This window comes from Rhizobium sp. BK661 (genome assembly GCF_024808825.1).
In the GTDB taxonomy this organism is placed as follows: domain Bacteria; phylum Pseudomonadota; class Alphaproteobacteria; order Rhizobiales; family Rhizobiaceae; genus Rhizobium.
This window is the reverse complement of the sequence record NZ_JANTYT010000019.1, coordinates 1-52,893: the sequence shown is the minus strand read 5'-3', so window position 1 is coordinate 52,893 and position 52,893 is coordinate 1. Positions and strand designations below refer to the sequence as shown.

Annotated in this window: 65 protein-coding genes and 5 pseudogenes (1 of these 70 only partly in view); 39 read left to right on the top strand and 31 right to left on the bottom strand. The window is 57.2% G+C overall.

Annotated elements, in window-relative coordinates:
• Positions 1-738 carry the 5' portion of an isopenicillin N synthase family oxygenase gene (locus tag FHX16_RS25695; RefSeq protein ID WP_259131142.1) on the bottom strand. It extends 261 nt beyond the left edge of the window, so only the first 738 of its 999 coding nucleotides appear in the window; its start codon is at positions 736-738; the stop codon falls past the left edge of the window.
• Positions 739-1,180: 442 nt separating this feature from the next.
• Here FHX16_RS25695 and FHX16_RS25690 point away from each other — a divergent pair, with 442 nt between their 5' ends.
• Positions 1,181-1,621, top strand: a complete 441-nt coding sequence (locus tag FHX16_RS25690) for a hypothetical protein (protein ID WP_259131078.1) — start codon at positions 1,181-1,183, stop codon at positions 1,619-1,621.
• Between the two features lie 36 nt (positions 1,622-1,657).
• Here FHX16_RS25690 and FHX16_RS25685 read toward each other — a convergent pair whose 3' ends face one another.
• Positions 1,658-1,987, bottom strand: a complete 330-nt coding sequence (locus FHX16_RS25685; RefSeq protein WP_405049319.1) for a hypothetical protein — start codon at positions 1,985-1,987, stop codon at positions 1,658-1,660.
• A 195-nt stretch (positions 1,988-2,182) separates the two neighbouring features.
• The gene (locus FHX16_RS25680; RefSeq protein ID WP_183758856.1) at positions 2,183-2,344 is read right to left on the bottom strand and encodes a DUF1328 domain-containing protein; all 162 of its coding nucleotides are present in this window, start codon (positions 2,342-2,344) and stop codon (positions 2,183-2,185) included.
• A 277-nt stretch (positions 2,345-2,621) separates the two neighbouring features.
• Between FHX16_RS25680 and FHX16_RS25675 the strand changes: the two genes are divergently transcribed.
• Positions 2,622-2,798, top strand: a complete 177-nt coding sequence (locus tag FHX16_RS25675) for a hypothetical protein (RefSeq protein ID WP_183758854.1) — start codon at positions 2,622-2,624, stop codon at positions 2,796-2,798.
• 81 nt (positions 2,799-2,879) lie between these two features.
• Here the strand turns inward: FHX16_RS25675 and FHX16_RS25670 are convergent, their stop codons facing one another.
• Entirely contained in the window at positions 2,880-3,287 is a 408-nt protein-coding gene (locus FHX16_RS25670) for a DUF4174 domain-containing protein (RefSeq protein ID WP_259131075.1), read from the bottom strand.
• 31 nt (positions 3,288-3,318) lie between these two features.
• Complete coding sequence (locus FHX16_RS25665; protein ID WP_183758851.1) at positions 3,319-3,504, bottom strand: DUF3008 family protein; 186 nt, start codon at positions 3,502-3,504, stop codon at positions 3,319-3,321.
• 156 nt (positions 3,505-3,660) lie between these two features.
• Between FHX16_RS25665 and FHX16_RS25660 the strand changes: the two genes are divergently transcribed.
• From FHX16_RS25660 to FHX16_RS25650, 3 genes are all read left to right on the top strand, one after another.
• Positions 3,661-4,464 (top strand): mechanosensitive ion channel family protein, encoded by an 804-nt coding sequence (locus FHX16_RS25660; protein WP_183865004.1) that lies wholly within the window; start codon positions 3,661-3,663, stop codon positions 4,462-4,464.
• 382 nt (positions 4,465-4,846) lie between these two features.
• Positions 4,847-4,996, top strand: coding sequence for a hypothetical protein (locus FHX16_RS25655; protein ID WP_183758847.1), 150 nt, complete (start codon positions 4,847-4,849; stop codon positions 4,994-4,996).
• Positions 4,956-5,402: a sensor histidine kinase gene (locus FHX16_RS25650; protein ID WP_259131140.1), complete on the top strand. Its 447-nt coding sequence runs from the start codon at positions 4,956-4,958 to the stop codon at positions 5,400-5,402. Before FHX16_RS25655 ends, FHX16_RS25650 begins: the two co-directional genes overlap by 41 nt.
• Before the next feature lie 6 nt (positions 5,403-5,408).
• Here FHX16_RS25650 and FHX16_RS25645 read toward each other — a convergent pair whose 3' ends face one another.
• The 5 genes and pseudogenes from FHX16_RS25645 to FHX16_RS25625 all read right to left on the bottom strand — a co-directional run.
• Entirely contained in the window at positions 5,409-5,594 is a 186-nt protein-coding gene (locus FHX16_RS25645) for a hypothetical protein (protein WP_259131072.1), read from the bottom strand.
• 111 nt (positions 5,595-5,705) lie between these two features.
• Positions 5,706-5,978 (bottom strand): BON domain-containing protein, encoded by a 273-nt coding sequence (locus tag FHX16_RS25640; protein ID WP_183758843.1) that lies wholly within the window; start codon positions 5,976-5,978, stop codon positions 5,706-5,708.
• A gap of 306 nt (positions 5,979-6,284) precedes the next feature.
• The gene (locus tag FHX16_RS25635) at positions 6,285-6,506 is read right to left on the bottom strand and encodes a hypothetical protein (protein WP_183758953.1); all 222 of its coding nucleotides are present in this window, start codon (positions 6,504-6,506) and stop codon (positions 6,285-6,287) included.
• 96 nt (positions 6,507-6,602) lie between these two features.
• Positions 6,603-6,998: a DUF1236 domain-containing protein gene (locus FHX16_RS25630; RefSeq protein ID WP_183758945.1), complete on the bottom strand. Its 396-nt coding sequence runs from the start codon at positions 6,996-6,998 to the stop codon at positions 6,603-6,605.
• Between the two features lie 205 nt (positions 6,999-7,203).
• A pseudogene (locus FHX16_RS25625) lies at positions 7,204-8,072 on the bottom strand (IS110 family transposase); the annotation flags it as partial.
• 368 nt (positions 8,073-8,440) lie between these two features.
• On the opposite strand from FHX16_RS25625, the gene FHX16_RS25620 reads away from it, so the two are divergent.
• From FHX16_RS25620 to FHX16_RS25605, 4 genes are all read left to right on the top strand, one after another.
• On the top strand, positions 8,441-9,091 hold the full coding sequence (locus FHX16_RS25620; protein WP_259131068.1) for a helix-turn-helix domain-containing protein: 651 nt from the start codon (positions 8,441-8,443) through the stop codon (positions 9,089-9,091).
• Positions 9,092-9,101: 10 nt separating this feature from the next.
• A complete protein-coding gene (locus tag FHX16_RS25615; protein ID WP_183758839.1) occupies positions 9,102-9,746 on the top strand; it encodes a hypothetical protein in 645 nt (214 codons plus the stop codon).
• A gap of 110 nt (positions 9,747-9,856) precedes the next feature.
• The gene (gene dnaK / locus FHX16_RS25610; protein ID WP_259131065.1) at positions 9,857-11,773 is read left to right on the top strand and encodes a molecular chaperone DnaK; all 1,917 of its coding nucleotides are present in this window, start codon (positions 9,857-9,859) and stop codon (positions 11,771-11,773) included.
• A complete protein-coding gene (locus FHX16_RS25605; RefSeq protein ID WP_183865000.1) occupies positions 11,766-12,335 on the top strand; it encodes a nucleotide exchange factor GrpE in 570 nt (189 codons plus the stop codon). The genes dnaK and FHX16_RS25605 overlap by 8 nt, the downstream gene beginning before the upstream one ends.
• Before the next feature lie 90 nt (positions 12,336-12,425).
• Here FHX16_RS25605 and FHX16_RS25600 read toward each other — a convergent pair whose 3' ends face one another.
• On the bottom strand, positions 12,426-12,776 hold the full coding sequence (locus FHX16_RS25600; protein WP_183864999.1) for a chaperone modulator CbpM: 351 nt from the start codon (positions 12,774-12,776) through the stop codon (positions 12,426-12,428).
• A gap of 3 nt (positions 12,777-12,779) precedes the next feature.
• Positions 12,780-13,697 (bottom strand): J domain-containing protein, encoded by a 918-nt coding sequence (locus FHX16_RS25595; RefSeq protein ID WP_259131062.1) that lies wholly within the window; start codon positions 13,695-13,697, stop codon positions 12,780-12,782.
• A 191-nt stretch (positions 13,698-13,888) separates the two neighbouring features.
• Here FHX16_RS25595 and FHX16_RS25590 point away from each other — a divergent pair, with 191 nt between their 5' ends.
• From FHX16_RS25590 to FHX16_RS25545, 10 genes and pseudogenes are all read left to right on the top strand, one after another.
• Positions 13,889-14,326 (top strand): Hsp20/alpha crystallin family protein, encoded by a 438-nt coding sequence (locus FHX16_RS25590; protein WP_183758831.1) that lies wholly within the window; start codon positions 13,889-13,891, stop codon positions 14,324-14,326.
• Between the two features lie 13 nt (positions 14,327-14,339).
• Positions 14,340-14,723: an Hsp20/alpha crystallin family protein gene (locus FHX16_RS25585; RefSeq protein WP_183758829.1), complete on the top strand. Its 384-nt coding sequence runs from the start codon at positions 14,340-14,342 to the stop codon at positions 14,721-14,723.
• A 14-nt stretch (positions 14,724-14,737) separates the two neighbouring features.
• On the top strand, positions 14,738-15,241 hold the full coding sequence (locus FHX16_RS25580; protein WP_183864997.1) for an Hsp20/alpha crystallin family protein: 504 nt from the start codon (positions 14,738-14,740) through the stop codon (positions 15,239-15,241).
• Between the two features lie 208 nt (positions 15,242-15,449).
• Entirely contained in the window at positions 15,450-16,103 is a 654-nt protein-coding gene (locus FHX16_RS25575) for a BON domain-containing protein (protein WP_183759223.1), read from the top strand.
• 277 nt (positions 16,104-16,380) lie between these two features.
• Entirely contained in the window at positions 16,381-16,665 is a 285-nt protein-coding gene (locus FHX16_RS25570; protein WP_310503151.1) for a cation:proton antiporter, read from the top strand.
• Positions 16,620-16,742 (top strand): annotated as a pseudogene (locus FHX16_RS25565) (antibiotic biosynthesis monooxygenase); the annotation flags it as partial. The gene FHX16_RS25570 and the pseudogene FHX16_RS25565, both read left to right, overlap by 46 nt.
• Before the next feature lie 320 nt (positions 16,743-17,062).
• Complete coding sequence (locus FHX16_RS25560; protein ID WP_183759221.1) at positions 17,063-17,674, top strand: HdeD family acid-resistance protein; 612 nt, start codon at positions 17,063-17,065, stop codon at positions 17,672-17,674.
• 20 nt (positions 17,675-17,694) lie between these two features.
• Entirely contained in the window at positions 17,695-18,186 is a 492-nt protein-coding gene (locus FHX16_RS25555; RefSeq protein ID WP_259131054.1) for a redoxin domain-containing protein, read from the top strand.
• Complete coding sequence (locus FHX16_RS25550; protein ID WP_183759219.1) at positions 18,173-18,715, top strand: DsbA family protein; 543 nt, start codon at positions 18,173-18,175, stop codon at positions 18,713-18,715. The genes FHX16_RS25555 and FHX16_RS25550 overlap by 14 nt, the downstream gene beginning before the upstream one ends.
• A gap of 134 nt (positions 18,716-18,849) precedes the next feature.
• Positions 18,850-19,278: a PRC-barrel domain-containing protein gene (locus tag FHX16_RS25545; RefSeq protein WP_183759218.1), complete on the top strand. Its 429-nt coding sequence runs from the start codon at positions 18,850-18,852 to the stop codon at positions 19,276-19,278.
• A 225-nt stretch (positions 19,279-19,503) separates the two neighbouring features.
• On the opposite strand, the gene FHX16_RS25540 is transcribed toward FHX16_RS25545, so the two are convergent.
• The 4 genes and pseudogenes from FHX16_RS25540 to FHX16_RS25525 all read right to left on the bottom strand — a co-directional run.
• Positions 19,504-19,641 carry a manganese efflux pump gene (locus tag FHX16_RS25540; protein WP_246720248.1) on the bottom strand — a complete coding sequence of 46 codons (138 nt, stop codon included), beginning with the start codon at positions 19,639-19,641 and terminating at the stop codon, positions 19,504-19,506.
• A 66-nt stretch (positions 19,642-19,707) separates the two neighbouring features.
• Positions 19,708-20,148 carry a type II toxin-antitoxin system VapC family toxin gene (locus FHX16_RS25535; protein ID WP_259131051.1) on the bottom strand — a complete coding sequence of 147 codons (441 nt, stop codon included), beginning with the start codon at positions 20,146-20,148 and terminating at the stop codon, positions 19,708-19,710.
• Positions 20,148-20,402: a type II toxin-antitoxin system Phd/YefM family antitoxin gene (locus tag FHX16_RS25530; protein WP_183759216.1), complete on the bottom strand. Its 255-nt coding sequence runs from the start codon at positions 20,400-20,402 to the stop codon at positions 20,148-20,150. Before FHX16_RS25530 ends, FHX16_RS25535 begins: the two co-directional genes overlap by 1 nt.
• A 475-nt stretch (positions 20,403-20,877) precedes the next feature.
• Positions 20,878-21,411 (bottom strand): annotated as a pseudogene (locus FHX16_RS25525) (ethanolamine ammonia-lyase light chain EutC); the annotation flags it as partial.
• A gap of 393 nt (positions 21,412-21,804) precedes the next feature.
• On the opposite strand from FHX16_RS25525, the gene FHX16_RS25520 reads away from it, so the two are divergent.
• The gene (locus FHX16_RS25520) at positions 21,805-22,740 is read left to right on the top strand and encodes an ABC transporter ATP-binding protein (protein WP_183865008.1); all 936 of its coding nucleotides are present in this window, start codon (positions 21,805-21,807) and stop codon (positions 22,738-22,740) included.
• Positions 22,741-22,878: 138 nt separating this feature from the next.
• Here FHX16_RS25520 and FHX16_RS25515 read toward each other — a convergent pair whose 3' ends face one another.
• Both FHX16_RS25515 and FHX16_RS25510 read right to left on the bottom strand, forming a co-directional pair.
• Positions 22,879-23,502: a TetR/AcrR family transcriptional regulator gene (locus tag FHX16_RS25515; protein WP_058321992.1), complete on the bottom strand. Its 624-nt coding sequence runs from the start codon at positions 23,500-23,502 to the stop codon at positions 22,879-22,881.
• Between the two features lie 2 nt (positions 23,503-23,504).
• Positions 23,505-23,969 (bottom strand): DUF1348 family protein, encoded by a 465-nt coding sequence (locus tag FHX16_RS25510; RefSeq protein WP_058321991.1) that lies wholly within the window; start codon positions 23,967-23,969, stop codon positions 23,505-23,507.
• Positions 23,970-24,302: 333 nt separating this feature from the next.
• Between FHX16_RS25510 and FHX16_RS25505 the strand changes: the two genes are divergently transcribed.
• A complete protein-coding gene (locus tag FHX16_RS25505; protein ID WP_310503153.1) occupies positions 24,303-24,599 on the top strand; it encodes a transposase in 297 nt (98 codons plus the stop codon).
• 208 nt (positions 24,600-24,807) lie between these two features.
• Here the strand turns inward: FHX16_RS25505 and FHX16_RS25500 are convergent, their stop codons facing one another.
• Together FHX16_RS25500 and FHX16_RS25495 are read right to left on the bottom strand one after the other, a co-directional pair.
• The gene (locus FHX16_RS25500; RefSeq protein ID WP_259131044.1) at positions 24,808-25,110 is read right to left on the bottom strand and encodes a hypothetical protein; all 303 of its coding nucleotides are present in this window, start codon (positions 25,108-25,110) and stop codon (positions 24,808-24,810) included.
• 16 nt (positions 25,111-25,126) lie between these two features.
• Positions 25,127-25,564: a universal stress protein gene (locus FHX16_RS25495; protein WP_183864990.1), complete on the bottom strand. Its 438-nt coding sequence runs from the start codon at positions 25,562-25,564 to the stop codon at positions 25,127-25,129.
• A 592-nt stretch (positions 25,565-26,156) separates the two neighbouring features.
• Between FHX16_RS25495 and FHX16_RS25490 the strand changes: the two genes are divergently transcribed.
• The 4 genes from FHX16_RS25490 to FHX16_RS25480 all read left to right on the top strand — a co-directional run bounded on the left by FHX16_RS25490 (position 26,157) and on the right by FHX16_RS25480 (position 29,155).
• The gene (locus FHX16_RS25490; RefSeq protein ID WP_183864989.1) at positions 26,157-26,357 is read left to right on the top strand and encodes a hypothetical protein; all 201 of its coding nucleotides are present in this window, start codon (positions 26,157-26,159) and stop codon (positions 26,355-26,357) included.
• A gap of 24 nt (positions 26,358-26,381) precedes the next feature.
• A complete protein-coding gene (locus FHX16_RS31500; protein WP_183864988.1) occupies positions 26,382-27,077 on the top strand; it encodes a lysylphosphatidylglycerol synthase domain-containing protein in 696 nt (231 codons plus the stop codon).
• The gene (locus FHX16_RS31660) at positions 27,068-27,424 is read left to right on the top strand and encodes a lysylphosphatidylglycerol synthase transmembrane domain-containing protein (protein ID WP_183864987.1); all 357 of its coding nucleotides are present in this window, start codon (positions 27,068-27,070) and stop codon (positions 27,422-27,424) included. Before FHX16_RS31500 ends, FHX16_RS31660 begins: the two co-directional genes overlap by 10 nt.
• 120 nt (positions 27,425-27,544) lie before the next feature.
• Positions 27,545-29,155 (top strand): MBL fold metallo-hydrolase, encoded by a 1,611-nt coding sequence (locus FHX16_RS25480; protein ID WP_183864986.1) that lies wholly within the window; start codon positions 27,545-27,547, stop codon positions 29,153-29,155.
• Between the two features lie 228 nt (positions 29,156-29,383).
• Here FHX16_RS25480 and FHX16_RS25475 read toward each other — a convergent pair whose 3' ends face one another.
• The gene (locus FHX16_RS25475) at positions 29,384-30,430 is read right to left on the bottom strand and encodes a hypothetical protein (RefSeq protein ID WP_183864985.1); all 1,047 of its coding nucleotides are present in this window, start codon (positions 30,428-30,430) and stop codon (positions 29,384-29,386) included.
• Positions 30,393-30,677 (bottom strand): hypothetical protein, encoded by a 285-nt coding sequence (locus tag FHX16_RS25470; protein ID WP_259131040.1) that lies wholly within the window; start codon positions 30,675-30,677, stop codon positions 30,393-30,395. The genes FHX16_RS25475 and FHX16_RS25470 overlap by 38 nt, the downstream gene beginning before the upstream one ends.
• Positions 30,678-30,891: 214 nt before the next feature.
• Here FHX16_RS25470 and FHX16_RS25465 point away from each other — a divergent pair, with 214 nt between their 5' ends.
• On the top strand, positions 30,892-32,184 hold the full coding sequence (locus FHX16_RS25465; protein WP_183864984.1) for a DUF2254 domain-containing protein: 1,293 nt from the start codon (positions 30,892-30,894) through the stop codon (positions 32,182-32,184).
• On the opposite strand, the gene FHX16_RS25460 is transcribed toward FHX16_RS25465, so the two are convergent.
• Entirely contained in the window at positions 32,171-33,043 is an 873-nt protein-coding gene (locus FHX16_RS25460) for a bile acid:sodium symporter (protein WP_259131038.1), read from the bottom strand. The genes FHX16_RS25465 and FHX16_RS25460 overlap by 14 nt on opposite strands.
• 537 nt (positions 33,044-33,580) lie before the next feature.
• Here FHX16_RS25460 and FHX16_RS25455 point away from each other — a divergent pair.
• Complete coding sequence (locus FHX16_RS25455) at positions 33,581-34,045, top strand: DUF2267 domain-containing protein (protein WP_183864982.1); 465 nt, start codon at positions 33,581-33,583, stop codon at positions 34,043-34,045.
• Positions 34,046-34,048: 3 nt separating this feature from the next.
• Positions 34,049-34,365: pseudogene (locus tag FHX16_RS25450) on the top strand (mechanosensitive ion channel domain-containing protein); the annotation flags it as partial.
• Between the two features lie 429 nt (positions 34,366-34,794).
• Here the strand turns inward: FHX16_RS25450 and FHX16_RS25445 are convergent.
• The 4 genes from FHX16_RS25445 to FHX16_RS25430 all read right to left on the bottom strand — a co-directional run bounded on the left by FHX16_RS25445 (position 34,795) and on the right by FHX16_RS25430 (position 40,072).
• Positions 34,795-35,223 (bottom strand): sulfocyanin-like copper-binding protein, encoded by a 429-nt coding sequence (locus tag FHX16_RS25445; RefSeq protein ID WP_183864981.1) that lies wholly within the window; start codon positions 35,221-35,223, stop codon positions 34,795-34,797.
• A gap of 322 nt (positions 35,224-35,545) precedes the next feature.
• Complete coding sequence (locus FHX16_RS25440) at positions 35,546-35,956, bottom strand: EF-hand domain-containing protein (RefSeq protein WP_183864980.1); 411 nt, start codon at positions 35,954-35,956, stop codon at positions 35,546-35,548.
• Between the two features lie 994 nt (positions 35,957-36,950).
• Positions 36,951-38,660 (bottom strand): SulP family inorganic anion transporter, encoded by a 1,710-nt coding sequence (locus tag FHX16_RS25435; RefSeq protein ID WP_259131035.1) that lies wholly within the window; start codon positions 38,658-38,660, stop codon positions 36,951-36,953.
• 428 nt (positions 38,661-39,088) lie between these two features.
• On the bottom strand, positions 39,089-40,072 hold the full coding sequence (locus tag FHX16_RS25430) for a zinc-dependent alcohol dehydrogenase family protein (RefSeq protein ID WP_259131033.1): 984 nt from the start codon (positions 40,070-40,072) through the stop codon (positions 39,089-39,091).
• A gap of 296 nt (positions 40,073-40,368) precedes the next feature.
• Between FHX16_RS25430 and FHX16_RS25425 the strand changes: the two genes are divergently transcribed.
• From FHX16_RS25425 to FHX16_RS25415, 3 genes are all read left to right on the top strand, one after another.
• Positions 40,369-41,202, top strand: coding sequence for a universal stress protein (locus FHX16_RS25425; protein WP_183864977.1), 834 nt, complete (start codon positions 40,369-40,371; stop codon positions 41,200-41,202).
• A gap of 74 nt (positions 41,203-41,276) precedes the next feature.
• A complete protein-coding gene (locus FHX16_RS25420; protein ID WP_183864976.1) occupies positions 41,277-42,089 on the top strand; it encodes a universal stress protein in 813 nt (270 codons plus the stop codon).
• 706 nt (positions 42,090-42,795) lie between these two features.
• Positions 42,796-42,984, top strand: coding sequence for a hypothetical protein (locus FHX16_RS25415; protein WP_183864975.1), 189 nt, complete (start codon positions 42,796-42,798; stop codon positions 42,982-42,984).
• Between the two features lie 88 nt (positions 42,985-43,072).
• Here FHX16_RS25415 and FHX16_RS25410 read toward each other — a convergent pair whose 3' ends face one another.
• The gene (locus FHX16_RS25410) at positions 43,073-44,764 is read right to left on the bottom strand and encodes a heavy metal translocating P-type ATPase (protein ID WP_259131031.1); all 1,692 of its coding nucleotides are present in this window, start codon (positions 44,762-44,764) and stop codon (positions 43,073-43,075) included.
• 307 nt (positions 44,765-45,071) lie between these two features.
• Between FHX16_RS25410 and FHX16_RS25405 the strand changes: the two genes are divergently transcribed.
• Positions 45,072-45,494, top strand: coding sequence for a hypothetical protein (locus FHX16_RS25405; protein ID WP_210296809.1), 423 nt, complete (start codon positions 45,072-45,074; stop codon positions 45,492-45,494).
• Here the strand turns inward: FHX16_RS25405 and FHX16_RS25400 are convergent.
• The 3 genes from FHX16_RS25400 to FHX16_RS25390 form a co-directional block, all read right to left on the bottom strand.
• The gene (locus tag FHX16_RS25400; protein WP_183864972.1) at positions 45,472-46,224 is read right to left on the bottom strand and encodes a response regulator; all 753 of its coding nucleotides are present in this window, start codon (positions 46,222-46,224) and stop codon (positions 45,472-45,474) included. The genes FHX16_RS25405 and FHX16_RS25400 overlap by 23 nt on opposite strands.
• A gap of 186 nt (positions 46,225-46,410) precedes the next feature.
• Entirely contained in the window at positions 46,411-46,839 is a 429-nt protein-coding gene (locus FHX16_RS25395; RefSeq protein WP_183864971.1) for a helix-turn-helix transcriptional regulator, read from the bottom strand.
• Entirely contained in the window at positions 46,836-47,474 is a 639-nt protein-coding gene (locus tag FHX16_RS25390) for a peroxiredoxin (protein WP_183864970.1), read from the bottom strand. Before FHX16_RS25390 ends, FHX16_RS25395 begins: the two co-directional genes overlap by 4 nt.
• A gap of 292 nt (positions 47,475-47,766) precedes the next feature.
• Here FHX16_RS25390 and FHX16_RS25385 point away from each other — a divergent pair, with 292 nt between their 5' ends.
• The 7 genes and pseudogenes from FHX16_RS25385 to FHX16_RS25355 form a co-directional block, all read left to right on the top strand.
• Positions 47,767-48,195 (top strand): YeeE/YedE family protein, encoded by a 429-nt coding sequence (locus tag FHX16_RS25385; protein ID WP_183864969.1) that lies wholly within the window; start codon positions 47,767-47,769, stop codon positions 48,193-48,195.
• Positions 48,195-48,635, top strand: coding sequence for a DUF6691 family protein (locus tag FHX16_RS25380; RefSeq protein ID WP_183864968.1), 441 nt, complete (start codon positions 48,195-48,197; stop codon positions 48,633-48,635). Before FHX16_RS25385 ends, FHX16_RS25380 begins: the two co-directional genes overlap by 1 nt.
• A gap of 631 nt (positions 48,636-49,266) precedes the next feature.
• Entirely contained in the window at positions 49,267-49,533 is a 267-nt protein-coding gene (locus FHX16_RS25375; RefSeq protein ID WP_183864967.1) for a PepSY domain-containing protein, read from the top strand.
• Between the two features lies 1 nt (position 49,534).
• A complete protein-coding gene (locus FHX16_RS25370; protein WP_259131023.1) occupies positions 49,535-50,104 on the top strand; it encodes a cytochrome b/b6 domain-containing protein in 570 nt (189 codons plus the stop codon).
• The gene (locus tag FHX16_RS25365; RefSeq protein WP_259131021.1) at positions 50,101-50,778 is read left to right on the top strand and encodes a response regulator transcription factor; all 678 of its coding nucleotides are present in this window, start codon (positions 50,101-50,103) and stop codon (positions 50,776-50,778) included. Before FHX16_RS25370 ends, FHX16_RS25365 begins: the two co-directional genes overlap by 4 nt.
• On the top strand, positions 50,775-52,124 hold the full coding sequence (locus FHX16_RS25360) for a HAMP domain-containing sensor histidine kinase (RefSeq protein WP_259131019.1): 1,350 nt from the start codon (positions 50,775-50,777) through the stop codon (positions 52,122-52,124). Before FHX16_RS25365 ends, FHX16_RS25360 begins: the two co-directional genes overlap by 4 nt.
• Before the next feature lie 99 nt (positions 52,125-52,223).
• Positions 52,224-52,807: pseudogene (locus FHX16_RS25355) on the top strand (lipid A biosynthesis lauroyl acyltransferase); the annotation flags it as partial.
• Between the last annotated feature and the right edge of the window lie 86 nt (positions 52,808-52,893).

The window sequence follows — 52,893 nt, the reverse complement described above, 5'->3', positions numbered from 1 at the left end:
ATCCGCGCGCACGAACCCGTTCGTCGCGAGTTCCAGGAGTTCGCCAGTGTTGATCACAAATGTATCGGCCACCGGCGGCGCACTGACCCACTCCCCGTCCTCGGCACGAACACGCAAACCCGGCGTCGTGTCCTGCAGCAGCACCGTAACGAAGCCGCCGTCCTTGTGCGCGCCGACGCCCTGATCGGTCTCCGCGACATCCCGTCCCGGGTAGCGAATGATCTTGAGGAGCTGAGACGGCTGAGGTTCATAGATCTGCGCGAAGACGCCCTCGGGCTGGTCCAGTGCCGCGGCGATAGCCCTGAGAATGTCGATGCCGATGCGCGTTACTTCCGCTTGGTACGCCAGAAGAAGCGGCCGTAACTCGGGTAGCGCTTCCGGCCACTGGTTCGGCCCCTGGAGCCACTTCCATGGCGGCGAGTCCGGTCCAATGTCAGCTGCGACGGCTTCGGTGTTGATGTCGAGTTGTTCGCGCCAGTCCTGCGCACCACGCGTGCGTTCCTGCCCGGCTCTATTGTAGCCCCGGAAGTGCGGCGACTTCAGCATTTCGATCTTGAGCTTCTCCTCCATTGGGAGCGCGAAGAAACGCTTCGCAGTCGCTAAGACGTCCCCGATAAGCTCTGGATCAACGCCATGCCCTTTGAGGTAGAAGAAGCCATGGGCATGCAGAATGTGGCGGAGATCTGCGATGAAGGCCAGGCGCTCGCCGGGACCGGCGTGGAATTTCGAAGGTCCAATGTTGGCAACATGGCCGAGGGCGCGACTGGAAAAGCTGTCGTCATTGCGGTTCCTGAAGATGGCTTCAGGTGATCATAGGCATAATGCGCACCGCGGGAACGGTGTAACCTGCGCCAGGCGCACCGTTTACGGGAAAACCATTTCGCAAGCGTAGCTTGAAGCGAAACAAATACGCGAGCAGGGGATCGGAGACCTAAATTAGATGCCGGCTTCGACAAGCTGCTCGGCTCGACGAGCAACGCCGCTCAAGCCGCCTCGGTCCCAGGTGTTCACAGGTGGCGCTATCACGACCGACCGAGCATTCACCGAAAAGCAAGCGCCTTTTAGCGACGGCCTCCGCTGAGCGCCAACCGGCGGCTTCGACTCGAGTGAGGATGTTTTGCCAGCAGCGCCCGACGAACCAAAATCATACATCAGCGTTTCCCCCCTAAAGGAGACACAGATGCGCCTGTACCGCCATGATCAGACTACTCAGAGCTTTCACCAGGACATGGTCGATGAGCGGGTGGCGGAAGCTAATCAATTCATTGATCAGTTCCTGCTTTTCATAAGGGATAACGAGATCGGAAATGATCTCATCGATGAGATCGAGTTGCCCATTGCGAAAAGCATGCTCATCTCGGCATTTAGAATTTCCATTGCCGCCGAGCGCAGACCTGATATTCGCGCACTGCTCATCAAGGCGGGTCTGACCCTTGCTCAATATCGTTCCGGCCTTGGAAATCGCATTACAATGAAAAGCGTAACCCCGCATGGTCGCTTACGGCAGCCGCAATCCCACGTCTTCGAACAGCGTTTGCGTCGGGCACTCGTGGCTGTCGCCGCCGAACGAATTCAGCTTGGCGACCGTTTTCAGCGCGCGTTTGTCGAATCCTTCCACTGACAGCGTCGGCGCGTTGTCGCAGATTGGCCGTTGGGACTATTTCTCAATCTTGCCCTGTACGGAGGCCGCGACCAGCGGAAGTGCCGCCGTTAAAAGCGGGCCGAGCGGCAAAGACCTGATCAGCCTCGTTGCGATGAACGTGCCCGCCATTGCTCCCGCGAGCTTTAACCACGGATATTGCCCGAGCTGGGCATGAGCACTGGCATCCGCCCACTCTACACGAGATTTGACGACGGTCTCGGCTTGCGCAGTAATGACATGAAGCCGACCTCGGAGATGTTCGATCTCCTGTCGAAGAGCATAAAGATCGGCTTGCACATCGTCAAACGGGCGGCTTGTTTGAGCCGTCGCTTCATCGTCAGCCATAGCCAGAGCTTCCAGCTCCGCAAGATGCGCCTGGAGCTCTTCCTCGGTGTCGGAACCAGCCGGCTGTGTAGGAGTGCTTAGTGGCATTATGATGGATCCTGTAATCGCATATTGCCGACAAAGGACAAGTCTCATGGCCGCCCCTGGTCGTTGCTGACCTCAAGTTGAATTCAACTCAGAAAGGACCTCGCTACGTTAACGCCTTATGACGCGCATGGCGAGCGACACGACAAAGAGAACCAGGAAGATGAAGAACAGGACCTGAGCGATCGATGCGGATGCACCAGCAACCCCGCCGAAGCCGAGCACGCCTGCAATCAATGCAACGACCAGGAATACCAGAGCATAGTACAGCATTTCCACCTCCGTCATTCTGATCACAAGGAAACTGTGCGGAAGGCGATTTGGTTCCGGCGAAGCAGCACTGCGAACCCGACCTAGGCTGCGGCCATCAGGCGACGGCGAGTGAAAACGCTGTCCCCGTCTCTTGGCCTTGGCGGCTCGGCTGGGGGCCTTTGAGAAGCTTTAATACGTCTGGAAAGGACAACATCACACCAACTCGCCGCGAGAAGTGCCGAAATGACAAGGAGATTCCTTAAGGGGGCCAGTCGTCGGGCGAACGCTGGCTGCGTTCATGCAAGATCTTGAGAACTCGCGACGCCCCCTGAAGCATCGGTTGATCGACAAAATGATTAATGAAAACCACGTCGCGCTCGTCGGTCCACGCGCTACCCACACCAGCGAAATCCGGCATGAACGTGGCGCAGCCCTGCTCTTTTCGCCGGACAGCGCGTGGTTCCATATGTCTTGACGCAATGACCGAACTATGGGGCCATTCCCGGGCCAGGTCGACGCGCTTGCGCTAAGGATTGGCCAAGCGCAGCCAGCCCCACTACCGCTCCGTGGGCAAGCGACCGATTGCTTCTGTCAGAAACGGCACGCTGACGGGCTCGCGTGAACGAAACTTGGTCTCCCCCTGGGGATCGATCAGCACTGCCTCGAATTCCTCGGGCGACGGGCCATCGAGATCGTGGCGAACCTCGTCCGCTTCTATCTCCATCACCTGGTCGAGACTGGTAAAGACACCGCCGCCGGCCACCCGAACGATGGCGATATCATGCGCGGAAAGCGCATCCTGTTGGTTTTCCAGCAGTTGTTCCTGCACCTCGGGTCGATCATCGTCCCCACCTTCGAAGAGGACAAGGACGTAGGAGGTGTTGCGGAACGCCAGAAGGCTGGGGCACGGATCGGTCGCGACAGGAGGCGCTCCGATGATCTCCCGAATAAACGATTTCAGCATGTCGTGCCTATTTAAAGCCGATAGCTCTGCGCTAGTGAGAAACGCGCTCCGGCTTTCCCTTTCGCTTCGTCGAGGCGAATTCTTCGAGCTGTCGCTCACTCATGCTCTCGACCATTTCTTTGGAAGCTCCCTTGAGCCGGCTCTTCGGTGCCTGACCACGCTTGGCCGCGAGGGCGGCGCCAGCTGCTTTCTGCTGGGCTTTGGATTTGGCGGGCATTCGTGTTCTCCTTTGCTGACCGGAATAACTTGCCTGCCGCGGCAAAGGTTCCCTTTGGATATCGGCTAGCCGGCGGAACCAATTACAATGTGCAATCGTTGCTCCTGACGCTCCCGAAGTCTCCGTCACCCTCCCCAGGCAATCATGGATAGTATTATGGAAAACCAGGCAGCGGATGTTGTTCTCGCGACGCGCACCGCATTCAATCAGGCAGCTGCGCTCGCAGTCACATACGGATTTTCACTTCTCGGTGCCATCGTACTGCTGGTCGGCGGCTGGATTCTGTCAGGGGTCATCAGCCGTTCGGCATACCGCGTCATCTCGAAGATCCACGGAATCGACGAGACGCTGGCGCGCTTTTTCCAGAACCTCCTGAATTACGGACTACTCGTCCTGGTGTTTGTCACCGTCCTTGGCCAATTCGGCGTTCAGACTGCCTCGATCATCGCTGCCCTCGGTGCTGCGGGCCTTGCTATCGGCCTCGCCCTACAGGGCACGCTGCAAAACATCGCCGCAGGCATCATGCTTCTCGTGCTGCGGCCTTTCCGGGTCGGCGAATATATTGAGACAGGCAGTGTCAAAGGTTTTATCCGCGAGATCGGGCTCTTCGCTACGGAGATGAAGACGACGGACGGTCTCTACCTCATGGCTCCAAATTCGACGCTATGGAACACGCCGATCGTCAACCACAGCCGCGAGCCAAGCCGTCGCCAGGAGCTGTCAATCGCCATCGGCAACGATGCCGACCTTAGGACGGCCAAACAGGCGGTCATGAGGATCGTTTCATCCGACAAGCGCGTGAAGACGCAACCGGCCCCGCGCGTGTTCAGCGATGACCTGACGACAGAGAAGACCGTCCTCAAGATCGAATATTGGGCAAACACGCGGGAGTGGACCGAAACGCGCTATGATATTATCGACCACTTGAAAGCCGGCCTCGTCGAGGAGGGATTTCTATAGAGTAATATTGCCGGCTGGCTGGCGCATAACCGGCGGCAAACTTCGCTCCGCCTATAAGCCAAGACCGCCAGCGAAGGGGCCCTTATGGAAAAGGGCTCACTGGATGGCTAGGCTTCGGGGTGATCAACATTACTACCCGCTTGACGCCAAACCTCTCTGCTGCTCGTGCGACAATGCGAAAGCTGACATCCCAGGGCCGAGCAATTGGATTGTTGGCGGAATTTACTGGCAGTCAATGTGGGTAGGTCAATGTTTCCTGATATCGAAAGACCTGCGGGGCTCAGAGCAGTGCTTCAGGTGACGCAGGCTGGAATTCGACTGTTCCGCCATCCTCGACGCTGTTGCCCAGCCATCGCTCGTCATTGAGCCAAGCAAGTTCGTGATGGTTCGCTGGTTCCTGTCGCGCGCCACCCCCGTCCTCCATGGAAAGGGCAGGATCAAGCGCTGGTTCGGGACCAATACCGACGTCACCGCGACCCAAAAGCTGGAGGATTTCAAAGCCTGGTCATCAAGGAAATCGGCCATCGCGTAAAAACAGTCTGTCGCTGGTTTCAGCCTTGCTCAATCTCCAGGCGCAGAAATCCGGCGAAACCTCGCGTGCAGTTCTGCGTGATGCAGCCTCACGGGTCCATGCCGTAGCAACGGTACATGATCAACTGTTTCGACAACGAGATGCCCGTGAGATTGATCCGGAGCCATTCCTTTCCAACCTGGCCGGGGCGCTCGGCACGACCGGGCCCAAGCACGGGACTGTGGTCAACGTTGAGCCCGCCACAATAACGGCGGATGCTGCAATCCCGGTCGGCCTGTTCGTCAACGAGCTCATCACAAAGGTGAGGAAGGAGAGGTGTGGGTTCACGGAGAGCGTGTTGATAGCAATCAATACCGTCTGCAAGTCAGGGACCGGGGTATCGGTCTTCCGAGTGATTTCAATATAGCCGCAATCAGCGACAGCCTTGGAAATGAAGCCTGTAACCGGTCTTGCCAAACAACTCGGTGGTGAACTCACCGTTGAAGAGAGCCAATCCGGGCGCTAGGCTTACACTATTGTTTCCACTCAAGCCGCCAATGGGCAAATAGCTGTTTCTGCGCTTGGTGGTATTGCCGAAGTGATCGGCGGTGAATGCCATGATCCTTCGTCTTGGGATGGTAGTGCCGAAGGCCAAGGCAGCTTCGCCTCACAACAGGTGTCTCCGGCTTAAGGGGCGACGCCGCCAGGTTCATCAACGCACCTCTGCTTGCTACGGCTCAAAAACCCGAGCAAACATTCTGTCCTGGAGATGTGCTGCGCCGACGATAGACGCCGCGACAGCTATCGCGCGCTCTCGGTCAGCCGAATTGTTGATATATCCCTCAAGCAAAACAACAGGACCAATCATTTTGACGGTAATAGACGAGCTGTCGAGTTCGAGATCGGCCGACAGCGCGGCTTGCACAGATGCGATCGTCGACGCCGAGCTGTGACCGCTCGCGCAATGCTGTTCATGACTGAAGCTGTCCGAGCCGAAGTTCATGGTCGAATTCCTTTCTCTATCCTCTATGAAAACAGCCGAACGATCATTAAGTTCTAATATAGGACTTAAGTCCGAGGGCTCTTGTCCGGGAACAAGCTCTACCTCGACAAGTTCTTCCCTTGCGACGCAACCGCCATGCGTTGCCACCGGCTGTCTTCCCCCCAACGGCAGCCGCAAGGAGCCCGGCTTACCGGGTTCAATTTGAAGAGTCTGGAACAAACGTCGCCAGACTTGGTTTCAATGCGTTACGATCTTGAAGTCAGTCGCGACCTGCAGCCACCTTCGCTCCCAGATGAATGCGGACAGTTAGTTGTTTGGGACAATCGTCGAAGCGATCTGCCGGTGGTCGGGTCGAACGATCCCCGCGACTTGCGCTGATGGTCCGGTGCTGACAGGGACCCAAACCCGTGCTGAGCTTGCTGCTTGACCAGCGTTCATGACCAGAGCGCCGACGATTGCTGCCATTGCAATCAGGATGACAACCAGCGGAAAGGCGACGCCTGAGGGTTTATCTTCGGGATAAATCATTCCTCAACTCCTGCGGCACCCGCTACGCTGGCACCGATGACGATCGACTGGCTTTGGGTTTTTGAAGAAAAAAGGGCGGCTTGCGCCGCCCAGAGGTCACTGAATGACCTGGATGACCTTCCGCGAAGAAGGTTCCACGATGACGCGTTCGTCATTGACGATTGCGTATGCGTACTTCGGGTTCTCGGGAACCGGGGTTACGACAACCGTTTGCGGCAGCGGCTGCCCGACGACTACCTTCTCTTTCACCACGACACGCGTGGAAGGAGCCGGAGCCTGCTGCACATAGGTTACGACCTGCTGCGGCGGCGGATCAAGAACGGTACCTGCAACGCCACCGACAATGCCGCCGACTGCTGCGCCGACTGGGCCGCCGACAATGGCGCCCGTTGCTGCGCCACCGACTGCACCTGTTACCGTGGACGACTGCGCAAACGCGCCCGTCGATGCCATGAGAACGCCGGCGGCGATACCTATTGCTTTGATATTCATCATCAAGTCCTCCTTTTGGAAGCGGGTTGTTCCGCTGCAAAAAATAACTTCCAGATGATGAGACGGTTCCGAAAATAGGACTTCAGTCGATCGATGTAAGACCTTGGTCCTATAGGCGGCTCCGTGCATGTTTAGATTTTCGTCAGCACCGGAGCCCTGCCTCCATCTTTGTTCAACATTCAATGTTCCCGCTAAGCGTAGTTCTTCAAGCTGACGATCTAGCCTTTTGCTCGGGCGCGACCTCCTGCCCGATCGCCCATAGGAACGCGGCCATTTCCCGAGCAATGGCCGTGATCGTTAGACCTTCGGCTTGCCTGCCCCCATCAGCTTGCGATACCGCGCGCAAAGCCTCAGCTGACCTTTCCACGCAATCTCTCGAACTGTTCTTGGTAATCCCTCCAGCCGCACCTGGATCCCCGAGCTTACACGTGCAGGAAAGCGATATGTCCAGGCGCCTGTTGCCCGCTTTGGTGATCCTGCCACGCTTGACCCGGTCGCCGGTTGAGCTTTCCGACGGCACAAGGCCGAGATATGCCATCAATTGAAGAGGATCGTCGAAACGGCGGACATCGCCGATTTCTACCACAAAGGTGACCGCCGTCATCAACGCGACGCCACGCATGCTTGGTAGGCGGCCACAACCGGGGCCATCGACCGGGACGCAGTAGTCTCCACCACCAGCTTGGTCAACCGATCCACACGCACGCCGGCATCTTCGATGGCTTGGCAATATTCCGCCAACAGGATGTGGTGAGCGGGATGATTGAAGGTCTGGCGCGCCAGCCATCTTGTATGGGCGCGCGTCCATGGGGTGCGACCGGTATAGATCCGGCCGTGACGCAGCAGAAAAGACTGGAGCTGCTGGCGTGCCTGCTTCAACGCGCTGTTGGCAGCCTCACGAGCCCGTACGAGGTCGCGGATCGCCTCATGAGCTTCATCCGGAACCCAGACCGCGGTCAGTTCCCCCGCCCGGTGCAGGCGTGCCAGACTGACGGCATCGCGGCGGTTGGTCTTCACCCGATCGCCCGCTCGCTGGGGCACCAGCGACGGCGCCACCACCACGCAGTCATGCCCAAGTTCGATAGGCTTCATTCCTTCCGGATCGGCCCAAGAGCTGCTACGGATCACGCAGCGCGCCCGGTCGCTGCAGGGTGTTTTCGAGAAGACACGACTGATCGACACATGTCGCGGCACGTCCAGTCGGGTTGCCGTTTCGGGCAGGACCCGGAAAGAGACCTTCACACACTATCGCCACAACGTGAAGACAACGAGCCTTATTGCGTACCATAGAAATTCAGGGCTGCACTGGCGTCCGTCAGGACGAGGAAGACAATCATGTCGTTAGATTAAGGGATTTTACGATACGGAGAGGTCCCTAATTCCCTTTCGAACAAGCAAAGCGGATATCAAGCCTTCGACATCGTCGAGAAAGGGGATTTATAATGGCTGACGCTTTGGGAACTTCTATCGCCCTGCATCGCCTACCAGAAGTGCTGACGGCAGAGCCCGCAAGGCTCCGGGCCCTGGCCCACCTTCTCCGCTTCCGCCGCGAGCAGGACATTTACGTCCAAGAAGAGCGCACCGACACCTGGTACCGTGTCGTTTCGGGGTCAGCCTGCAAATATCTGATGAGTACAGAGGGGCGCCGGCAGCTCGTCGACATCTACCTGCCGGGAGATCTCTTCGGATTTACTGCCCGTCTTCACCACAGATTTGCTGTCCAGGCCGTCACTGACGGGACACTGATAGCCTGCTACCCGCGCCACCGTGTAGAGGCTCTCGCCGAAGAGGACGCGGAGACGGCACTCGAAATCAGAAACCAGATCGTCGAAGCGCTGGAACGGTTGCAGGAGCAACTTCTGGTGACCACCACGATGACCGCACAGGAAAAGGTCCGGGAATTTCTGTTCTACTTTCACCGACGGCTTTCAGTGGCGACTGGCCATGGTCTCGCGTTACCCATCTCGCGCTACGATATCGCCGACATGCTCGGGATCTCCGCCGAGACAGTCTGTCGGGCCTTTAGGGACCTGCAGGAACGCGGCGTTATCTCGCTGCGGGGGCCGCGAAGCATAAGAATCAATCGAATGTGAGGTAATCCAGATGGCCGAGGAGGACGACCTAGAAAGGCGTGTCATCCGTGAGGTGGCTGCCGTATTCCATCGAGAGGAGATCCTCGAAGACGCGGTGCAGGCACTGCTTCACGCAGGATTTGATCGCTCCGACATCGACATCATGGGCGATATCGAAACCGTCCGCCGGCGCCTGGGTACGCTTTACGTGCCTTCCGAAGAAATCGCCGACGTCCCAGGCGCACCGCGTCGCGCTTACGTCACCCGCGACGATATCACTACCGCCACCGCCAGCATTGCTGGCATGCTATTCTATCTGGGCGCCGCCACGGCGGCCATCACGGTCGTTGCCTCGGGCGGAAGCTTGGCGCTGGTTGCCGCCGCAGCCGCGGCCGCTGGGACCGCCGGCGCCGGCATCGGAGCGGCGGCGATCCACCATCTCGGAAAGAAGCAGGCAGAAGACTTGGAGCTTCAGCTTATGGCGGGAGGCATTGTGGTTTGGGTGCGCGTTCAAAATCGCGAAATGGAGGAACGAGCACAGGAAGTCCTGGCTAAGTCAGGCGGTGATTCCATCCGCGTGCACGAAATCGAGATCGAAAAGCGACTGGACGATCTCCCGCTCTCAAAATTCAATCCCGACCCATGGCTCGGTAACGAGCCGCCCGCCCGCCAATGACCGAATTGGTTTGAAACTGACGACCGTCAGGGCCGGACGCCCGCTTATTCGGCAAGACTTTGCACGTGGCGCGGCAGTAACGCTTGTGCCCAATCTTGGGAGATACGGCTATGGCAGGCAAGGTGATCGGTATCGATCTGGGCACGACAAATTCCTGCGTCGCAGTGATGGAAGGGGGGCAGGCCAAAATCATCGAGAACGCAGAGGGCGGTCGTACCACCCCATCCGTCGTCGCGTTTACCAAGGATGGGGAGATTCTCGTCGGCCAGCCGGCAAAGCGCCAGGCGGTGACCAACCCCGAAAATACGATCTTTGCCGTTAAGCGTCTGATCGGCCGCCGGTACGATGATCCGATGGTGGAAAAGGACAAGAAGCTTGTCCCCTACAAGATCGTAAAAGGCGATAACGGCGATGCCTGGGTCGAGGTAGCGGGAAAGAAACATAGCCCCAGCCAGATCAGTTCCCACATCCTGGTGAAAATGAAGGAAACGGCAGAAGCCTATCTAGGCGGGAAGGTGAGTCAGGCTGTGATAACAGTACCCGCCTATTTCAACGACAGCCAGCGCCAGGCGACGAAGGATGCGGGAAAGATTGCCGGACTCGATGTGCTGCGCATCATCAATGAGCCGACCGCGGCCGCTTTGGCCTACGGGTTGGACAAGAAGGACGGCAGCAAGATCGCAGTCTACGATCTCGGGGGCGGCACATTTGATATCTCTTTGCTCGACATCGGCGATGGTGTGTTCGAAGTGAGGGCCACCAATGGCGATACGTTTCTCGGTGGCGAGGATTTCGACAAACGTATCGTCGACTGGCTGGCGGAGGAATTTCAGAAGGACCAGGGTATCGATCTGCGCAAGGACCGGCTGGCACTCCAGCGGCTGCGCGAGGCAGCAGAAAAAGCCAAAATAGAACTCTCTTCCGCCCTGGAGACGACCGTCAGCCTGCCCTTCATCACCGCCGACCAAAACGGCCCCAAGCATCTTGAAATCAAGCTTCGGCGGGCGAAACTGGAGGATCTAGTCGATGACCTCATTCGGCGCACTGAACAACCCTGCAAGGCGGCGATGAAGGATGCCAAATTAAAGCCGGCCGACATCAACGAAGCGGTTCTCGTCGGTGGCATGACGCGCATGCCCAAGGTGCAGGAAGTCGTTTCAGAAATCTTCGCCAAGGAGCCGAACAAGAGCGTCAACCCGGACGAGGTGGTTGCAATAGGCGCGGCAATCCAGGCAGGCGTGCTGCAGGGCGATGTCAAGGACGTACTGTTGCTCGACGTCACGCCGCTGTCACTTGGAATCGAAACGCTGGGCGGCGTGTTCACACGGCTGATCGAACGCAACACCACCATACCGGCAAAGAAGAGCCAGGTCTTCTCAACGGCGGAAGATAACCAGAACGCGGTCACGATCCGCGTCTTCCAGGGCGAGCGTGAGATGGCGGCCGATAACAAGCTGCTCGGCCAGTTCGATCTCGTCGGGATCCCGCCCGCGCCACGTGGAACGCCGCAGATCGAGGTCACCTTCGACATCGACGCCAATGGTATCGTTAATGTGACGGCAAAGGACAAGGCCACCGGCAAGGAGCAGCAGGTCAAGATCCAGGCCTCCGGCGGATTGTCGCAGGCCGATATCGACCGAATGGTGAAGGAGGCCGAGGCAAATGCGGAGGCCGACAAGAAGCGGCGTGCTTTGGTCGAAGCGCGCAATCAGGCAGACGCGCAGATCGGGACCAGCCAGAAAGCGCTGGACGAAGCGAAGGACAAGGCTCCATCCGCGGACAGGGCACCCGTTGAGAAGGCAATCGACGAGCTGAAGTCGGCAATAGCTGGGGAATCGGTTGAAGAGATCGAGGCGAAGAGCAAGGCCTTGCAGATCGCATCGGTGAATTTCGGAGCCAAAGTGCATGAGGCTTCGAGCACCTCGCCCTCCGGGTCCGGGGACCCGTCGGGCACCACATCAGGCGATGATGTCGTCGATGCCGATTTCGAGGAAGTCGACAACAAGGACGGGCAGCGCCATGGCTGACACGGACCATAAACAAAAGCCCAGGCCAAAACCTGCAGAATCTGGACCCGTTGTCGATACCCCGGCCTCGGAAACCGTGGCTGACCAGGGTTCATCCGCGGTGCTCCAGGCGGAACTCGCCGAGACAAAGGATAAGCTGCTGCGCGCCCTGGCCGAGCAGCAGAACATCCGTCAGCAAATGCAGCGCCAGCGCGAGGAGGCGGTGAAGTTTGCCGCCTCGCAACTGACGGGAGACCTGCTTGATACGCTCGACAATCTGCGGCGCGCGATCGAAAGTGCGCCGCGAGAGGATTCGGACCGCGACGCGATCGATCCAGTGCTGAAGGGCGTGGAGGCCACCGAAGCCAACCTGCTGACGACGCTCTCACGCCATGGATTGCAACGCATCGATCCGCTCGGCTCGGCTTTCGACCCGCACGTTCATCACGCCATTCGCCAGCATTCCGACACGACAGCCGCGGAAGGCACCATCGTCGAGGTGCTTCAGCCAGGCTACATGCTTCACGGTCGGGTGCTTCGTCCTGCGATGGTCGGTGTTGCCGTAAATGGCCAGCAAAGATAGCGGGACGGCTACAACTTGAATCGGTTGGCATCCAGGCCATCCCCGTTGAACCCTGGAGGAGGCGGTCGGCTTTCCGCTTTCCATATTGTTTCAACGGAGTGCGCGCGATCTAAGCATGGTGAGCTTCCTCAGCTCTTGTGCGTCAGTCACGACGTGGCGCCGGATGCCTAGTGGCTGGGTCTCCAGCGCCTCGATGAGATTATTGCACGCGAAGCGGAGACTATGGAGCTGATCAAGCAGATCCAGCACCACATCGATACCCTCGTCGTTGATACCCATTTCATTTGTCAGATCGGCTATCAGCTCGGCTCGTGCGACGTCCACATCCTTAAACATTGTTTTTCCGTCGATTGTGAACGGCGATATCCAGCTCCGGTCGATGAAGACCCCCAGCCGTGCCATATCGATTTGAAGAAGGAGCGCAAATTCCCGATCGTCCATGATCTACACTCCCATCCCTTGCCTGGGATTGTATCTCTTGCCGACCGACCAGCCGGCCACGAAGGTCTTTAGTTCGGTGTCCGGTCTTTCCGGGAGCACGATTTTCAGCGTGGCGTAGACGTCGCCCCGGGTACCGCTTCTCCGAGGCACACCCTTTCCCTTCATACGCAGCGTCCTGCCGCTTGACGAGTTCTCGGGCACGATCGCTAGCACCGGGCCGGCCGGCGTCGGCACCTTGACCTTGCCGCCGAGCACCGCCTCATTGAGCGTGATCGGGAGGTCGAGGCGGATGTCATCACCCTCGCGGCGGAAGAAAGGATGTGGACGAATGTGGAGCTCGATCAGCGCGTCACCCGCCTCCGCGCCCCCTTCGCCAGCACCGCCCTTGCCGCGCAGCCTGAGAGTCTGACCGTCGCGCGCGCCAGGCGGAATACGGATTTCGAGCGTCTGTCCGTCGGATAGCGTCACCTGGCGTGTGCCGCCATTAATTGCATCGAGAAAGTCGACCTCCATAGTGTACCGGGCGTCCGCGCCGGACATGCGGAAACCCGAACGCCCGCGGCGGGAGAAAAATTCGGAAAATATGTCGTCGCCACCAAAGTCCGCGAATCCTGCGCCGTTCTCGTGAGTACTGCCGCGGGCGCCGGCATCTGCGAAGTCGCGGTAGTATCGACGTTCGGGCTTCTCAGCGCCCGTCGAATCGATCTCGCCGCTATCGAAACGGCGGCGTTTGTCTTCATCGCGCAGAATCTCGTAGGCTGCGGACAGATCTTTGAAGTCCTGTTCAGCCTGCTTGTTTCCAGGGTTGAGATCAGGATGCAGCTTCTTTGCCCTGCGGCGATAGACCCGCTGGATGTCGTTCTGCGACGCGTCGCGCTTGACGCCAAGGATCTCGTAGGGATCGCGGTCGCTCATTGCCATCGATGCAGACCTGTCCTTCGTGAATGCTCCCTCGGCGGGAGGAAGACCGCTGATGAACTAAGCCAAAACGACAAAAGCAGTTACACGGATTTTTCCAACTTTAAACTGACGGTCATCAATGTCACCTCGGCGGCACGGATGCACCTTGTGGAGACATCGAAGCTTCATCCGACATAAAAAGGGAGATCGGCATGCTGCACAATATCGAGAACACGGGAAGATGGTTAGACCCGCTGCGCCAGATGCGGTCCGCACAAACTGACATGAGCCGTCTGTTTGACAATCTCCGGCTGGCGGCGGCTCCTGAGTTCCCCTTGATGAACATCTGGGCCGGGGCTGACGGAGCGGTGATCACGGCCGAGATACCTGGCGTGATACCAGAAGAACTGGATATCTCCGTCCATCAGAACACGGTTACTCTGCGTGGCAGGCGACCCGCCGAGCCGCTCGCAGACGCAGTTGTCCACCGCCAGGAACGCACCACCGGCGCGTTCGCCCGAAACCTCGTCCTGCCATTCCGCGTCGACGGCGACCGTGCGACGGCGAAGTTCAAGCAAGGTGTGCTCCGCCTGGATCTGCCCCGCCCGGATGCGGACAGGCCGCACAAGATAACAGTCAACCGCTCCTGAGGAGAACGCCGCAATGGCCGACCAGCAAACCAACGGGACAGTGCCCGCCGAAGCCACCCGGACAGAGCCTGTCTTCACCCCGCCGACCGACATAGTTGAGGACCCGAAAGGCGTCCGGTTGTTGCTCGACATGCCGGGCGCGGATCCAGACAGCCTCGACGTCACACTTGACCAACGTGTCTTGCGGGTCTCAGCGCGATCAGTCTCCAGTGCGCCTGAAGGTTATGCGCTGGTACATGCCGAGTATCGCGATGGAAACTATGAACGCAGCTTCACGGTCTCCGAGCCTATCGAGACAACGAAAATCGAGGCCGTGTTTCGGGACGGCGTGCTTAAACTTACACTGCCGAAAGCGGCGCCTTCGCCAGCCGCCAAGATCAGCGTCAAGGCAGGATGAGGGAGGTTTTCGCAATGAGAATCACAGATCTCGTTCCAAGGAGGGGCGCCGGCCGCGACGTAACCGCCCGCTCTGCTCCCCCAGATCCCGTGCGCGGGCTTCAACTGGATGTCGACCGCGCTTTCGAAAACTTCTGGCGAATGATGCCGTTTCCGTTTTCTGCGATGGAGCGTCTGCCACAAGTGGACGATGTTCGTGTGGATGTCAGCGACAATAGCAAGGAGATCACGGTGACGGCAGAGTTGCCGGGCATGAGCGACGCGGATATCGATGTGTCTATCACCGACGGTCTGCTGACGATCCGTGGCGAGAAGAAATCCGACCATAAAGCCGAGGCAAACGGCGTCCTTGTCAGAGAGAGAGCGTATGGCGCGATGGAGCGTACCGTGCCTCTTCCCGACGGAATCGACCCCGATGCGGCTACGGCCACGTTCAAAAATGGTGTGTTAACGCTCGTAATTCCAAAGTCACGGGAAGTGCAAGCAGACACAAAGCGCATTCCTGTTCAGGCGGGTTAAGCCGTCCTCCCCTCGCAACCCGCCATATTGTCCGCAACCGTCCTCGGTTGCGGACTTTTTAGTTCTGTACCGCCTTTACTCTGGGTCGCCCAACCAAAACTGACGGCCGTCAGGTCGGAGGCCGTACAAGTGAGCTAGCTTCCCGATGCTGCTGAAGCAAGGCCGCTTTTACAGCGCAGCTTAAACAACTAACGCAGAGGATCGCGAGATGACAACAGATAGCGACATCAAACGTGATGTGGAAAGCGAGCTTAAATGGGATCCGGATATCGACGCTTCCGATATCGGAGTGGCAGTGAAAAACGGGGTCGTCACCCTCAGCGGCTTTGTGCGCAGCTTCACCCAGAAATATGAGGCCGAGAAAGCGACAAAGCGGGTCAAGGGTGTTCTCGGTGTCGCCAACGACATCGAGGTTCGGCTGCCGTCGCTCCACGAGAAACCCGATCCGGAGATCGCGCGCGCTGCCGTGGAGGCACTCAAGTTCGAGCTTCCCTACTCCCACGAAAACTTCAAGGTCGTCGTCAAGGACGGTTGGGTAACCCTCGAAGGCAGTGCCGAGTGGGAATATCAACGCAACCGCGCTGAAGCGGCCGTGCGAAAGGTCAAGGGTGTCAAGGGTATCTCGAACCTGGTGACGCTAAAGCCGCGCGTCACGCCAACGGAAGTCAAGTCCCAGATCGAGGCGGCGCTGAAGCGAATGGTCGAGGTCGATGCGAACCGCGTGACAGTGACCGCCAGCGGCGGCGAGGTGACCCTGACAGGCACCGTGCGCTCCTGGGCTGAACGGCAGGAGGCGGAGCGTGCGGCCTGGCGGGCGCCCGGCGTCACCAAGGTTGACAACCGCATAACCATCTCACCGTAACCGATCAACGTTCAATACCAGCCGGGCTTTCTAGCTGCCCGGCTGATATCCCTCGATAGAGGAGCTTGCAGCTTGAGCCGCACACGGGACCCCGAACCGCATCTGCCGGAGACCATGGATCCAGACCAGATTGCGCTGGCAAGCATGGATTGTTTCCCGGGAGTGATCCCCTCGTGGATTCCCATGCGTCTCGGCCGCCCGCAGACAGCAGCAAGACAAGATTCCACCGAAATGGCTGAAACCCCGAAGGATCACCCTCGCGCCGCCGCCTCGGATCATGGGTGGTGCCATCGCCATGTCGTCGACAGCCATCGCCCTGAAGCAACTCGCTGAGCAGGGTGAAATCACCAGCCGGCACGGGCGGCTCGCGCTCGGAATATTGCTTTTCCAAGACCTGGCAATACTCCCGCTGCTCATCCTGGCCGACGCGTGGTCCCAGAGCGACACCATCGCCTTGACGGCAATTCTGAAACAGATGGTGGTTGCCACCACGGCTCTTCTCGCTGCAGCCGTCATGCCGGCCGCGACGCCCATCTCGCGGGAAAGGTCGCCGAGGCATTGATGGTGCGCGCGGGGGAATTGCTTCGCACGCCGCCTCAGATCGAGAAGATTGATGTGCTCGCAGCCAAGCTGCCGTGAAGCGGCGCGGACGACCATGTCACTTCCAGAGGTGATCGCTGGCACAAATATGCGGACTCAAGTCCCGGCATATCCGCCGGCCGCATATCATGCGCATGCGGCACTCCGAAAACGCGCCGGTGTTTGCCTTGAGAAGGGCAGTGCAACCGCTTGCCACCGTCATGGGTGGCGGGCTGCCTTGGGGAACTGGTCACCGCGATCCTATGCAGAAATCGTAAAAAACTGACGGTCGTCACGGCCGGCGCGGCGCGGCGATCATATCCTTCTTACGTGGCGTCTCGAATTCGACAAACGCTTCCCGGACGCGAACGGAGCGCACAATGACGAGCATCCCATCAACCGATAGCCGCAAGATCAACGAGATGAACGACGTGCTTGCAAAGAATTGGTGGGTCGTCGCATTGCGAGGCGCCCTAGCCATCCTCTTCGGTATTGCTGCATTTGCGATGCCTTTGGTAACGATGCTCTCGCTTGTGGTGGTTTTCGCTGCATTCAGTTTCATCGACGGCGTCTTCGGGGTTGTCATGTCAGTGCGCGGTGCGCGCAAGGGCGAGCGCTGGGTCTGGTTGCTTTTCAGCAGCATCCTCGGCATCGTCACCGGCGCGGTTGCGTTCCTGTGGCCCGGCATTACGGTTCTTGCCTTCGTCATCCTGGTAGCGGCATGGGCCCTGGTATCGGGCACGTTTATGCTGGTCTCGGCCTTTCGGCTGAAGATCGACCACGGCCGCCTCTGGCTGGTCATCGGCGGCATCGCAAGCCTCGTTCTCGGCATACTCCTCGCCATCTCGCCCTTCATCGGGGCGTTGGTGCTGACTTTCTGGATCGGCGCGCATGCCCTCATACTGGGCGCCACGCTGCTCGTCCTGGCTTACAAGCTGCGGTCCCGCAGCACTGGCCTGCCGGGCACTCTTGCCACGTCCGCCACGGCTTGATCGATGAGAGGAGAAAAGGCATGTCTTCTATTCTTACTGCGGGAACGAAAGCACCCGGTTTCACGCTACGCGTGACGCCCGACCAGACCCTTTCCCTGTCCGAGTTTGCGGGCCGGCGCGTAATCCTGGCCTTTTATCCGGCGGACTGGAGCCCGGTCTGCGGCGACCAGATGACGCTCTACAACCACGTCCTCTCCGAATTCCGCAAGAAAGGCGCTGAACTCGTCGGGATCTCGGTGGATGGCGCATGGTGCCATCAGGCTTTCGCCCGGGAGCGGAACCTGCATTTCCCATTGCTTTCGGATGCCCATCCCAAGGGAGAAGTTTCGCGCGCTTACGGCGCCTATCGCGACGATGTCGGCGAGAGCGCCCGCGCACTCTTCCTCATTGATGAGTACGGCACGATTGCATGGAGCCACCTGTCCCCGGTCGCCGTCAATCCCGGGGCAGACGGCATTCTCAACGCCCTCGACCAAATGCCAAACCTGGAGCAGAAAAATGTCGACGCTTAAAGTTCCTGTCAATTCGCGTGACCACAGTCGTGGCGGAGCGAACGCAGCCGTCACGCTCGTGGAATATGGCGACTATCAGTGTCCCTATTGTGCCATCGCCAATCCAATCGTCCGATCCCTGGAAAACCGGTATGGCCAGTCACTGTGTGTCGTCTTTCGGCATTTCCCGCTCGTCGAGATCCATCCACTCGCAGCGCCGGCAGCGGAGGCGGCTGAATATGCCGGAGATCAGGGCCGGTTCTGGGAAATGCACGATGCGATCTATTCGAACCAGCATCGGCTGAGCACGCAACTCTTTTTCGCCATTGCCGGCACCTTGCAGTTGTCTCAGATGGGACTTCGGGATTCGCTTACCCGCTCGCTGCATGCCGACAAGATTCAGGCTGATTTCATTGGCGGCGTCCGCAGCGGCGTCAACGGAACGCCGACGTTCTTCGTCAATGGCGTGCGGCATCAGGGCGGTTTCTCGGCACCGGAGCTCGCCGCTTCAATCCAAACCGCGATGGACGTCCTGGCTCCGGTGCGATGAGGCCTCGATCTCGAAGATATTGACGGGCGTCAAGGTATCACGGCTGCTTCGTCCAGATCTTATCCAACCCACGAAGCTGAAGGAATGGGATCAGACCTAGTCCGCCACTACACTTCAAACCCGGAGGATTCGAGATGCACTATAACAGCGCTTCAAAGACATATCGCAATGCCCACCTCGCATTGGCAATCGGCATGGATATTGTGTTGACGACCACCATTTTCCTGCCGTCGTCAATGCCGGCAGTCGCGCAAAACGTCGTTATCGTCGACGTGGATGTGAAAGAAGTAGCCAAGGGCTACCGCGCTACCAAACTCGTGGGTGCCAAAGTAAAGAACGGTACTGGCGAGACAATCGGATCAATCGATGACCTCATCGTCGATCGCGAGAAGGTTCTCTTCGCAATTCTCCAGGTAGGTGGCTTTCTCGGCATCGGCGGTTTCCTTGTCGCTATCCCTTACAATTCACTGCAGGTCAACGCGGACGGCTCGAAGATTGTGCTCGCCCAGGGGAGTAAGGAGGAGCTGCAGAAACTTCCGGAGTTCAAATACGAAGGAAAGTAACTGGCGCGCCTCCCGCGATGAGGAACGGAGACTTCGCCTCGCGCGATCAAGCCTCAAACCCATATTCCGTCGCGGAACAAGCCGGGACCGGTCTCCTAGCTCATGAGCGCTGTCAAGCCTTTGTTTCATAGCAAATATTCCGGCAATGTGCCGGGCGCAGAGCGATGTGCAAAGTAGGAGGCGGAACTGAGACGACGGCTGAGCAAGCTCTCATGCGCGGATTGGTTACCGCATGACCGTGGTTTCGTCCTGGGTCTGCCTCGTTACCTGGAGGAAAGCGAGTGAAACACCGACCGCCATCGCGTTAAGACTGGTTCCAATCGCTGTCGCGACGAAGACCAGGAGGACATGCCAGTCCGCCAATGGATCAGTTGTTCTTGCCCTATAGCGCAGCTTATCAGCGCTGACAGCTTCGTGTCAGTACCGAGACTAAGCCGTTACAAGCTGTGTCGGCAGATCCCACGGGTTCACAAGAGTAACTCCCATACCTTCGAAATCTTTGATATTGCGCGTGACTAGCGTCATCCGATGGATGAAGGCAGTCGCCGCGATATAGGCGTCATTGATCGGTTTGGGACTGGGCACATGCCATTGGGCTGCCTGCACTGCCGCGGCCTCGTCCAAGGGCAGGATGCGATTGGAAAACGCAGTTAGAACAGTATTTTCCAGCCAGTTTCGTAACACTTTCCCGGCGGCTGCATCATTATGCTCCGCCAGCCGAACACCAATCTCCAGTTCGTGCAGGACAACAGATGAAATGAAGGCCTCGGCCGGATCGATGGTTTCGTTCCAAACCACGACATTCGGATCAGCCTTGCCGCTCGCGACCTTGCGCAGTTCGGACACCACGTTGGTATCGAGCAAAAACATCAGGAGAGATCAACCGGCTGGGCGCGTTCTGCGCGCTCGGGGAGCATCAGGTCAACGTCTTCGGCCCCCGAAGCTGCCAACATATCGCCAAGCGTCCGCATTTTACCTGTAAGTCGCTTGTACTCATCGAACGACAGCAGAACGTGAGCAGGCCGTCCCCTGTCGGTGATTATCACAGGCCCATTCCTGGTGGCGCGCTTTGCACGGCCAAGATCCTGATTGAGCTCCCGGCCCGAAAGAGTGGTGATGGTCACGACAAACCTCATATATGTGGTTACGTAACCACATATAGTATCTAGGGACAGGAAATGCAAGCCGAGCCGCCTTGGTGGGACGCTGCAGAAAAGTCGTAAAGTGTCAGAGGCGAGGCATGTTTCGACCTCGCGCAAAGCTGATCTGCAGACGCTCGACTGCCCATCCGATGCCATTGGTCTCATAACAAAGCCCAAACCATACCGGCACGCGGCAAAATTCGAGTTCGGTATGACTGCAGGGCGCCCTAGCAGATCTCGCAAATCTCATCAGCGAGGCGCTTCGTCAGGCTCGGCGGCCCGGATGCCGGCCGCCTCATCCTACTTAGGACGCTCATCGCAGGCACCGGTGGATATTGCCGGCATTAAGCTTGCGAGCCAGCGTCGACTTGCAGACAGGTACCTAAATTGTAGTGGAGGAGAAGAAGGCGAGCCGCGGCTTCATGGTCAGACGACACGACTTTCATCGCCTTCGGCTCTAGGTACGATAGCGTCGGCTGCCATTCACGCTCTTTCCGACGATTTCCCGAATGATCGGCAAAATTTCTCTTGCTGCTTCCTTAGCCGGCGCGGGCCGTAGCTGCGACATTGCTCACAAGCTTCGTGATGTCGTGATCGATGTGCTTCTCGGACCAACGTTTGCCGCTGGCGACGGTGATATAAACCGAATAGGCGTGGTGCATGGTACCGGGGTGTTCGCCGATGATGTGAAGGACCCCTCGCAAGCTGTTGGGGTCTGCTTTTTCGAAAAGCAACTCACCGATTCGGTAGCCGGCCCGCACCCTTCCGCCGGTGACGAGGATGTTGCTGTCGCTCGTCGGCACGTCGGCCTCTGCAAGCAGTCTACGCATCACCTCCAGATAGGGGCAAGGTGTAAGTCGTCCATGATGGCCTTGGCGTTGAGGCCGTCCGAGATAACAATCTGGCCCTTGGGCAGGTTGCCCCAAGAATCCCTTATCCTTTCAATGTTTGCAATGGCTTCCGGATTCAGCTTTTCGCCTGAATCCGGATGGATGCTCGTAGAGATCCCTTATTTTCGTGTTTGTCAGCACGACCTAGTTGGGTCCGTTAGGCGAGCTGTCCGTCATCGCCGGATCGGACTGTTCCAAAACGTGTTAGCGTCTTTGCGGTAGGTCACTATCTCAATCGTGCCCTAGCGCTTATTGCGGATGATAGCCCGGATTTCTGCCGCCGCGCCTCCAGAGAGATAGCCGTTCGTCCGCATCTGGCCCCTAGGACAGTGCCAACCTCAATCGACAGACATTGCGGTGAGTCAATGATGGAGTCTCGACAATCTGGCTGAATGCACGTCAAGGAGGACACCAGCATGAGAATAGAGACCAGACGCGAACCGGCTCAACGAGAAGAGGCAGAGGCGGTATCGCAAGTTCGCCGTGGAGACACAATGCCGCGGTGGCTCTCCGGCTTCATCTGGAAAATGGGACGGGGTCATCAGACCCTCTTGGTACTTCTGTCAGTCCTACTATTTGCCATAGGCATCTTCCCGCTCGAAATTCAGCGACGAATTGTTAACGGTGCGACGCAAGGGGTAAGCCTGAACACGATCCTCGTTCTCGTGGCTGCCTATCTTGCGCTCGTCTTGGCTGAAGGCGGTATCAAACTGGTATTGAACGTATACCGAGGCTGGATTGGAGAGGTCGCGGTCCGGTGGCTTCGCATGACAGTCATCGACGCGAGAGAATACAACTCTCAAGATCTTACGACCTTGGCGGAAGGCGTCGAAATGTCGATAGTACTCGCCGAGGCCGAACCGGTCGGCGGGTTTGTCGGAACCAGCATGTCCGAGCCAATACTGCAGGCAGGCATACTTCTGGCGGTTGGCAGCTACATGATCTACCTGCAGCCGCTACTCGCTCTTGCCGTCATTGCGGTGTTCATACCGCAGGCCGTCCTCGTTCCCATTCTGCAGGGGCTCATCAACCAGCGCGTAAAGACTAAAATCACCGTCATGCGGCACCTCAGCGAGGAAATGGTTGATCATGCTTCGCCAAAGTCGCCAAAACACCAGGCCGCCCGAGTCCAGCGCCTATTCTCAACGAACATGAGTATTTACAGACTGAAGTACGCGCTGAACTTTCTGATGAATTTGATGTTTCAGCTTGGATATGCAGGAATTTTCGCGCTCGGAGGCTACTATGTCATAACTGGGAAGGTAGAAATCGGCACGGTAGTTGCGTTTATAGCTGGCCTCAACAAGGTGTCAGACCCGTGGGGTGCGCTGGTCGATTGGTACCGGGATCTGCGTGTTACGCAGGTGAAGTACGAGCTTATTCGGGATGCTAGCACGGCGAACAATAGCCATTTTCCGCCCGTAGGCTAGGCTCTGGTGACAAAGTTTTGTCCCGTCTCCCTGCGGACGCTTTGCCGAAACTCCTGCCGCTGGCCTTTGACCGCTCGTGGAGTGGCAAGATTGCCCGAAATCCTGCCGCTCCGCGTTGTGTTGATATCTCCGCTAATCTTAGACAAGCCGACCTTCATTTTGCGGTGAAACGTCGGTTGTGCCCTCGTAGTTAGAGGTATCGTTTTCGATCACCAATCGTCCCCGGAGTTGGTCGATAGCCCGTTGGAAAACGGCTGGATCGTCCATTGCCCGAGAAAGAATAATTGCTCCTTGGATAGCGAGAACTGCCTCTTCCGCGAGGAGGCGCGATTGATCGGCTTCACGGCCCTGCCGAATAAGCGCTGACTGCAATGCGTCCACCCAAGCTACGAAATAACCTCGGATAGCTTGCGCGAAGAGGTCACGCGTATTGGCCACTGCCAAGGCACCGACGAGGCACACGCGCCTGCCGGACCGAAAATATTGGTCCGTCGAGGCGAGCATGGCACGGATGGCACCATTAACATCGCTCTCGTTACGCAACGGGGAATATACGGCATCCTCGAACCATTGGCCGATTTCGCCGAGAACAGCCCGCACCATCTCTTCCTTTCCGTTCGGGAAGAAGTGGTAGAGGCTGCCCTTACCGAGACCGGTAGCCTTGCCGATCAAGGCAAGGCTTGCGCCTTCGTAGCCATGTTCGCGGAAAACTTCGGCCAACGGGGCTATGGCGTCGGCTCTTTCAGCGACCATGCGGGCCATGATTAGAGGCCCAGATCGCTGAGGCTGGCGTGATCATCCGGCCGACGGCCAAGAGGCCAGTGGAACAGACGATCGCTTTCAGCAATCGGCATTTCATTGATGCTCGCGTGTCTGTGCGCCATCAGGCCGTCCTCTGCGAATTCCCAGTTCTCGTTACCATATGCGCGGTACCAGCGGCCGCCATCGTCGCGATATTCATACGCGTAGCGTACCGCGATGCGGTTACCGGTGAAAGCCCATAGCTCCTTTATGAGGCGGTATTCGTGCTCCTTGTTCCACTTGCGTGTCAGAAATGCCTGAGCTTCTTCGCGATTGCTCGCGAACTCGACGCGGTTCCGCCAGCGGGTGTCGAGCGTATAGGCCAGAGCGACTTTCGCCGCGTCTCTAGTGTTCCAGCCGTCTTCGGCCAACCGAACCTTTTCGATGGCGCTTTCGCGGGTGAAGGGGGGGAGTGGGGGACGTGACATCTTTAGTTCCTTGTTGAATTGATGGGATTGTACCGTGCGGTAATCTGTTTACCGATCGGTACATTCTCGTATGAACATGTGGTTGTCAAGTGGCATTTCCGTCTGGCTGTTTGAGATCGATTTGGAGCGGCACGTGGTAGACTCGTTAGCGGCCGCTACCGACTAGGCCGGAGCGTTCTCACTCTGGCGCGATCGCGAGGGAGGCCGTACGCGACAGCGTATTGTCTTGAAGACGGAGTTAATCTGGCCCAGGTCCTGTTACCCAAGCTGATTCCCAAATTAGCGGAAGCGCGATTCAAAACTGCCTTTTAGAAGGCGGTTTTTACGACAAAAATCCACGCCCGTGCAGACGGTCAAGGACGCCATCTCGGCTTCATCCTGACGGGTGGCGAGGCTTCGGATTACAACGCCGTTCATGATCTGCTGGCGATACCGGTCGGCAAGCCGAAGCTCTTCCTTGCCGATAAAGGCTATGACGGCGATTTCCTGCGTGAAGAACTCCTGATCCATGGGATCAGGTCGGTCATTCCGCCAAAGGCCAACCGCAAGAACCCGCTTGCCTGCGACTACCGGGCCTACAAGGACCGAAACCGTATTGAGCGGATGTTCAATCGCCTCGGATGGCCGTGAACATCCGAAAACAAGTTTCATTGTATTTACTTTCACAAGGCTTCCCTTTCCGTGGTCTGGTCTCACGACAGTGGCGGCGGCAACGTGAAATTTCGCTGGTTCACATACAGATGTCCTCAGGGACGGTTCATCAAAATTAGAATGCCCCCGACTGGGATGCCTGGCCCGGCGGTACGCGCAGCCTGGTTCTCCAAATCTCGCTGGCATTTTAGCGGATCCTATTTGCTGCTTGAGGGGCGAAATTCGAACCAATCAACAGCATCTTGCTCGCCTCGGAGGCGTAATCCCCGGCGACACGCACGAAATCGCCAGCACCGTCCAATGCGTCGTTGTACTCCAAGCTCCGAACGAGATCACCCAGGATCTCTGCGTCCTTCTGGCGGCGTCTTACGAAAAAATCGAGGACGCTATCTGAAATTGCAAAGCCGAATCCATCAGATTGAGTTGAAAGTCGACGCTCGCCTCCAGTATCTTTTCGCGTTCGGCGATAGCCGGCACCTTCCTTGTTCAATTGCCCTTCGGTGCCTTCATCGGTATACGAGTACCGGGATACGGGAATGACTTAAGACTTTCGTCGTGACACTTCCAAGAATCAGGCCAGCGACGCCTCCACGACCATGGGATCCCAATGCGATGAGATCGCAGCCATTGGTGATGGCGGCCTGAATGATGCCTTCGTGAATCTCTTCTTTTCGGAGCTTCACGGTATAGCTTGCAACGCCCTGATGGCGTGCGCGCAATTCGACCTCGGCCAGGAATTGCACCGCTTGTTGATCCGAAAGCCGATCATAATCCTCCTGACTGGCCGTCAGCTTGTCGCTGTCGGTTGTGAATATCCGGAAGGGTTCGAGCACATGAGCGAAGACGACCGAGGCGTTGGCATCCCTGGCAAAAGCCACGGCGTTCTCCGCGGCCGCGACCGCAAGTTTGGACCCATCGGTTGGAATGAGAATCTTGGCAAACATGGTCTATTTCCTCCTAGCGGCATTCTAAGGCACGACGCCCGTCTTTCTTTGATTCTTGTCAATATTCCTTGTCTGAGTTTCTGCCGGGGCTACTACGCATCCGCTCACCTTTAAGGAGGTCAATGCGAGCCAATTTGTCGTCGTGAAAAAGAGCCCTTTAGAATGCAGGGGGCGGAGCCGAGATGAGAACCGAGAAGTCCCCAGCCCATCGGATATGGCCTCGCCACATTGGCGCGCCTGGGTATTCGATCCAAATTCGGCTAGCGTCATGCATCTTCGTTTCAGCGATGTCATCAGATAGCAACCGCGATAAAGGTTCACCGGCCGGGGGTTGCCGAAATGGACGTCGAAGGGCATCGGCAAGTCGAAACTCATTCCTAGTCGCGTCGATGCGCACGCCCCGAGTTGTTTGAAACGGCTGCCGCCGAGACCTCTGCTGGTATGGACAAGAACGGGCTCATCGGGGCGCTATCTGGGGTCGTCGCGAGCCAGTGCAGGGAACGATTGGCGTGTCGCACGCCGGTCGGGTAGCGTTGGCTCTAAGCGGCGATGGAGCCTCCGGGTAAAGCGCCTGGATGCCAGATATTCGGGGATGTATGAACGGATCTGCTTGTCGGCATTCCCGCCGCGGGGCGTTGCTATTCGCAAGCCTGTCGATGGCGCCTTCCTGGCCAAGAAGTTCTGCCGGACGGGCGTGAACGACATGACGGCCGACACCAACTTGCTGCTTGATCGCGAGACGATCATGCTTGAGTTTCTATGTGCACGAGAAAGGAAAACTGGCGGTCTTTGACCGCGTCAAACATGGAGGCGACCATTGGTAAGTACGAAGGGAGGATCGGACGACCTGCTTTTGAAACCCGAACGATCTGCCGCACATGCAATCATCGGCTGGTTCGCCGGCGCGCTGATATTTGGCGGCGTAATCGGGCTCGTGCTGCACTTTTCCGATATCGCCGAACTGGTGTCGGTATTGAAAGCAACGCGTCCGCCTTGGATCACCGCGGCGATATCGTGTCAGCTTTGCGCTTATGCTTGCGCCGCCGCTGTCTGGCAGATGGTTACGAGGCGCGCGGGTTTTCGGCTTCGACTTTCAGATCTTCTGAGACTAGCCGTCATGGAACTCTTCGCCAATCAGGCGATACCCACTGGCGGCCTGAGCGGAAGTCTGCTGGTTGCCCGCGGCCTTGTACGGCGACAGATCCCATCCTCCGTCGCCGTAACCGCCTTGCTGGTCGCCGCCCTTTCCTATTACCCCGCCTACTGCCTGATGGCAGCACTTGCGTTCGTCCTTCTGTGGTCAACCGGCGATCTCAACGACGCATGGGCATGGCTGTCAATCCTGTTCGCAGGGATCGTCACCCTGATCACCGTCTGCCTCGTAGCAGTCATTGTTACTAAGGGTCGCTGGATTCCAAGGTCTTTCCGCCGGAGGGCGCTGATGGCGCCCATTGCAAAGGCGCTTGCTGAGGTTCGGACCGACATGATCAGCGATCCGAAAGTGTGGCGCTGACTATAATCTTTCAACTCGCGATTTTCGTTCTGGATGCGACCACGCTATGGTTCGCTGTGCTATCTCTCGGGACGAGCATCGGCCCCTCTCCAGCGTTTATCGCCTTCGTTCTCGCGTCAGTCGTTGCGACCGTCTCACCGATACCGCTGGGCCTGGGTTCATTCGAAGGAGGTTGCGTCGCAGTCCTCCACTTGCTTGGTGTGCGCATAGAAGTCGCTCTTGCAGCCACACTGATTTTCCGAGGAATATCGTTTTGGATGCCCATGCTTCCTGGAATGTGGCTGACCCACCGGGAGACGCGAGCCGATCTTGGCCCAAGTCAATACCCGGATCACGAGGTTTTTTGATTTTGTTGGTCCTCTTCCCTTTTCGGCCCGTACTTTGATTGAGGATCAGGGGCAGATTGATCTCGGTCAAGGAAGCAGTGTCCTGCATCTGTATGCTCTCGTCAAAACCAGAGGTGGAACATGCAGGAACCGAAATTATCCTTCCATGGCGCGGCCGGCTCGGTGACCGGCTCCTGCTTCCTCCTCGACGTCGCGGATTCCAAAGTTCTGATTGACTGCGGCATGTTCCAGGGCTCCAAAAGCGAGAAGGAACTAAACTACCGGCCCTTCCCTTTTGACCCGACGGAAATCGACGCCGTTCTCCTAACCCACGCCCACATCGATCATACCGGTCTGCTTCCCAAGCTCGCAAAGGAGGGATTCGGCGGGCCTGTCTATGCTACCCGGCCAACCATGGAACTGTGTGGTGTCATGCTGCAGGACTCCGGACATATCCAGGAATCCGAAGTCAAGCAGCTAAACCGCCGCAATCGCAGGCGGTCACGGGAGCCGGTCGAGCCGATCTACACAGCTGACGACGCCCGCATGGTGATGGCGCAATTCATATCTGTCCCCTATCAGCAGTGGCAAGAAGTAGCGGGCTCGATCAAGTTCCGCTTCTGGAACGCTGGGCACCTGCTCGGATCGGCCTCGATCGAGATGGAAGTCGCCGTAGTCGACGGTTCACGGCGGCTCCTCTTTTCGGGCGATATCGGTACCCGCTACAAAATGCTGGAAGGGTTACCTCAGGCCCCCGTGGGCACGGACTATCTCATCTGCGAGAGTACATATGGGGACCGCGAGCGCGAGGATTACACGCAGGACGATCGCCGCGGGCGGCTGAAAGAGATCGTAGCCAAGGCAAACAAACCAAATGGCGTGCTTCTTATCCCCTCTTTCGCCGTGGAACGCACGCAGGAAGTGCTGACGGATCTTGTCGCGCTGATGGACGACGGAACTATTCCTCGTTCGCCAGTCATGATTGACTCGCCATTGGCGTCCAGAGCGACCGAGGTATTCAAGGCCCAGGCAGGTGAGTTAGCGAACGCTGGCACGTTCATACGCGCCCTCAACGCACCCAATGTCAGGTTCACCGAGTCGGCAGAGCAGTCAAAGGCACTTGATCTCGTTCGCGGTTTCCACATCATCATCGCGGCGAGCGGTATGTGCGAAGCGGGACGCATCCGCCACCGGCTGCGCAACTGGCTCTGGCGGCAAGAGTGCACTGTTCTCCTGGTGGGCTTCCAGGCAGCTGGAACTCTGGGTCGAGTCCTGCAGGAGGGTGCTCGTATGGTTCGAATCCAAGGAGACGAGATCCTCGTAAAGGCAAAAATCATAACATTAGACGCCTACAGTGGTCATGCCGATGCGACTGAACTCGACGAATGGGTATCTGCCCGGGCGCCGATTGCAAAAGGTATATTTCTCGTTCATGGCGAACCTGCAGCGCGTACCGCTCTGACACGTCTCTTGGCGCGGACGCAAAAAGTTCCCGTGATAGAGCCACGGCTCGACGACACATTTTACCTGACCCGAGAGGGTGCATGCATGGCCGAAGATCATACACACGCCAGACTAACACCCGAGCAGCTAGGGCGGCCGGATTGGCATAACGACTTCCAGAGCCTGGTCCTCGATCTGTCCCAGCGTCTTAACTTGGCCGCAGACCAGAAAGGCCGGGCTATAATCCTTCGAAAGATCAGGCGTGCCCTTGAACCAGACGACGAGATCGCCAAGGCAAAAACAGAATGACATCTGTCAATTGACGGGAACTTCCAATAGGGCCGCGATCATCTCACGTTTCCCCACCCGGGCGACGCCGGCGGGAGATCATGTCTCTGAAATCGTCGACGTATGAAGCAAAATCTGGAACACTAGCGCGATCCTCCGACGAGATCGGATGACCCAGTCGTAAAGCTTGAAAATCGGGTCTTCAGCAGGCAGCCAAGAGCTTACATCGCGGATCCTAAAATAGGAGGGCTATCCACGTGCGTCAGCGCTGCGAGACAACGTCTTGCTTATTGGTTTTGGCCCCTTCGCAATATCATCTTCAGGCCGTATGACGTTGCCGGTTTGGGGAATATTGCTTCTCGGCAAGGACAGCGAAGGCTTGAGTGGTAGAAAGATGTCGCGCACAACATCACTTGCGACCGCTTCCGCATAGCCGAACTGCAACCCAGTCGAGCGATCCAAATTGTAGATGTCTGATCTCACGACTGCCCCATCCTCCCGCCGGACGAGACGCGTTGTTAGTCGAAAGACATCCTTGCCCTCTCGCACGCTGCCATGAAAAAGATAGAGCGTCCTTCCGTGCTCTGGACCCAGCGCCGGATTGAGCTCTGTGACCACTCTCAGCCCCCCTCCAGCAAGCAGTTTGACGATGATGTCGTCCCTGAGAAAGCGTGAGACTTCTGCTGTCTGGCTGTTTCCCGCGTTGTCGAAAGGCTCGACTACTACCGTCGGCGTGGATTCGAAACCTGACACCACAAGCGGACTGGTTGAAAGCCGATCTATGATCAGGAAAGCCATTGCGATGCCAATCGCCGCAAGTCCTATTGCCCCAAGCCGACGATCGGTCGAATGCCAGAGGGCAGAATACCACCAGTCGCTATCGTCAACGGAACTCGCAGGCGTGGAGGCGCGGACACTTTGTCTACCAAACTCAGGGTTCGATCTGAACTGCGGAACATAGCCACCTTTCGGTATAGTAATAAACACAGCTTCAGGCTGAGAAGCCAAGAGATAAAAGCGCTCGAGTTCTCTCCTTATCCGTCCAGCCTCGATGCGCACGGCGGGATCTCCCTGAGCGTCGAAATTCCTCCGCCCAAAAATACTCACGGCGATGGTGTAGGCCTTCAGGTATTGCGCTCTTCCGGCGAGCGTCTCCTCCACGATATAGCGCAGGAACCGCCTCCCGCGCTCGGGGAGTTGAAGATCCCCGCTTGCAAGAATTCGTTCCAGCTGAACCTGAATGTCTAGGTCCGAAGGCTCACTGGATGCCGTCTGCAAACCTGATGAACTTGTCATTGCCCTCCTCCGTTTCCTCACTTCCTTGTTGAAGCACAGCAGAGGAGGCTGCACGATCGTCCGCCCGGAAAGACCGGTTCCTGCTCTCAATCCAATGAATGAGGCGGCTTGCTTCCTTACGGGTCAGCAAGATCGTCGTGACATCCAGTTCAGCAGGTGACCCAGTCAACGCATCCACAACATTGAAAAGTCCGTAAGCCGCGCGGACGCAGACGTATCTCGGTTTGTTCTCCAAAGTCATGCCCATGAGCCCGTAAATCCCTTGGTCGTCCTTTAGGCTGTCAATCTGCTACCAGGCACATTGCGCTTAGTATCGTTAAGGTTAGCAAGGGACGCCATACGTACATTGAGCCAGATCAAAAATGAAAGCCCGTCAATCTTGATCGGCGTCAATGCTGACTGGATCGGATCAGCCATGCTCACAGGCAAATTCAATTCATCTCCAAGGGGGAGGCACCAAAATGAGTTGGAACCGTTGGTATGGCCTTCGAAGTTATATCAGATCCTCATTGTGGATCGTTCCGTTCATCGCCCTACTGCTTTATGTGGCGGCCATCAGATTGGTTTACGCATTTGGGGATTGGCTTCCATGGATCGATGTCTGGCCCTGGGGAGTGGCAGGAACCCAAAGGATGTTGGAAACGATCGTAACGATGACGTTGACCTTCGTCGTCTTCACGTTCGGTTCGCTACTGGTGGCAATTCAAGTCGCCGGTGGACAGTTGACACCCCGGATTATCGCAACGACCCTACTGAGAGATAATGCGATTCGATTCACCGTTGGATTGTTCATTTTTACGTTACTTTTTGCTGCAGGGGCACTTGCCAGGCTTGATACAACAGTCCCGCAGGGCGTTTCAGGCATGGCCGGGCTTCTCGGCTTTCTTTCAATCGCCGCTTTTTTGTACCTGATCGACTATGCTGCCCGCCTGCTCCGCCCCGTTAGCATCATCGCAAGGGTTGGCGAGCGCGGGCATGCCGTCATTGAAGAAGTCTACCCCGAGGAATCGAGCAAGGATGCCTCCAACGACAACACGACTGTGGCTGTTACACCAGATAAAATTGTCTACCATCAGGCTCATCCGGCCATCGTGGTTGCCATCAACCAAAAGGCTCTCCTGGAGCTCGCTGAAAGGACCGACTCCACTATCGAACTTGTCCCGAGAGTGGGCGACTTTATTGGCACCGACGAACCCCTCTTTCGTTTGTACGGGCCCCACCTGCCGGACGTACACCGTTTAAAGAGCCTGGTCGCTCTTGGACCAGAGCGAACCCTTGAGCAAGATCCCACGTTTGCATTCAGGATCATCGTCGACATCGGCATCAAGGCGTTATCCAAGGCTATAAACGATCCAACCACTGCTGTTCTTGCAATCGACCAGCTACAACGACTGTTATGCTTCGTAGGTAAACGACGCCTTCTTGGTGACGAAGTCCGCGGCAAGACGGGGAAGTTGCGACTAGTCCGCAGGACGCCCAACTGGGAAGACTTTGTACAGTTGACGTTCAGCGAGACCCGCTTGTATGGTGCTGAGAACTTTCAGATCGCCAGGCGGTTGCGTGCGGTTATCGAGTACGCCCTGCAAGTTCTGCCTGACGACCGTCGCCCGGCGCTTCTTCAGGAACTGGATCTCATGGATCGCATGTTAGAAAGGATCTACCTTATGCCCGAGGATTTGGCGTTGGCCAGAACGCCTGACTCGCAAGGGTTAGGGGGGGCTGCGAAGCACGCTGCTTCCGCTAACCGGTCCTAATTTTAAGGCGTCGTTCGGGCGCGAACCGGTTCAGTATCTTGGCTAGCACGAATCCCATCAGCAATGTGATGCAGGCTGCCAGTATGCACATCGTGCTCGATCGTGGATCCGCGTCGGGGACGGCTGATAGCGGAGCCAGTGCAGCGCCAACATTTCTTGTCGCAACTCCAAGCGTTACCACGCTTCGCTTGTTATGAGGTAGGCCGACCGTGAGCGCATAGGAACATGCCGCAAGCCCAGTATAATAGATGAACTGAGCCGCAATCGCAAAAGTACCGACGGCACCCACCATGTCGCGCCAGTTCTGCAAAAACGCCGTTGCCAAGAGCACTACAATGTTGAGCACGACAACCTTCCTCACGACGGGATCGAACCTATCCGCCCATCGCCTGGAGAGGCTTCGCACCCCAATGCCAACCCCAAAGGGAGCGAGTACCAACAACAATAGAGGACGTGCAATCACCCCTGGACCCGCGTGAAGGTCTGGCGCCACGAACGGGACCGCGATCGGCATTAATATGATCGTGCCGAGCGCAGCAATAACGATGAATGCCGCCGTGTAGGCAGCGTCGGCCTTTGCAACATCGGACAGAAGCGGCAGAAACGGCGCACATGGTGTTAGGCCCAGCAAAAGCAGTCCAAGCTCATATGGCGTTGGCAGTGCTAACAGCCGGGCGATCACTACGGCGAGAATCGGCCCGACAACAAAACCGGAGAGGACGCTTGCGATTACGAACCGTCTGTCATGTAGTGCGACCCAGGCATCTTTGAGCTCAAGTTTCAAACCGACGTCGACCAAGCTCCCAAGCATAAAAGACACAAGTGCCACCTGAAGAGTGTATTTCAGCAAATCGGTCATCAGCGGCCCTCCGTGGAAATTTCTGTAGGCAACATAACTCGGCGTTCGCAATCCCACCTTGATTTGCTTCAATGTAACCGGCTGGTTTGCGCAATTGGCGTGCCGTGTTTCCAATTACGCCAGCAGCGTAATGATCGTGGGAGAGAATCAAACCTGACACCGCAGCCGAAGCAAATCTTCCGCCTGCGTTCCGGCCTCAGGGGGCTCACTGCCAAGCGTATTGCCGCTTGTCTTTAGCACGAAGCGTGCTTTGGCCTTCGGCGGTACGACGCCATCATGACACGGTTGTCAAACGCGATGGTCAACTGGACCAGGTTCGCATGGACCCAAGACGCTCTCGATGACGGCAATTGCCCGTTCTCTCCTCACTGATGGAGGCGATCCGACAGCTCGGCAGTTCAGCGTGCGCCGATTGTGGGTGGTCGCATGAGGCGTCAAGCCCGGCTGAGAGCGCTAATTTGACGGAGGTCAAGGACAACGAGCGCGAGGACGTCTAGCAATGAGATCTGCGGATAAGATTCAGTACAGGAGGGTCTAATGCGCTACAGTCCATTTCTCACTTTCCCAGACGCCGCCCGGGATGCCGCCGTCTGGATCCGGGAGCTTTCAGAATTGCTTGGATGTGATCAGCGCGACGCTTACGACGTGTTGCGCACGACCATGCATGCGGTCCGCGATAAGATGTCCGCGGATGACAACGCAAAGGTTGGCAATGATCTCCCTTTGGTGCTGCGAGGTCTCTATTTCGAGGCATGGGATCCGATTAAGAGCCACGGCCACAGTGACCTTCAGGATCTTCCGGCCTCACTCCTTTCAGCCTTGCCTCATCACATCGCGTCAGACAGAGATGTATTCGAAAAGCTTCTAAGACTTTTCGAACGCCGCCGGCGTCACAAGAGATCGACGAAGCTCGATCTTGCACTAAAGCTCTGCGCGACTGGCATCGACAGCAACAGTCCGGACGCCGTTGTTCCTCACACGGTGTCGCCCGGACTGCGTTAGTTTCAGGATATCATTAGCGGCGTGTTTTACATGCTCGACGACGCATTCAAAGTAGCTGAATTTATTCAAGCGAAGGGCTACAAGGGAACCGTAGAAGGTTTCAACCTCCGTTCGGTAACGTCTTCGCCATCATCGAGGCCCGGTGTTTAAGGTCCCATGCGGCGACCTCGGTGCGGTTGAAAACATTAGCCGGGACTGGGTATCGACAAATTCCGGATCTCGGTGGGTTACGGCACCGACATTGAGGCCGCTCGCAACTGCCAGACAAAGTTGGTGCCGAACTGAAGGCCGACGCCGCGCTGGGGCCGCTTGTCATTGAGTGGAGGGCCGGCCGCCCAGACGTGCATTCGCGCGCATCAAACAGGCGCAGCTATCCATCCAGTCCCCCGACAGACGAGATAATATTCGTCATTCCAACTGCTGGGCGCTTAAGCGCTGGCCGCTCAAGAAGCGGGGAGGAGCGATAATGACTCATCGAAGCGGCTACGCGTTCGCCAACAAGGATCTGCGCAGAATAAATGTCATGGCGACGCACCACGCTGATGCCAGCATTAATGCTGGTTCTAATCCCAGAACATTCGCTCAATTGGATCGTTCAGCAAAATCCGCTGTCCTGACGCTCACGCTCAATGCGCTTATATCGCTCTTGCCAAAAAGCACGTGCTTTTGGAGACGTCGCGTCAGCGGGGCTTTGTCGAAGCGACGCCTCCAAGCCTGCCCCACTCGGTGGGCGCAGGGCTTCCCATGTGCTATTCAGTGACCGTAAGCTTTGCCTGCATCCCGGACTCAAAGTGCCCCTTGATGTTGCACAAGAGCAAATAGGAACCGGCCGAGAGCTTGGCCTTCAGCTGACCATCGGCGCCCGGCTTGAGATCGGAAACCTCGCCCAGGCTCTTCAACTGCTTCTCGTCCACTCGATGCTTGGACTTGACCAACGGGATTTTTTGATCGGACGTTTTAAGTTTCACCAGAACCATCTCGTGTTCTTCTGTCATTGCGTCGTTGTGAACCGCAAATACCGTCTCACCCGCCTTGATCGTCGACTGGTCGAGGGTAAGCGTCATCGGTCCGCCACCCTCGCCGCCTTCCACGACCTTTACCGTTGTGGCTGCCCACGAGGTACTGGCGATCGAGACCGCCGCAAAGACAGCAAGCCCATAACAAATGATTCTCTTCATTTCATCCGCCTCTTTTATCAGCCCGCGGCCCTACTAGCGGCCGTTTCTGACACTTGCCTGAATACCGACGGATTGGCACACAGCGCCCGACGCCTCCTCTCGAAACCCACCATCCCGAGCGTATTTGTTGGCGATCATGGATTCTAGCTACTTTGGCGAATATCTTCACGACGCTATTTTTGTTTCAGCGCTTGTGAGGCCCGCTATCCCGGGAACGCAATGGAGCGCGCATTTCGGCAGGATGCGGTGATCCTTTGATAGACCGCTCCCCGAATCTGGACGCAGCCGCTGCACGTGGCTCCCGTCTCACAGGGTGCCGGTTTCAATCGCGCCAAAATGTCTGCATTTCTTCCCGGGTCACCTTGCCGTCCTTGTTACTGTCGACACTGTCGAAAATCCGCTTGTGGATCGCTGTCACCTCGTCGAAGGAAAGTGCTCCGTCTCCGTTGCTATCGGCAATCGCGAACATGATTTTCATCTGTGGTCCATGCATCTCCATGGCTCGCTCCATCATTCCCTCTCCCATCATTCCGCCTTGCATCAAGGCCGCACCTGGAAAGCTTTTCTCGATTTGTCTCATCATTCTTTCCATCGGCGACGGAGAAGAATCGTCAGACGTCCCACCAGGGGTTTTGTTGTCCGTCCCATTGGATTGTCCGAAGACGAGTCCGACACTTCCAATCGAAAATATTGCCGCCACCAAGGCTGCCCGTGAGAACCCGGTAGTTTTCATAAGCTATCTCCTTCAACCTATCCCAGCACCGGTTTTCGGTGCGCTAACAAAATCGGATTGAGATTTCCGTCGTAGAGGCGCATGTTACGATGATCGGCTCATTGTGAGCCTGTCCCTCGTCTAATCGTTGACCCAGATCAAAGTAATCGACCGGACCTCGAATTCTGCGAAAGGGGGACCTTCGGTCCATTGACGTGTCGCCTGGAAGCAATTCAGTCCTTAGCTGCAGCCAGGAGCGAAAAAGGTGCGATTGCTGCATCGACGTCCGGGTGGGACGCACATCGCTAAGCAACGCTTTCTTTCGAAACCTTGTGCCATCGCCTCAAGGGTCAGCCAATGCGTCGAAATCTGGACATGTCATACAAACGACTGGGTATCTTTCGCGATTTCGACTGCGCAACATCCGATCTGGCGAAAGATGAATTCAGCCAGTTCGTCGACGGGTGCAACTAGATCGATCTCTCCATCAAGCAGCAAGGCGTTTTCAGGCGTCTCCGGGAAGTCCGCTTCGGCCGGGTCCTACATAGCACGTTCCAAGCTCAAGCCGATCGCCGGTTCCCGCCAGCCCACCTTTAGACCAGTTGAGTGAGCCAATATCCGAGGCAGCCCACTTTCGATCTCAATGGATCGGTGAAGCGCGACAAGCACGCACGTCGGGAGACCTTAGTCTGGCCAGCATGGCGCATATCGCTGGCATTCCTCCAGCCGATGCGCCGATGGCGAGGATATCGTATGGCATTTTGCTGGCCCGCGTTGTTTGCCCTTCTATAAAAGAGCCAACGCGTTCCGCATTGCGGAGGGTTAAACAATGGTTTTGCGGTTTCCTTGGACTGTCCGTTTCAATTCCCAGAACCATCCCTGCCGAAGGCAAGTCGCCGTTCATCGTCCCGGGACCGCTTTTTTCGTGTGGACATTGGCGGGCAGCACCACCGCATTATGTATAGCCATTGATCGGAGAGCTTTCCTGCAGATGTATCTGCAAGACGGAAGGTTCTCAGCTATAACTCGGCTCATTACTTTCATGCAGCCACGACCGCACACCATCCGTCGTCCGCTCGTGAAAGCCACTCGGCCCGACGAGCTTCTCGATCCCGCCCAATCGCATGCTATCCCGTACGGGGTCGCGCACCCTTGAGAAAGCCACAGTGACCCCAATACCCTGAAGTTCCTTGATGAGAGCGAAGAGCTCGTCGGTGGCGCTAACGTCGATAAAGTTGACTGATCCTAGATCCAAAAGGACGCATCTCAGCCCTGGCCGCGCCGTCAAGGATGCCTTCAGGAGCGTGATCATTCGTCCGATACTCGCGAAGAACAGGTCGCCGCCCACCCTCCAAATCAGCAGTCCTGCAAAGGTCTTTGCCTCGGGATGAAGATGTATGTCCCGATAGGCCTCGGTACCGGGAAGTTGTCCGACTTCGGAGCTCAATGGATGGCTTGCATGGTAGATCAGCGTCAAAATCGAGATAACGACTCCCAATACAATACCCTGCGGGACGCCCAGGACGAGTTCGCCCGCCACTACGATGATGCCATTGACAAAAGACCAGGGGCTTCTCCGGAAAAGATCCCGCAGATAACGCGGGGTAGATAGGTGCAGCATCGCGGCAATCACGACCGCAGCAAGCGCGGGTTGAGGCACAGTTCGGAACAACGGCGTCAGGAAAAACAGGGTCAAAAAACAAAGGAGCGCCGCGACCAAGTTGGCCGCTTGAGTTCGAGCACCCGCCGCCATCGCAACCGAGGTTTTCGATAGGCTACCAACAACGAGAAATCCACCCAACAGCCCGCTTAGTATGTTTGCTGGACCGTGTGCGACCAATTCCTGATTGGGATCTATATTTCCACCATTCTCAAGAGCCGCCGCCTTCGCAGCCCCAAGGGCTTCAGCGTAGCCGACCATCACAATTGCGAGCGCTCCTGGTGCAAGCTGGACCCAAATCGCGGGGTCGAGGTTTGGCAGTACTACGTTCGGCAAACCCGACGGGATGTGACCTGCGACATGGACGCCGGTCGCCTCTCCGCCAAGGACGCCAATTGCTATGGTGGCGAGTGCCATTACAAGCAGCGGCGCCGGAACGCGCGGGTTCAATCGTCGCAGGAGCATCATCGCCAACAACGAAATAAGACCAGTCAATGCAGGCGCCAGTGACATGTCATCCAGATGGACAAGAATGTTGCCAAGCCTTTTGAAAAAATTGCCCGCCGAGCCGTTGATACCAAGCAGTTGAGGCACCTGGCCTATAATCGTCACATAGACGAGCCCTTCAATGAAGCCTCTCATGACCGGGGTCGGTATAAAGCTGGCAACCCAGCCCATCCGCAAGAACCCTGATATCAGGAAGAGAGCCCCAATCAGGACCGCTAGACTTGAGGTTAGGGAATTGAACTGCGCGGTCCCCTGTGATGCAATCGCTCCGACCGTTAAGGCTGAGATGAGGCCGGTGGCGGTGTCAGGCCCCACGACAAGCTGGCGTGAGCTACCAAACAGCGCATAGGCAAGGAGCGCTGGTACTATCGTGGTTAGTCCCATGATGGAGGGCACACCGACAATCCCCGAATAGGCCATTCCTTCGGGAACCATCACTGCCCAGAGCGCTACACCAGCGAATGCATCTTGCACCAGCCACTCAGGTCGATAGTTGCCGACCCAGTCTACAATCGGCAAGGCTGCACGGATGGCGGACCTGACATTGGGCTGTTCCATAGCGCCTCGGAAGCTTACAGCGTTGTGGGTTCGCCAGATAGTTCACGAGCGTACCTCTGGCCTCGTCTGTTTATGAAATCCCTCACTGGACGCGGGGAAGCGGGTTTGCCATCATGCCCGGGGCGACGGAACCCCTGCGTGACATACTCGTCGCTCGGCTCGGCGCGCAGACGTAGAACGCAGATTGCGGCATAGGTGAGGATGAGGAGCATTTCCATGTGATTTCCCTTTGGCGCCTGCGGCAACTCGAGCATTCGCCAGCGGATCGGCGTTGGCCAACCCGCTGATCTGTTCGACGTTACCCACCTGCAACGTTAACTCTCTTCGAATAGGAACCCCGTCACATCACGTATCTTCTGTCCAGGAGAGCTTTGCGGGGGCACGGGCGCGCACTTAAACCGGCGATTTGGATCGATTATCGTCCACCACTAGGGAACCAGGACGGCTGCACCTTTGACCAGTCCTCCCCGCAGATCAGCCAACGCATCGTTCGCTCGCTCGAGCGGATATGCGGTGGTGACGGTACGCAGTCCCGCATGTCCAGCGAGATCAAAGAATTCTCTGGCATCGGCGCGTGTCAGGTTCGCGACCGATACCACATGACGCTCTCCCCAAAGTAGCTGATACGGCATGCGCGGTATATCGCTCATGTGGATCCCGCCGCAGACGACAGTGCCACCTTTACGAACCCGTGCGAGGGCGGCTGGCACCAACTCTCCAGCCGGGGCGAAAATGATGGCGGCGTCCAATTCAGCGGGGGGCGCTTCGTTCGACGCGCCTGCCCAGACGGCTCCGAGGTCTAGCGCAAAACGTTTGGCCATCTCATCTCCCGGACGAACGAAAGCATACACATCTTGCTTTCGCCACTTGCACACCTGAGCCAGAATGTGTGCCGCCGCCCCGAAACCGTAAAGACCGATCGTCTTCGCCTCGCCCGCCATCTTCAATGATCGCCATCCTATCAGCCCGGCGCAAAGCAACGGTGCGGTCGCAACCGGATCAGAGTCGTGGGGAAGCACGAAGGAATAGTTCACGTCCACCGCGGCATGCGTCGCATATCCACCGTCAAGCGTATAGCCAGTAAATCCGGGAGAGTCGCACAGATTTTCAGCTCCAGCGAGGCAATAGTGGCAACACCCGCACGTATGGCCGAGCCAAGGCACGCCCACGCGCTTCCCCACGATCTCCTCGGCAACTCCCGGTCCGATTGCGATGACTTCTCCGACAATTTCGTGTCCGAGCACGAGCGGCAACTTGGGATCAGGCAGCGCCCCCTCCACCACGTGCAGGTCCGTGCGACAGACGCCACAGGCCTCCACCCTTAAGAGCACCTGGTCTTTTGCAGGCCGCGGATCAGGTGCCTGTAAAAAACGCAAAGGTGACCCGACCTCTTCGAGGACCATTGTTCGCATGTTGCCTCCGCACCCCATCCATCTACACGTTTGGACGCACCAGATTTTTAGCCTTGATCGATAACAGAGGGCCCGCCTTGATTTGAATCAAAGCGCACTCTCTAAACGGCACTTGAGCGAGCTCTTTCGATCAACTTCCGAGGACCCCACGCGCTGAAATCTCAAGTGGAAGAAAAACCACGGCATTTATCCGAGCGGAGCGCCGAAAGGCGCAAAAAAATGGGAAATTTGACAGACATCAAAGACATGTCGGTGGAACACAGTACGCTCTTCTTATCCAACAAGAGGGCAGTGCGATGAACATCAAAACCACCATGTGCGTATTCGACGTCGGCCGCTGGGACCAGGACATAAAGTCAGCAATTGAATTCTGCGAGACACAGGGCGCCCATATGACGGCTCTCGTTGTTTGCATGGGTCGCGTTCCAGCGATTGCAACCTATGAAGCACTTTCAACAACTTGGTTAGAAGGCCAGCAGAAGGAAATAGACAGGCTAACCGAGGAAGCGAAATCGTTGCGGAAAATCGTCGAAAGGTCAGGCCTATCCTTTGACGTGCAGGAAATCTATACCGAATTCGCATGGGCCGACGATGATATCGCCCAGCATGCTCTCTATGCGGACCTGATTCTCGTCGGCGCACAAGCCGCGGGCAACGAAGAACTCCAGAGCCGGATCATAGACGGTGCGTTGTTTCAATCTCCAACGCCAATCCTCGTCAACCCCCGCATGCAGTCAATCGCCTCAGCTCCAAAATCGGTTCTGCTTGCCTGGGATTCAAGTGACGAGGCCGCGCGGGCCACCCGCCAGTCACTTGAGTTTCTCAAAGGCTGCGATAGCGTCCACGTGACGCTAGTGGATCCGATCGCTAGTAGCTGGGAGAACGGTGAAGAGCCGGGAGCAGACATCGCAACGTTTCTCACTCGACACGGCGTCAAAGTGGAAGTGGATCGCCTTTCGAGCGGCGGACGCCGCGTAGATGAAATCCTTCGCCAACACGCTGTGGATGTAGCTGCCGACATGGTCGTCATGGGCGCCTTCAACCATCCCCGGATTCAGCAACGCCTCTTTGGCGGCGTCACCCGATCGATGCTGAAGGATAGCCAAGTTCCGCTCTTTTTATCGCGATGACGCTGACGCAGCCATCTTGCCTCGGTTTACGAAATTTAGGCCTGGAAAGCAATTAATCCCAGCGGGAGGACTTTATGAGGCCGCAGTTTCATCTGCCACTTATCACACAGCCGGAAGCGACTTCGTTTTCGCTAATCGAGAACGCTATCCAGTTCTCGTTACATCAGGGTGCAGGTCTGATCGCCAGCCTGTCCGCCGCGCGGCGCCATGGTCAGGAGGCGGTCGAAACCTATTCGGAAGACGACGAATTCCAGGCTGATCGTTTCGACCGGGAGGTCGCGGCGCAACTTGTCCGGCATCTGCGCGAGCGGGCAGAAAGGGTTTGTCTCGATATTAGGCTCGTCCCCATGGACTCGGAAGCGATGTCGGCGACCATGAGGCTGGCCGAACTTGCTCGTGCGTACGATGTGACAATTGTTGAAAATACCGAGCTTGCTCGTCCGATAATAGAAGGATGCTTTTTTGACAGTGGCCGCCCGCTGCTTCTTCTGCCGTCTGAGGATTTCTATGGCCGGATCGACAACATCGCGATCGCCTGGGACGGAAGCGCCACGGTGGCACGGGCGCTCTCACATTCTTACCCCATGATTCAGTCCGCGACGAAAGCGACGGTCATACGCGTGCGCGACGCTGCGATCTGGAGCGACGATCTTCTCGACAGATACGTCGAGGCGCTGGAGCACTCGGGCATCGATGTTAACGTGGCAGCAGTACACAGCGACGGCGAAGACACCACCACAATGATACAGGATACCGCCATGGAAGTTCACGCGGACCTGCTTATTGCTGGCGCCTACGGGCACTCCAAAATCCGGGAAGCGCTTGTTGGCGGTGTCACGCGCGGCCTTCTCGACGACCTGCGTATACCAACTCTGCTGTCTCACTAGTCCACAACGTCACCTCGATCGAAGGTGCTGGTCCATAGGGTTCTCAGTATGCAGACGAGCGAACCTATTCGGCTTGAAGAGGCCCGGAAGGAACGTCTCGTGGAAGCAATGGGGCCCATACCTCAGCGGGAGGCAATGGGAAGCGTGCGCGAGGACTACAGCGAGAACGCTGACGCATGTAACTTCTTTCCTCATGGTCAATGTCGATCGCGCGCATATCGTTGAGGCGACGACGGCATCGCTTACGCCGAGCTCATTGAAAATAACCGTCTCCGCTCCCCTGAAGAACTCGAGTTCGAGCTGCTCGACACCGGCGTCTTCGCGAGGATCGGTACCATGACGTCGTGATCGGATATGCGAAAGCCACCCCGGACTAAGGCGAGCTGCATCTGTTGCCGACGCTCTGGTTCAGAAACCACTGGACGTCCCGGACTCTCAAATGCCCTCGGGTCCATCTGCAACCTCTTCAATAGCCACGCATGCCGAACCTATTTTAAAGCCGTAGGCGATGGTTCGATTAAACGTAGGGGGCCCTAAGGTGTGTGAGGTGATCCAGCAAGAGCCGCCAGACTGCGGAAGAAGTTCAGGATGGTCCACGCGGTACACTCTGCCGCTATGGAAGAGAAACCCAAGGCCTCGCCTTCCAGTCACTGCGCTCCGATCCCGAAAGAAGATGCGAATGGGATTTTCCTCGAACGCGAGGGCAATGACTACCTTGTCGTCACTAGATGTCACCACGGGCACTCGACTGGACCAGGAAGGAGCACTGCTGCCCGCTTCAGCCCTGCTTTGCGAGAACCATGCGGCTCTCAATCAGCGCCGCCTGTTGAAGCAAGTACATGCGAACGGACTGCTAGTAGAGTTCACCGGGCTCGGTGGACGCGACTTCTACTAGCAGGGTCCATGTTCGCAGGATAGCGAACGAATTCGCTGACCCTCGCCTGGGCGATCGTCAAAGACCGACGAGCACGAGGCTTCAGGACCTACCTCACGGCTCTAAGAGCATTCAAAACAACCGCGACATCGATTGCCTCCTGAATTAGCGCCCCCTGAACCGGCGGAAGAAAGCCTGCTGCGGCAAATACCATTGCGATCGCAGACAGTCCGATACCCGCTGCCACGCTTTGGGCTGCGATTGATCTTGAATGCTGAGCAACTTTTAAAGCCGTTACCACACCATTCAATCCGCTTCGCAGGAGCACCACGTCTGCGGCTTCCGCTGCAGCGGCCAGGTTCCCACGCGCGATTGCAAGACCGACGTCGGCCGCGGCAAGTGCCGGAGCATCGTTGACACCGTCGCCCACCATCATCACCTTGCCATCCGCCTTCGCGCCGCTAACGACCTCAACCTTGTCCGCCGCGCTGAGATCGGCCTCAACAGCATCCATTCCAAGTCGGTCCGCGATCGCTCTGGCAACCTCGAGCCGGTCGCCGCTCGCAAGCGAAATACGCTTTATGCCCAACTCGCGAAGCTCTTCGATTGCATTGGCGGCGTCAGACCGCAAACTATCTTCGAAACGAATTGCTCCCCGGACTTCTGCGTCGACGCACACAAGCGCGCTTGCCGTGTCGTCGGCAACCAAGGACTGCGGCTCGATGCCTCTTGAGCGCACAAACGCCGGCCCTCCGACGAGCACACGCTGTCCTCCGATAGTCGCCTCCACTCCCTCACCCGCGACCTCAGCCGCCTGTTCCGGCTTGGTGAGAGACAGATGACGGGATTGGGCCTCCGACACGATCGCACGGCCCAGTGGGTGAGCCGAGGCAAGTTCTGCTGATGCGGCCAGTTGAAGGAGACGGTCAGGGTCGTCGTTTCCAAGCACGTTTGCGACAGTCGGCTGGCCGATCGTCAGCGTACCCGTCTTGTCAAAGATGACGATCTCGATCTTCGACAAGGCTTCAAGAACTGCGGCGCCCTTGATCAGAATACCTTTTCGGGCAGCCTTCGATATTCCCGCTACCAACGCCACTGGAACAGCCAGAATAAGCGGGCACGGTGTAGCTACGACGAGAACGGCTAGCAGCCTTACACTTTCTCCCGAAGCCGCAACTGCCGCCGCGGCTACAAGCAACGTAACTCCGAGAAACCAGAGACCCATCTGGTCCGCAAGTCTGAACATTGGCGCTCTGGACTTCTTTGCCAGTTCAACCAAGCGTACGACATGCGCGTAGGTACTGTCTCTGGCGAGTTTTGTGGCGATTAACTCAAATGTGTCGCCGGCGTTGGATGCTCCGCTCTGCACAGCCTCTCCATGCAATAAACGAACCGGCAGCGGCTCCCCGGTCAATGCGGACTGATCGATAACCGCCGCGCGTCCCTCGATTGTTCCGTCGACAGGAACGACGTCGCCGCGACGAATGAGGAGGCGATCACCGGGTGTGATCGCTCCAATCGATACCTCGATGAACTCGTCATCGTTGATGCGCAACGCACTGCGGGGCACACGGGAAAGAAGATCGGTCATGCCGCTTTCGGCGCGTCGGTGGGCATAAGACTCGAGAAAGTGGCCGCCGGCGTACATAACCGAGACGATCGCACCCGCTAGGTATTGGCCGAACCAAAGTGCCGCTCCCATGGCAAGGGCTGCGATAAGATCTAGTCCGAATTCTCGGCGGCGAAGCTTGGCAAACATTTCGACTGAAAGGCAACACAGCACGATAATGATACTGAACACGAGAAGAACGTCCGCAGCTTGGCGTACTTTCAGCAGCGCAAGGAGAAGACCGCTTATAAGAAGGCAGAGTGCGCTGCAGAATAGTGTAAGGGACCAATACCGCTCGATGATGAGTCTTGCTCGAACTCTCAAGAAGGTTTGCTGGTCTGATGATGCGGCTTCGACTGCTTGCATGCCGCTCGTCCTTTCCGAAAGCTCGGCTTCGAGCCAGCCTTTCATAAACCAGGTTCGTTTCCTTGATCTATGACAATGAAGACGGAGGTTAATCGCGCGAAAGATCAGATCGGTTGCTGGTCGGGAGGACGCCATGCCGTATAACTATATCGTCGGCCAGTTGCTGCGAGATGACAACCTTGCCGCCTTTTCCCTTATCTGCAGCGTTGTGCCCACGTTCGACGAAAAGGACTGGGCCGCTCTGTTGCACGACACGCGAAACTGGCAGTGCATAAGTGCGCGTGATATCGCAGGCCGTGTAAGAGGCTTGGCAGTTTTCAGGTTGCGAATGCACCCGGAGGCTGGCCTATTGATGGATGTGCCGATCTTCATAGCTCTAAGCGCCGGTGATCATCATGAGATCGCCGAGCGACTTTTTTCCTCGCTTGAAGCCCAAGCCGCGGCATGTCGATTTATGCGAGTCTGGAACAAACTCCCCGAGACCCTGCAGGAAATAGAAGATCCTGATTTCTTTCGTCGCTGGGATCATGGGCTCATCTATCGCGTTCATCAATGAACGCTCCCGCCGGCTTTGCGGTAAAGACGTACCCAACGGATCGAATGGACTTTATGAGTTCCGGGCGTGCTGGATCGATTTCGATCTTTCGCCGCAATCGGGAGATTTGCGTATCAATGGACCGATCAAAGGCGTCGCGTCCGCGGTGTCGGGTAAGATCCATCAGGGCGTCTCGACTAAGAACCCGACCTGCATTGCGGATAAACGCATCAAGCATGTCGAACTCTCCGCTGGAGAGCTCAATCTCGAGGTTCTCGGGATTGAGAAGTTTGCGCTTCTGCCTGTCAAGTTGCCATCCATCGAAGACGAGTAAATCATGTTCCTTCGGGCCTGGAACGGGAGCCGCTTGGTAGCGACGCAGAATCGACTTTAGCCTTGCGTGGACTTCGCGCAAATGAAACGGCTTGACGACATAATCGTCTGCTCCGATCTCCAGGCCAACAACGCAATCGACAACATCCTCCCGCCCCGTGAGGATCATGATTGGGATGTTTGAGGTGCGGCGTATCTCTCGGGCCAGGTCTAGTCCATCCTGGTCAGGAAGGACCAGATCGAGGAGAATGATATCGAAGGCCTTGGCCTTAAGCGACAACCTCATTTCCTCACCGCTCGCGGCGCACGTGACCTTGTATCCCTCGTGCTCGAAGTATCGCTGCAGCATCTGTCGGATGCGCGGGTCGTCATCCACGACAAGAATTGCCGTCTTGATTGGAGAAGACCCAACTGTCATCGTCAGCACCGCCCTGCATCATTGCTGTTGAACGAGCCCGAAATGGTCTGCCGGGCCACATTACGCCGGTTCTATTGTGCGTCAATGACACCTTTCGTCGCTCTTAAATAGCGACAATAGGTGCAAGGCCGCTCGGTTCGAGCCCCCTTAGCGCGCGCCAGTTACACTCTCTATAGGTCGGCCAAGTTATTCCCAAGGCTCAAGCCGGGCCCACCATGCCATCTCTCCTGGAAAAGCAATTGCTCCACCCCCACGCGATTGTGCAGGCGCCCTAGCAGAAATGGCTGCCCTCTGCGTCTTCGCCCCCGCCTCGCAGAATAGCCGCATCAGCAAGTCCATTACCATCGAGACACGACTGTCTGCGATGGAATAGTAGACTTGGCGCGACTGGCGGCGCGTCTCGACGAGCCGTGCTTGCCGAAGTTCCGCGAGCTGCTGTGAGAGCGCCGGCTGCTTAAATCGGAGGACACTTTGGATTTCACTGACGGACCGCTCGGTTTGCGCGATATAGCAAAGCAGCATCAGTCGGCTTGGTGTACTGAACAGGCGCATGAATTCGGCCGCTTCGGACGCCTTTTCCTGCATTTCCTCGAAAGAAAGGATGCCACCAATCATTCGCGACGCTCCCGATAATACCAGGCTTCGCCCTCGCGCGGCTCATCGAGCTCGTCCATGTTGGCCGCTACGGGCTCAAGCAGCGCGGTTCCACGCATCCAACCTTCCGGAGCAAGCGCACCCTCCTTCTCCGTCGCCTGCAGCGCCTCGACAAGACGGAGGAGCTCGCCAACAGACCGGCCGACGTTCATCGGATACCAGACGATGGCACGAATGACGCCTTTTGGATCGATAACGTACGTAGCTCGGACCGTCCCGCTGTTTTCGGAAGAGCCGTCCAACATGCCATAGGCACGCGCGACAACCATGCCGGCGTCCTCGATTAACGGGAATGGCACTTTGACCGCGAAGCTACGCTCAATGTCCCTCAGCCAGGCCACATGAGAGTACAGACTGTCGACCGAAAGACCCAGCAGGTCGCAATTGATCTTGGAAAAACTCTCATGAGCACGAGCAAACGCGATGAATTCGCTCGTGCATACCGAGGTAAAATCTGCCGGATGAGAGAAAAACAGTAACCAGCGCCCCCGGTATCTGGAAAGCGAGACCTCACCGAGCGTAGATCGCGCCGCAAAACCCGGCGCTACCTCATTAATCCGCAAAACAGCCGGCGACAGCTCATTGTCCGCGCTCACTTGAGCCTCCCTGGTCGGTCAGCTCCAAACATACAACACTTGCACTATTACTGTAAATATGCAATATTAGCCACATTGCATTCTTCTGGAATGTGACCCCTCACACATGATGTGGCCCCAGCGAGCCTCATGCCACGACTGAAATGCGTCTGGTTTTGGTTCGTCGCGCGCAAGTGGAGCGAATGTAGAAGCGATATTCACGTCATGCCGGGCGCGCACGAAAGGTCGCTATGCGACTTAGCAAGTGCCTCGACACCAACCTGTCAGATTTAAACAGCTCAGTGAATGCGACATGACCCAACTTAACTATATCTGGCCGCTGTCCGGCGGCCTGCTGATCGGCCTTTCTGCAGCGCTCTATCTGCTTCTCAACGGTCGTGTGGCGGGGATTTCCGGTTTGGCCGCCTCTGCACTCGGATGGACCGGCGTAGGCTTTAGCCCACTGGGCATAGGGTTTCTTGCGGGCATCATCGGCGGCGCGGCCAGCACGTTCGCTCTTCTGCGACCCACGGAACTTACCATCACCTCGTCACCGATTCTTCTCATAGCTGGCGGCCTCCTGGTCGGCTTTGGTACCCGTCTCGGTTCGGGATGCACGAGTGGTCACGGCGTCTGCGGGCTTGCAAGGCTCTCCACCCGCTCAATCGTGGCGACCATCACCTTCATGGCGACCGCTGCTGCGACTGTCTATGTCAGCCGCCACCTGATTGGAGAGATGTGATGAGCAGTCGAACCCTCGTTTCGATCCTGTGCGGTGTTTTGTTTGGCGTCGGCCTAGTCCTTTCTGACATGGTCAATCCGGCGCGCGTGCTCGGCTTTCTCGACTTTTCGGGGTCTTGGGATCCGTCGCTAGCCTTTGTCCTTGGTGGAGCGCTGATCCCATCAGCCATTGCATATGTAATTAAGCGAAATCAGTCGCGGCCGGTTTTCGACAAGAAATTTCATGTTCCGGCCAGCCGTACGATCGACGCAAAGCTTCTCTTCGGTGCAGGTTTCTTCGGTCTAGGCTGGGGTCTGGTAGGCCTTTGTCCAGGCCCCGCAATTGCCTCACTCGCCACCGGCCGTTGGGAGGCTGGCCTCTTCGTAGCTGCCATGATCCTCGGAATGTTCGTTTTTCGAGCCGTTCAATCCCGGCAAAACGCGCCGATCTCGGTCAACTGAGAAGCGGACTGGCTGGCTAGACCCTGGGACCCCCAATACCTTTGGCCTGAATCGATATGAAGCCATACCGGCGCGCTGGTAGATCTCCAGTTCGCTACGAGCGGACATGATCCAAGCCGGCTGCAGCACATGGCGTAATCGGTTTGCATCTCCAATGTGCAGCGCACGACGCTCTCGTACATAAGTTGCCATAGTGATCGACGCCGAGAAGATTGCTTGCAGAATCTCGGCTATCTCCTGCTGGCGGCTGGCGTGACGTGACCTTGTGAAAAAGCTGGGCAGCGCAGAGCTCGCGCGCAGTCATTCATAAACTGAACGTCTTGCTGGGTCAGGGATTTTCCGACCTCTTGGCCTCGCTGCAACGTCTGCCTGACTGCATCGTTGACCCTTTGCCCAGAATTTAGATCGGCTACTCTCTGCAGATTTCATGCCCGCAGCGACACCGTTGGGAGAGCAGTCATTTCGCTCATATCCTCCAAGGATCCTCGCTCAGACCTTGAGTGCATGGCACTGAACGGCGCGAGGGCAAAACCACTTTATAGAATATTTTGAACTCAGACAGGAAGCCGACAGCTTCACTGCCTTATCGATGTCCTTGTCGCCCACGACGGGCATTCAAAGAGGACAGATCATGAAGTTGAACATAATCGCCGCAGTCGCGATCGTATCGGCAACACCAGCAATGGCGCTCGCAAGCCCGAGCTGCACCGCCGAGCCAAAGTCGAAGTGGTTGTCTGAGGAGGCCATGAAGGCAAAGATCGACGTGCTGGGCTACAAGGTCAAGACGTTTGAGGTCACCGGCAACTGCTACGAGATCTACGGCAGGGACAAGAATGGCAGTCGCGCCGAGGTGTATTTCAATCCAGTTACCGGTGCGATTGTCCAGAAAGGCGGCTGAGATGACCATAGTCAATTCGCAAAGGGAGGGCCATGCGCCCTCGCCACCTGCAGGTGAAGCCACGATCAAGGTGTGGGATCCGATCGTTCGGGCATTTCACTGGACGGTGGTTATCGCATGTATGCTCAACCTGTTCGTGCTCGAGGAAGGCAAGTACTGGCATCGCGTGACGGGGTATGTTGTTGCCACGGCGATTGCCGTACGCATTGTTTGGGGCTTTATTGGCACGAGACATTCCAGGTTCAGCGATTTTCTTCCGACACGCGCAAAGGTGATGGACCAGGTCTTGGGCATCGTCGACGGGCATGAAAAAAGGTACATCGGTCACAGCCCCCTAGCTTCAGTCATGATGCTTTCACTAATGGCGCTTTTGGCGGCGACGGTCCTTACAGGTTGGATGACAACGATCGATGCTTTCTGGGGAGAAAAGTGGCTGGAGGAGTTGCACGGTGCGATAGCCAACAGCATCATGGTCTTGGCCTTCATCCATGCAGGAGCCGCCGTGGTCGAAAGCTTGAGGCATAGGGAAAATCTGGTCTGGTCAATGATTACTGGTCGGAAAAGGGCATGAGGATTCTGCTGATTGAAGACAGCGCCCGGCTCCGAGAATTGCTTTGTGAGGCTATCAGAAAGGTTGGTTGGAGAATCGACGCCTTCGGAACATCGCAAGAGGGCCGGCTGGCCCTTGACGGTGCTGACTACGATCTTCTTCTTCTTGATCTCGGCCTGCCCGACGAGGACGGGATAGACGTGCTCAAGTCACTGCGAAGCGCAAGAGTTCAGATGCCTGTCCTTATATTGACTGCGCGCGGCGCAATCGATGAGCGAATCGCCGGCCTTGATGCTGGCGCAGATGATTACCTTGCAAAGCCTTTTCATAACGGCGAACTGATCGCGCGCATCCGTGCTCTCATGCGGCGGGCTCCGAACACCACGATGCCCACATTGGAATTTGCCGACCTTAAACTCGATCTTGCTTCGAGGCGCGTAACATGCGCTGGCGCCGAGATTGCGCTTGCTCCGTCGGAAAAGGATCTCCTTGAACTACTGATGCGCAATGGCGGAAAGGTGGTCTCCAAGGGTAAGATTGAACACGCCTTTTCAGAATTCGGTGACGAAAGAAGCAGCAATGCCGTCGAGTTGGCGATTTCAAGGCTACGAAAGAAACTGGAAGGGCATCCGACCGGATCTTTGATCGAGACTGTGCGAGGCGTCGGCTACCTGATGCGGGAGGAACACGCGTGAGCCGCTGGCATCCGACTCTTGGTGCGATTCTCACCAGACGAATAGCGTTTTTTGCAGTGCTCGCAATGGTCGTGCAACTCGCGGTGATTTTCTCGGACTACTACTGGAATGTCGGCGAGCTGTCCCGTCTTTTCGTGGAGCAGGAAACCGAGCGCCTCGCTTCTGGCATAGCCCTGGAAGGCGAAAATGTCCGATATCAGCTCCCAGAAAGCCTCAAGCAACGTTATGGCACCCGATCGTCCGGTTATGTCGGCAGAATTCGTGACGGCAATGGTACGCTTGTGTTTCAGTCCTGCGACGATGCCTGTGAACGTCACTTCCTCCCCGCTGATGTGAATCCACCCGATTTCTGGCTGAGGTCGTTGACGACAGGCAAACCGCTGACCTTGGTCGGCGGCAGGGCCTTCGTGATCGGAGATCGACGTTTTATCGTCGATGTCGCAACCATTGAAGACCCTCAAGATGTGGTCTCTTCGGTTTTTTGGAGGGAAGTCATAGAACATATGCTGGTTCCGATGAGCATCTTGCTCGTCCTGGTTCTCGGCGCCACTTTGCTCTCCGTAAGGCAGGCATTGAAGCCCGTACGTGCCGCAGCTAACGCCGCCGATGATATCGATCCCATGGACGCGCGTTCGCACCTGAATTTCGACGGCATGCCGCGCGAGGTTGCCCATCTCGCGATTGCCATCAATCGTGCCTTCGAGCGGGTCGGCGAACTGATGGCGTCGCAGAAGGTCCTGACGTCGGGAATAGCACACGAAATCCGCACGCCGCTTGCGGCAATCAAGCTCGAACTGGGAAACATCGACCATCCTCGCGCCCGCAAGGCGGAAGCCGATCTTGATGATCTCGTGGCCTTTGTGGCAGCGCTAACAGCGCTCGCGCGCCTCGACAGCTTCGACCATGGGATGTTCGAGGACGTCGATCTAGTAGCACTGTCGTGCTCCGTCGTAGAACAACTTGCTCCATGGGTGTACGAGCACGGCCATTCACTTGAATTCCATCCTCAAGTCGAAATCGCTCTTATCAGAGGGGCGCCAGCGCTCATTCGCGATGCTCTACGCAATCTCGTGGAGAATGCTGTGCGTCACACGCCCGCCGGCACCTCTATCCTCGTATACGTGGCAGCCAAGACTATTCGCATCGAGGACAGGCGTACCAACACCGCAAAGAACGAAGCCAAGCCAGCTGAGTACGCCGACAGCCTCGGTATCGGCCTGAGGATCGTCAGACGCATAGTCGAATTGCACCGTGGCAATCTTCACCAGTCAACATCGAGGCTAGGTCACGTCTTCGAGCTCCGTTTCGATGACAACTATGCGCCAAGTTCGACGCATAAAGTCTGAAACCACAATAAACGAACAGTTCTCGTTGCAAGATTTCTAACGATCGCCCAAAGGTCTAACCGGCGTTCCGCTCCCACGTTGTCCTCGCCGCCGGCACGCGCCTATCCTGAAAAGCCTGAAGACGAGCGACGGAAGATCGCTCTTGACCGGTGGGGAAATTTGGGCAGGCTTGCCGCCGAGTATGTCTTCCTGGACCAGCTATTCGATTTCGATCCTGCCCGACCTGAATCCGGACGGATCGAGGTCTGGATTTGAAGACTTCATGGAGCTTTTTTACAAGAGGCGGCCCTTCATCGTCTTTAGCGTTCATATAGGCAATTTCGAATTGCTGGCTGTCGTTGGCGCTGCATTCGGTCTCAACCTGACGGCACTCTGCCGCCCCCAAACAATCCCCACATCGCCTCAGAACTCTCCTGATTTCCAAGCGAAAGGATGGGCAACCTCGTGCCGTCGCCCGTGGGATCATCTTTCGCACTTGCGCGGCATTGGAGCGTGGAGGCGGCGTAGGCTTGCTGGTTGGCCAGAAATTTCGCAAGGCCCTTTCGACCACGTTTTATGGGCAAGACGTGCGGACAATCCCGTTGCTCGCCAAGTTGGTACGGCAGTGCAATTTGTGAGTCTACTCTGCCCGCTGCTTCGGCCGCCGGGAAATCGAATATCGGCGCGAACTAGAGGGTCGTGTCCCGCCGAATGGTGTAGGTCGGCGGTAGCGAAGCCGCTCGTGAGCGCGTTCTCAATCGCGCCGTAGCGAGCGAGCAGCGAAGCGGCG

Coding starts and splice junctions, on each gene's coding strand:
- FHX16_RS25405 (WP_210296809.1), top strand. CDS start 45,072: ATGCCGTATAACTATATCGTCGGCCAGTTGCTGCGAGATGACAACCTT.
- FHX16_RS25635 (WP_183758953.1), bottom strand. CDS start 6,506: ATGATTTATCCCGAAGATAAACCCTCAGGCGTCGCCTTTCCGCTGGTT.
- FHX16_RS25590 (WP_183758831.1), top strand. CDS start 13,889: ATGCTGCACAATATCGAGAACACGGGAAGATGGTTAGACCCGCTGCGC.
- FHX16_RS25620 (WP_259131068.1), top strand. CDS start 8,441: ATGGCTGACGCTTTGGGAACTTCTATCGCCCTGCATCGCCTACCAGAA.
- FHX16_RS25445 (WP_183864981.1), bottom strand. CDS start 35,223: ATGAAGAGAATCATTTGTTATGGGCTTGCTGTCTTTGCGGCGGTCTCG.
- FHX16_RS25395 (WP_183864971.1), bottom strand. CDS start 46,839: ATGATTGGTGGCATCCTTTCTTTCGAGGAAATGCAGGAAAAGGCGTCC.
- FHX16_RS25555 (WP_259131054.1), top strand. CDS start 17,695: ATGTCTTCTATTCTTACTGCGGGAACGAAAGCACCCGGTTTCACGCTA.
- FHX16_RS25515 (WP_058321992.1), bottom strand. CDS start 23,502: ATGGCCCGCATGGTCGCTGAAAGAGCCGACGCCATAGCCCCGTTGGCC.
- FHX16_RS25585 (WP_183758829.1), top strand. CDS start 14,340: ATGGCCGACCAGCAAACCAACGGGACAGTGCCCGCCGAAGCCACCCGG.
- FHX16_RS25570 (WP_310503151.1), top strand. CDS start 16,381: ATGGGTGGTGCCATCGCCATGTCGTCGACAGCCATCGCCCTGAAGCAA.
- FHX16_RS25655 (WP_183758847.1), top strand. CDS start 4,847: ATGGTTCGCTGGTTCCTGTCGCGCGCCACCCCCGTCCTCCATGGAAAG.
- FHX16_RS25660 (WP_183865004.1), top strand. CDS start 3,661: ATGGAAAACCAGGCAGCGGATGTTGTTCTCGCGACGCGCACCGCATTC.
- FHX16_RS25615 (WP_183758839.1), top strand. CDS start 9,102: ATGGCCGAGGAGGACGACCTAGAAAGGCGTGTCATCCGTGAGGTGGCT.
- FHX16_RS25455 (WP_183864982.1), top strand. CDS start 33,581: ATGCGCTACAGTCCATTTCTCACTTTCCCAGACGCCGCCCGGGATGCC.
- FHX16_RS25605 (WP_183865000.1), top strand. CDS start 11,766: ATGGCTGACACGGACCATAAACAAAAGCCCAGGCCAAAACCTGCAGAA.
- FHX16_RS25415 (WP_183864975.1), top strand. CDS start 42,796: ATGACTACCTTGTCGTCACTAGATGTCACCACGGGCACTCGACTGGAC.
- FHX16_RS25375 (WP_183864967.1), top strand. CDS start 49,267: ATGAAGTTGAACATAATCGCCGCAGTCGCGATCGTATCGGCAACACCA.
- FHX16_RS25470 (WP_259131040.1), bottom strand. CDS start 30,677: ATGGGCATGACTTTGGAGAACAAACCGAGATACGTCTGCGTCCGCGCG.
- FHX16_RS25490 (WP_183864989.1), top strand. CDS start 26,157: ATGTATGAACGGATCTGCTTGTCGGCATTCCCGCCGCGGGGCGTTGCT.
- FHX16_RS25460 (WP_259131038.1), bottom strand. CDS start 33,043: ATGACCGATTTGCTGAAATACACTCTTCAGGTGGCACTTGTGTCTTTT.
- FHX16_RS25480 (WP_183864986.1), top strand. CDS start 27,545: ATGCAGGAACCGAAATTATCCTTCCATGGCGCGGCCGGCTCGGTGACC.
- FHX16_RS25435 (WP_259131035.1), bottom strand. CDS start 38,660: ATGGAACAGCCCAATGTCAGGTCCGCCATCCGTGCAGCCTTGCCGATT.
- FHX16_RS25510 (WP_058321991.1), bottom strand. CDS start 23,969: ATGTCACGTCCCCCACTCCCCCCCTTCACCCGCGAAAGCGCCATCGAA.
- FHX16_RS25675 (WP_183758854.1), top strand. CDS start 2,622: ATGCAAGATCTTGAGAACTCGCGACGCCCCCTGAAGCATCGGTTGATC.
- FHX16_RS25495 (WP_183864990.1), bottom strand. CDS start 25,564: ATGTTTGCCAAGATTCTCATTCCAACCGATGGGTCCAAACTTGCGGTC.
- dnaK (WP_259131065.1), top strand. CDS start 9,857: ATGGCAGGCAAGGTGATCGGTATCGATCTGGGCACGACAAATTCCTGC.
- FHX16_RS25575 (WP_183759223.1), top strand. CDS start 15,450: ATGACAACAGATAGCGACATCAAACGTGATGTGGAAAGCGAGCTTAAA.
- FHX16_RS25600 (WP_183864999.1), bottom strand. CDS start 12,776: ATGGACGATCGGGAATTTGCGCTCCTTCTTCAAATCGATATGGCACGG.
- FHX16_RS25475 (WP_183864985.1), bottom strand. CDS start 30,430: ATGACAAGTTCATCAGGTTTGCAGACGGCATCCAGTGAGCCTTCGGAC.
- FHX16_RS25400 (WP_183864972.1), bottom strand. CDS start 46,224: ATGACAGTTGGGTCTTCTCCAATCAAGACGGCAATTCTTGTCGTGGAT.
- FHX16_RS25550 (WP_183759219.1), top strand. CDS start 18,173: ATGTCGACGCTTAAAGTTCCTGTCAATTCGCGTGACCACAGTCGTGGC.
- FHX16_RS25640 (WP_183758843.1), bottom strand. CDS start 5,978: ATGAACTTCGGCTCGGACAGCTTCAGTCATGAACAGCATTGCGCGAGC.
- FHX16_RS25580 (WP_183864997.1), top strand. CDS start 14,738: ATGAGAATCACAGATCTCGTTCCAAGGAGGGGCGCCGGCCGCGACGTA.
- FHX16_RS25440 (WP_183864980.1), bottom strand. CDS start 35,956: ATGAAAACTACCGGGTTCTCACGGGCAGCCTTGGTGGCGGCAATATTT.
- FHX16_RS25465 (WP_183864984.1), top strand. CDS start 30,892: ATGAGTTGGAACCGTTGGTATGGCCTTCGAAGTTATATCAGATCCTCA.
- FHX16_RS25665 (WP_183758851.1), bottom strand. CDS start 3,504: ATGCCCGCCAAATCCAAAGCCCAGCAGAAAGCAGCTGGCGCCGCCCTC.
- FHX16_RS25560 (WP_183759221.1), top strand. CDS start 17,063: ATGACGAGCATCCCATCAACCGATAGCCGCAAGATCAACGAGATGAAC.
- FHX16_RS25365 (WP_259131021.1), top strand. CDS start 50,101: ATGAGGATTCTGCTGATTGAAGACAGCGCCCGGCTCCGAGAATTGCTT.
- FHX16_RS25630 (WP_183758945.1), bottom strand. CDS start 6,998: ATGAATATCAAAGCAATAGGTATCGCCGCCGGCGTTCTCATGGCATCG.
- FHX16_RS25385 (WP_183864969.1), top strand. CDS start 47,767: ATGACCCAACTTAACTATATCTGGCCGCTGTCCGGCGGCCTGCTGATC.
- FHX16_RS25545 (WP_183759218.1), top strand. CDS start 18,850: ATGCACTATAACAGCGCTTCAAAGACATATCGCAATGCCCACCTCGCA.
- FHX16_RS25535 (WP_259131051.1), bottom strand. CDS start 20,148: ATGTTTTTGCTCGATACCAACGTGGTGTCCGAACTGCGCAAGGTCGCG.
- FHX16_RS25680 (WP_183758856.1), bottom strand. CDS start 2,344: ATGCTGTACTATGCTCTGGTATTCCTGGTCGTTGCATTGATTGCAGGC.
- FHX16_RS25645 (WP_259131072.1), bottom strand. CDS start 5,594: ATGGCATTCACCGCCGATCACTTCGGCAATACCACCAAGCGCAGAAAC.
- FHX16_RS25670 (WP_259131075.1), bottom strand. CDS start 3,287: ATGCTGAAATCGTTTATTCGGGAGATCATCGGAGCGCCTCCTGTCGCG.
- FHX16_RS25520 (WP_183865008.1), top strand. CDS start 21,805: ATGCCGCGGTGGCTCTCCGGCTTCATCTGGAAAATGGGACGGGGTCAT.
- FHX16_RS25370 (WP_259131023.1), top strand. CDS start 49,535: ATGACCATAGTCAATTCGCAAAGGGAGGGCCATGCGCCCTCGCCACCT.
- FHX16_RS25595 (WP_259131062.1), bottom strand. CDS start 13,697: ATGGCAATGAGCGACCGCGATCCCTACGAGATCCTTGGCGTCAAGCGC.
- FHX16_RS25685 (WP_405049319.1), bottom strand. CDS start 1,987: ATGGCTGACGATGAAGCGACGGCTCAAACAAGCCGCCCGTTTGACGAT.
- FHX16_RS25420 (WP_183864976.1), top strand. CDS start 41,277: ATGAGGCCGCAGTTTCATCTGCCACTTATCACACAGCCGGAAGCGACT.
- FHX16_RS25690 (WP_259131078.1), top strand. CDS start 1,181: ATGCGCCTGTACCGCCATGATCAGACTACTCAGAGCTTTCACCAGGAC.
- FHX16_RS25430 (WP_259131033.1), bottom strand. CDS start 40,072: ATGCGAACAATGGTCCTCGAAGAGGTCGGGTCACCTTTGCGTTTTTTA.
- FHX16_RS25380 (WP_183864968.1), top strand. CDS start 48,195: ATGAGCAGTCGAACCCTCGTTTCGATCCTGTGCGGTGTTTTGTTTGGC.
- FHX16_RS25425 (WP_183864977.1), top strand. CDS start 40,369: ATGAACATCAAAACCACCATGTGCGTATTCGACGTCGGCCGCTGGGAC.